Origin of the sequence: Nocardia seriolae NBRC 15557 (assembly GCF_007990715.1) — a bacterium.
GTDB lineage: Bacteria > Actinomycetota > Actinomycetes > Mycobacteriales > Mycobacteriaceae > Nocardia > Nocardia seriolae.
This window is the reverse complement of record NZ_BJWY01000036.1, coordinates 1-54,862: the sequence shown is the minus strand read 5'-3', so window position 1 is coordinate 54,862 and position 54,862 is coordinate 1. Positions and strand designations below refer to the sequence as shown.

Genomic DNA, 54,862 nt, shown 5'->3' with positions numbered 1-54,862 from the left:
AGTACTAGCCGACGGATCAACAGCACGCCACCAGCAATTCGAAGGCACCGTACAGGTCGGGCTCGGCGAAGATCCGAGGTTCGTTGCCCGATGCGGTGTGATGCCAGATGACGTAGTAGGCAGCCAGATAACTCAATTCTCCCCACGGTTCCCGCGTGTGGACCCGCGCCAGCACTCGACCGCATCGCACGCATTCGAGCCACGGAACAACGACCAGGCCCGCCATGACGGAGTCGGCAACGCCGACCTGGGCTGGGTCAACCGGCGTCGAGCGATCGTCCGGCAGCAGACGGATGGAGCCCCTGTCTCCGGAATCCCTGACACATGAGGCGATTTCGCTGTGCCGGGCCAGCCGTTCACCCCAGCGCTCGGCCAACACCTCGATCTCGGCGCGCACTCGGTCGCCGATGGGCACTCGGTCCTCGATCAGCCTCCGCATCAGCATCCACAGCCCAGCTTCCTGATGACCACTCTCACGGCAGTCGCGAAAGCTCTCGACATCCTCGACGGTCGGCAGCAACGTGGCCAACCGTTCCCACAGATCGACTTCGTATGTCTCGTAACGCCCATCGGTACCCACCGTCGCGACCCTAGGGCAAGGAGACGGCCGAGGTGCCGGGTGCAGGTGGTTTTGCAGGAGATCGTCGACGCGGCCGACGGGCTCTTACATGGCCGACCGATGCTGATCGCCGCGGTTCGACGCGCTGCTGCCGGGCTGCCGGGCGACGACTTCGATACTCCGCCCTCGGAGTGGGAGGCATCTGCTCGGCCTGAGCTCAATCATTGGCTGACCGGACCGGCCCCGTTCGACGACGGACCGGCGCTCTCCGCTCACCTCGATTGCAATGCTGACCCCGCGGATCTCCGACGCGGACCTCAGGGCTTGGCTTCACACCCCGAATCGCTGGAGTGGGAATGGGTTCCGGCTTTCGTGGCGCCGCTGCGTCAGGCCGGATGGTGGCGCAGCGAGATCGCCGAGAAACTCCTGGAGGAGATCGGTGATCGTTGCATGCAAGTCGGCACCGCACTGGTCGAGCTCACCGAATTCAAGTCGGCCGACAACGACGACATGCTCGAACTGCTCTTCATCGACGCGAAGGCCATCGACCGGCTCGACACTCTGTCTGCGGCGGTCGGCCGCCGGGTGGAGTGGTGGCGTAGCCACTGATGCGAGGAAGGCGCCCCGCCCTGATCCCAGGTCAGGGTGCGGCGCAAGGCATCGGGCAGGGTCAGGATGCGAGCGGCGAGAGCGTCGGCGACCAGATCGGCGCGTTTGCCCTCGGGCAGCGCGACCAGCAGCAGGAACCGGGTCGAGCGTCCGACCAGGGTGACGACCGGGGACATGCCTTTGCCGAAGAGCAGATCGCCCTCCCAGTGACCCGGGACTGCCCGGTCAACGCCCCCCCGGGGCTTTTCGGGGCCGTCGCGGTGGCCGCACGTGCCGGTGGCCGAATAGTTCACATGACGTCGCTGGACTGGATACGGATCGACGCTCCGGCTGCGCGAAGAGGGGCTGCGAGGGCTTCCATCTCGACCCGGGTGCCTTCTAGTCCTCGATTGCCGAGCTCGTCGGCCAGGGCACGTGCCTCTATGAGGGTCAGAGTCCGCACAGTTCGAAGCGCGCGCATCACCACTGCGGGCGTGACGTTGCCGCCAACGAGATGCATGGTCGCGAGACCGTTCGCCGCCAAGATCGCCGCGCGCATCCCGGCAAGCGGTGTTTCGTAGCCGCATTCGTTCCAGTGGCTGCCGCAGTCCGGGCAATTACCTTCGAGGTCCCATCGGTGGGCGCCAGCTGCGAGAACCTCGACAACCGTGGCTTCGATCCGCGACCCGCATGCGATGCATTCGGTTGTGTAGGGCGCGGTTTCGAGCACGGTGTCCATCACATCGAATCCTGGATACAGAATTGTGTCATGACTGACGAGACGTCACCGGTTGAGCTGTTCGGTGCGCGTGGCTCGGCGGGATCGATACTGCGTGTTTGGTTTTCCTCGAGGACTGCTCAAGCCGGGGTTCACATACTCGGGGCGCGGACAGAGACGTTCGGGAGATGGACCGTGGTGGCCTTGGCTGCCTGCACGAATCGGAAGACATCATGAACGGCGAACTGATCGCGGCGGAGTACGCGGAGGCTGGGGCGGCCGCCCATCAGGGGCGGCGGCGGGTGCTGGCCATGTTTCCCGGGCAGGGCTCGCAGCGGGAAGGCATGGCGGCCCATTTGATTCGGGAGCATCCCGGTACGGCGGGGGCGGTGTTCGAGAGCGCGGAGCAGTGCCTGGGGCTGCCGTTGCGGGAGCTGTGCGTCGAAGCGGACGCGGAGCGGTTGCGGGCCACCGAGGTCGCACAACCCGCGATCTTGGCCACGGCGCTGGCGACCTTCGAAGTGCTTCGCGCCGAGGGCTTTACGCCCGATCTGGTGGCCGGGCACAGCCTCGGTGAATTCGCGGCGCTGGCCGCGGCCGGGGTGCTCGAGCTCGCGGACGCCCTGGCACTGGTGCGTTTGCGGGGCGAGCTGATGGCCGAGATCGCGGCGGCGGTGCCGGGCGCGATGACCGCCGTGGCGGGCGTGCCCGCGGCCCGGATCGAGGAGATCTGCGCGGGCATCGGCGGGGTGGTCGAGCTCGCCAACTACAACGCTCCAGACCAGTCGGTAATCTCCGGCACCGCCGAGGCGGTGGCCGCCGCGACCGAGCTGTTGCGTGCCGAGGGCGCGAACTCACTGGTCGCGCTGCGGGTCGGCGCACCGTTCCACTGCTCGCTCATGGCCGAGCTGGAGGAGCGGTTCGCGGCGGGCCTGCACCTCGCCGACTTCCGGAACCCCACCACAACGGTGATCAGTTCCGTTACCGCACACCCAGTTTCGACCGGCCAGCAGGCACGCGACCTGCTGCGCCGCCAGCTCACCGCCCCGGTCCGCTGGATCGAGGTGATCGCCGCCGCCACCGAACTCGGCTGCACCGACTACCTCGAGATCGGCCCCGGCCGCGTGCTGTCCGGCCTCGCCAATCGCATGGTCGGAGCGGCCACCGTGCGCAGCACCCAGGACGCCCGCCGCATCGCCGCCGCGGTCGCCGAATACGCCTGATAACCAGCGGAATACGCCTAGTTCCGACCGAATACTCCTGACTCCGAACCAAATACGTCTCAGTCGAAGCCGAGTACGCCTCGCGCTCACCAGCACCCCCGCGGCCGCACCGGGCCCCGGGGGCGGCGACCACACCCCTCACCGAGGAAAAGGAAGATCACCATGCCCGAAACCAGCACCGACTTCGCACCCGCCGTCATCGACGCCATCGCCGACGCCCTCGGCATCGACCGATCGGAAGTGACCCTCGACGCCACCCTCATCGACGAGCTGGGCGCGGAATCCATCGACCTGCTCGACATCCTGTTCCGCATTCACCGCGACACCGGGGTCAAGATCGCGGTCGCCGATGTCCAGGAGCTGCTGCAGGGCGGCATCCCCGACGACGAGTTCGGCGACGAGAACGAGATCGTCTCCGAGATCGGCCTCGCACACCTGGAAAAGGTGCTGCCCCAGTTCGATCGGAGCAACCTGAGCGGCCCGCTGCGCGGTGAGCAGGTGCTCGGCCTGGTCACCGTGCGCAATCTGGTCGATCTGGTGGCCCAGCGCGCGGCCGCGCCGGCCGAGGTGGAGGAGGTCGCTTGCTGTCGGCCGGACAGGATTTCACCGGCCGGGTCGCGCTGGTCACCGGCGCGTCGCGCGGCATCGGCCGGGCCGTCGCCACCACTCTGGCGCGGCGCGGCGCGGCGGTGGCCGTCAACTACCGCTCCCACAAGGACGAGGCTCTCGAGGTGGTCGCCGAGATAGAGGCGGCCGGTGGCCGTGCGGTGGCCATCGGCGCGGATGTCTCCGATGTCGCGGCGGCCCGCGATCTGGTGGAGCAGACCCGAGACCAGTTGGGCGGCTTGCACATTCTGGTCAACAACGCGGGCATCACCCGCGACGGCCTGCTACACGACATGGATCCGGCGCAGTGGTGGCGGGTCATCCAGGTGAACCTGGGCGGCGCGTTCAACTGCACTCACGCCGCGGCCGCGCACCTGATGTCCCAGGGCGACGGCGCGATCGTTAACGTCTCGTCGATCATGGGCGAGAAGGGTCTCACCGGCCAGTCCAACTACTCCACCTCCAAGGGCGCGATGAACGCGCTGACCCTGGCCTGCGCGGTGGAGATGGCCCGGTTCGGCGTACGGGTGAATGCCGTTCTCGGCGGCGTGATTCCGACCGATCTCATCGGCGATCTGCTGCAACGCGACAACGGCCGCGGCCGCACCCATGTCCCGATGCGCCGCTACGGCGATGTGCAGCAGGTCGCGGAGGCGGTGGCCTGGCTGGCCTCACCTGCCGCCGACTACGTCACCGGCGAACTGCTGCGGGTCGACGGCGGTCTCGCGGTGCAGCTCAGCAACGGCCGCCTGGTCTCCCGCTGAACTCCCGGCCCACTGAATCGGAAAGGACGTGACTGCCATGCGATTTCATCTCATCGACCGAATCGAGTCCTGGGAACCGTTGCAGCACATCACGGCTCGCAAACTCACCTCGGTCTACGAGCAGGTCTGGCAGCCGTCCGCCACCGGCCCGGTGCTGCCCTTCGGCCTGGCCCTGGAGGCGCTGTGCCAGGCCGGGGCCTGGCTGGTGCTGCTCAGCTCGGCGCATACGAAACGCGCGGCGCTGCTCACCGTCGGCGAGGTGACCATGTACCGCGACGCGGTGCCCGGTGACGTGCTGCGCATGACCGCGAAGGTGGTGCACGCGACGCCGGAGGCCGCCGTGGTGGACGGCTGGATCGAGGTCGAGGGCGAGCGAATCATGGACGCCCGCAACATCATGTGCGCGCTCATCGAGGCCGACCGGCTCGACGATCCGGCCGATACCGAGCGCATGGCCCGCCATCTGCTCGGGCAGGAGCTGGTCTGATGGGCACGAACGAGTTCACCGACGCGGCCGGACGCCGCCGGGTGGCGGTGACCGGCGTCGGCGCGGTCACCCCGCTCGGGGTGGACGCGCCGTCCACCTGGGCCGGTCTGGTGGCGGGCCGCAATGCGATCGGGAAACTGACCACCTTCGACTGCACCACCTTCCCGGTCCGGATCGCCGGACTGGTCCCGGACTCCTTCGATCCGGACACCGCCATTCCGGACACCGCCGACCGCCGCTGGGTCTCGCGCCCGGGACTCTTCGGCCTCGCAGCGGTCGGTGAGGCGCTGCGCTCGGCGGGCCTCGACCCGCTGCACGCGCGGTATCCGGCGGCCGACCGGGGTGTCGCCATGGGCGCGAGCGTGGGCCGCCCCGACCTGGCCATGGTGCTGCGCGTCGCAGAAGAGCGTTCCAGGACAGGAAGATCCGATGCGTTCGTGCGGCCCGCGCCGTCCGCGACGCTGACCGGCAACCAGAACGTGGCCCTCAACGCCATGGTGCGGCTGACCGGCGCGACCGGTCCGATGGTGGGCATCCACACCGCCTGCGCCGGATCCGGACACGCCCTGGGCGAGGCCTTCCGGCTGATCCAGGACGGCGATGCCCGCATGATGGTGGCGGGCGGCTACGACTCGCTCACCACCTGGGCCGACATCCTCGGCTTCGGGCTGCTGGGCGCGATGACCGACCGCTACAACGACAATCCGGCCGCCGCCTCGCGCCCCTTCGACGCCGACCGCAGCGGGTTCGTCATCGGCGAGGGCGCGGTGGCGTTCGTCCTCGAGGACCTGGCCTGCGCGCTCGAGCGCGGCGCGCCGATCCTGGGCGAGCTGCTCGGCTACGGGTCCACCATGAACGCCTGGCGCATCACCGACTCACCGCCCGACGGTGCGGGCGCGATCGAGGCCATGGAGTCCGCGCTGACCGAATCCGGTTTGGGGACAGCCGATATCGACTACATCGCCGCGCACGGAACCAGCACCCCGGGCAACGACGTCTCCGAGACCCGGGCCATCAAGAAGGTGTTCGGTGACGACGCCTACCGGCTGGTGGTGTCCTCACCCAAGTCCATGGCCGGGCACCTCACCGCCGGGGCCGCGGCGCTGAACCTGCTGGCGGCGCTGGGCGCGATCCGGGATTCGGTGGTGCCGCCCACCATCAATCTCGACACCCCGGATCGGGCCCTGGATCTCGACTACGTACCCCATCGCGCACGCCGGATGCCGGTGCGCGCGGCCATGATCAATGCCCTCGCGTTCGGCGGTTCCAATACCTGCCTCGTGGTGGGCGCACCCCGGGAGCAGCCATGACCGTGTCCTCCACCGCACCCGCCGACCTGCCGACCGCGAGCATGGGTACCCCGGGATTCGATCGAATCATCGAAGTGCACACCGGAGTTCGGGCCGAGGCCCTGCTCAACGTGACCGGCACCCTCCCGTTCTTCGACAGCCATTTCCCCCGCCGCCCGATCCTGCCCGGAGTGCTGCTGACCGAGAGCCTGATCGCGCTGGCGGTGCTCGCGGCCGATGATCCCCTGCTGCGGCTGCGCGCCGCGGAGGGAATGCGCTTCCGCCGCTTCATCACACCCGGCGATCAAGTGCGCCTCATTGTCGAAACAGCCGGTCCGGGAACAGATCCGGCGGCATCGCTATGGTGCGCCACTGCCACCGTCGAGGGAAAGACGGCAGCCGCCATCCGCCTCCTGCGCCTGACGCGGGGACCGAGCATGGATTTCGTCACGGCGAACAGCCCTGCCGCCGAGGTGAATTCGTGACCGCGCGGCGCGTCGTGATCACCGGCATCGGCCTGATCACCGCCCTCGGCGAGGGCGCGAGCGCAACCTGGTCGGCGCTGGTGGCGGGCCGCACCGCCGTCGGACCGCTGCGCGCTTACGACCCGTCTCCGCTGCGGACCCGGCTCGGTGCGGAGATCCCGGACTTCGATCCGGCCGAGTTCCTGTCCCTTCGATCCATGCGCACCTCCACCCGCGGCGACCAGTACGGCGTAGCCGCCGCCACCCTCGCGCTGCGCGACGCGGGCCTCGAACAGCGCGACCTCGGCCCCCGCACGGGCCTGTATCTCGGTGGGAACAAGGACATCTGCCAGCGCGACGACTCCATCGCCGATATGGCCGCCATCCGCGGCGCGGACGGCGCACCGGACATGCGCAGGCTCGGCGAGCTGGCCCGCTCGATCGTGCCGCCGCTGGCCTACGTGGAGGGTTTGCAGAACGGCGGGACCTATCACATCTCCTCGCTGTTCGGCCTGCGCGGACCCAATGCCTTCTACGCGGGCGCGGCCGATTCCGGGGCCACCGCCATCGGCCGCGCCATGCGCGCCATCCGGCGCGGCGAGGCCGATATCGCCGTCGCGGGCGGCTACGACGACGCCACCAACTGGTGGGCCATGGCCAAACTGGACGGCCTCGGCGTCCTCTCCCCACGAAACGACCTGGATACCAAGGCATTCCGGCCCTTCGACCGAGACCACAGCGGCTCCGTCATCGGTGACGGCGCGGCCATCCTGGTACTCGAGGACCGCGATCGAGCGCTGCGGCGCGGCGCGCACTGCTACGCCGAACTCGCGGGCTACGGCATGGGCAACGACTGCGTGCGCGCACCCGCCTCGGATCCCGACGGCCGGGGACTGGCCCGCGCCATCGCGGCATCCCTGTCCGATGCCGATGCCGCGGCCCCGGATTGTGTGCTCTCCCACGGCTGTGCGACCGCGCTCGGCGACACCAGCGAAGTACGGGCCCTGCGCTCAGCACTCGGCCTCAACGCCGAGCAGGCCGCGGTGACCAGCGTCAAACCCCAGACCGGCCACCTGGTGGGCGGTGCGGGCGCGCTCAATGCCGCGTTCGCCGCGCTGGCCCTGAACTCCGGCGTGGTGCCCGGCACGGCCAATCACGAAACCCCCGCCCCCGGTTGCGATCTGGACATCGTCGCCGGCGCGGCCCGGGACGCCCGGCCGCGCGTGGCCCTGGCCCTGGCCCGCGGCCTGGAGGGCCAGGCCGTGGCGCTCACCCTCACCCGCTCGAACTGACCGACAGGACTCCCGGCCATGCACGAAACCCCCGCCAAGCACGAAACCCCGGCCATGCACGACGCCCCGGCGATGCGAGCGGCCCCGACCTTGCCCGAAACCCCGGCCCCGGCTGAAACCCCGGCGTTGCGCGGAACCCATGGATCCGCGCCGCACCGGCGCATCGTGATCACCTCGCTCGGCGCGATCACCGCGCACGGGGCGGGGGCGGAGGAGCTGTGGCAGCGGGTGCGCGGCGGCGAGGTGGCGATCCGGCCGCTGCGCGAGTTCACCGTCCCCGGACTGCCCGCCGCGATCGGCGGCGAGATCCTCGACTCCCCTCGCCCCAAATACGATTATCTGAGCCCGCTCGGCCTCATCGACCCCGAACCAGCCATCGACTACGCCCTCATCGCCGCCGAAGAGGCCATGGCCGGTGCGGGACTGGGCGTCCTGGAGGACGGCGCGCCGCCCCGCCCCGACGCCCTGCCCGCGCACCGATGGGGCGTGGCATTCGGCAGCTGCAACGCCGGGATTCGCAGCGCGGAGAAGGCGGTGCGCCGCGCGGTCGATGTCGGTCGCACGGTCGGTGTGGAGGAACTCAGGCTGGGCGACGACCGGCACCTGCTGCTGGTGCCGCCGCAGTTCTGCGCCGAGGCGCTCAGCGCGGCGTTCGGGCTCAAAGGTCCGGTGCTGTCGGTGAATACGGCGTGCGCGTCCAGCGCCCATGCCCTGGCCCACGCGGTCGAGCAGATCCGAGCCGGGCGCGCCGACGCCATGTTGGTCGGCGGCAGCGACGCGCTCAGCGAGATGGCCTACTACGGCTTCAACAGCGTGGAGTCGTTGTCCGCGCGCCCGGCCCGCCCGTATTCCCGTGACCGCGACGGCCTTTCGCTCGGCGCGGGCATGCTGGTATTGGCCGCCGCCGAGGTCGCGCTGGCGGCGGGTGCGCCGATCGTCGCCGAGGTGCTCGGCTACGGCATGTCCGCCGACGGCTACCACGCCACCGCCCCGCACCCGCAGGGCGCGGGCGCGGCCCGCGCCATCCGAGCCGCCATCGACAGCGCCGACCTCACCCCCGCCGAGGTACCCTACATCAACGGCCACGGCACCGGAACACCCAAAAACGACTCGGCCGAAAGCAATGCCGTGCGCGCCGCACTGGGTGAGGCCGCGCGGGACGTGGTGCTCAGCAGCACCAAATCCATGATCGGCCACCTGCTCGGCGCGGCCGGCGCGGTCGAGGCCATCGTGACCATCCTCGGCCTGCGCGACGAAATGATCCCCCCGACAGCCGGTTTCACCGAGACCGACCCGGCCTGCGGACTGGATCCGGCGCCGAATGCTGCACGCGCCCTGCCCATGCGGGTGGCAGCATCGAACAATTTCGCCTTCGCCGGAGCCAATGCCTGTGTCGTGTACGGCCGACCGGACAGCGCGCGGCCCGGGTCCATGCCCGGCAGGGGAGACGGCCGGACCGAGGCAGCCGACACGACCGACCGCGCCGATGAAACCAACCGCGCCGAGAAGGTCGACCACGCCGGTGATGTCGACGAGGTCGTCGTCACCGGCATCGGTGTGCTCATCGGCCCTGCCACCGACGCCGAGCAGCTGTGGGCCGCCTGGCAGGGTGGTGCCGGGGCGGCCGAGTCGCACAAGGGATTGCGGCTGGCGCGCGTGGCGACCGATCCGGGGGTCGCAATCGCGGCGAAAGTGCGCAGGCGCATGGACCGCCTCGGGCAGTTGGCGGTGGCGACCAGCGCACAGGCGCTCTCCGCGGCCGGGCTGACCGCCGATGAGAGTGTGGGTGTGGTGCTCGGCACCGGTATCGGGCCGATGAGCAGCATCTCGCGGTTCTTCGAGCCGACGGTGGCCGGTGGTCCGCTGCAAGGCAATCCGGCCATTTTCCCCAATACCGTCTTCAATGCCGCGGCGGGCCAGGTCGCGATGGTGCTGGGCGCGAAGGGCCCGACCTCCACCCTGACCTCCGGCCATGCCGCCGGTGCCGCCGCGCTCGGAACCGCGTTCGACCTGTTGCGCGCCGGGCGCGCGGACGCGGTGTTGTGTACCGGCGCGGACGAACTCTCGCCCTACGCCCTGGACGCGTACCGCGGCGCGGGATTGTTCACCGGCCGCCACGGACGCGACTTCCGCCTCGCCGAGGGCAGCGTCACCCTGCTGTTGGAACGAGCCTCGACGGCACGCGCGCGCGGCGCCACTCCCCTGGCGATCCTCGCGGGCTACGCCACCGCCTCCGATGCGCTCGGCATAGCCCGCTGGGACGCACGCGGCCACGGGATCGAGCGGGCCATGCGCGATGCCCTCGCCGCCGCGGCGGTGGATCCCGCCGAGCTGGCGGCGATCTGGACCGCGGCGGCGGGCCTGCCCGTGGTGGACGGCCCGGAGCGGCGAGCCATCGATCGCCTCGGCCCGGGCGCGAATTGCGTTCGGCACGAGCCCAAGCGGGTCCTCGGCGATCCGATCGGCGCGGGCGCGCAGCTGGCCGCCGCCCTGGCCCTCACCGCCTGGGCGCGCGGCGGCGACCCGGGCCCGGCGCTGATCAACGCTTCCTCGCTGGGCGGCACTCACACCAGTTTCGTGCTGCGTCACCCCGCCGCAGCACCCCTCGAATCCTGAACGGAGACACCATGACCGCTCCCGGTCCACGCCACGTCTCGATCCTGGCCACCGGTTCCTTCCTGCCCGGCGACCCGATCGACAATGCCACCCTCGAGCGTCTGTGCGGCACCCTGCCCGCCGAGGTCCTGGACAACATCCAAGTGCGGCAACGCCATTGGATGATCGAACCCGACACCGGACGCCACACCACCGGCACCTCCGCCATGGCCACCACCGCCGCACGGCGCGCCCTGGCCCGCGCCGACATCGATCCGGCGGAGATCGATCTGCTGGTGGTGTCCTCCGCCAGCCCCGAGTACCAGCTACCCGCGGCGGTCACCTACGTGCAGGAACAGCTCGGGCTCGCGCACTGCGCCGCCATCGAATTCCGCGCCGCCTGTACGGGTTTCGTGCAGGGGCTGGATTACGCGCGCCGCATGCTCGCCGACGGCACCTACCGCACGGCCGTCGTGATCGGCGCGGAGGCGATCTCCCCGCTGCTGGTCCCGATGTACCTGGGCCTGGATCCCGACCTGGTGCGCATGCGCGATCGGCTGGTCATCAACTCCTTCGGCGACGGGGCCGGGGCCGTGGTGTTGCGCGCCGGCGAACCGGGCAGCGCGGATCCCGACGGCGAATTCCGGTTCGCCACCGCCTGTCTGGGCGGTGACCGCAAACCCGGCATGCAGATCCTCGGCGGCGGCACCCACGCGCCGGTGTTCGAGCAGGCGAAACGCACGCGCCTGGTGGAGATGAAGCTGGATGTCAACGGGACCGCCACCTTCGGGCCGCAGGTCTTCGTGGCGGGCATGAAGGACATGCTGGCCCGCACCGGCCTCACCGTCGCCGAGATCGACGCCTGCGTGCTGCCCGAGGGCAATGCCGACTACTTCACCGCCGAATTCGACGCCGCCGGAGTCTCTCCCGAGGATCAGGCGGTACTGGCCGAGAACATCGTGGAGAACCTCGCCACCGTCGGCGCGACCGGCTCGGCGGCCGTGCCGCTGGCCCTCGACGAGGGCTGGGTGAGCGGCCGCGTCCGGCCCGGGGACCGGGTGCTGCTGCTGGCCGTGGAGGCCAGCCGCTACCTGTACGCCGGGCTGTCACTGCGCTGGGAGGCCGCCGCGCCCACCGTTTCCGGGGAGGAGATCACCCATGTCGACGCCTGAACCGGGTACCCCGGAGGCCAACGCCCGCATCATCCGCCGCGTCTTCGACGAGTTCGTCAACCGCGGCGACTTCTCCGTGGTCGACGAGATCTACTCCCCCGCCATGGTCGACCATCAACCGCTGCCGGGTGCGCCTGACGGCTCCGAGGGCGTCAAATACACCATTGCCGTTCTGCGCCAGGGCTTTCCGGATCTGCACGTCACCATCGAGGCGCTGAGCGCACATGCCGACTACGTGGTCATCCACAACACCTGGCGCGGCACCTTCACCGGTGAATTCCTCGGCATGGACCCCACCGGCGAGGCCATCGAATTCCACGGCGTGGTGGTGTGGCGGCTGGCGAACGGCCTGATCGAGGAACGCTGGGGCATCGGCGTCGAATCCTCCATGCTGGAGGCGCTGGGCCTGGGCTGGCTCATGTCGGGCGCGCTGGCCCGCAAGGGCCGCCGCCGCGGCGGCGGCATGGATCTGGCCGAGCTGGCGGCGACCGCGGCCGCGCTGACCGGAACGGATCGGCCGTGACCGACGGGCCCCTGACCGTGCTCATCGCGGGCGGCGGCATCGGCGGACTGGCCGCCGCACTGGCGTTGCGGCAGCGCGGCATCCGGGTTCGCGTCTACGAGCGCGCCACCGAACTGCGCGACGGCGGTGCCGGACTCCACATCTGGACCAACGGCACCATCGCGCTGCAACGGCTCGGTGTGCTCGACGAGGTGCTCGAGACCGCCCCGATCCAGCGGATCACCCACTTCGGGACCTGGCGCGGAACGCTTTTCGGAGCCTGGCCGGTCGGCGAGTTCGTCGAGAAGTACGGCTGCCCGACCATCGCGGTCGAACGGTCGGTGCTGCATCGGATACTGACCGCGGCGGTCTCCGACTTCCCCGACGGCACCGAGATCCGCACGGGGGCAGGGGTGGTCGGGTTCACGCAGGACGAATCCGGGGTCACCGTCGAGCTGGAGGGTGGCGAGCAGATTCGCGGCGACGTCCTGATCGGCGCGGACGGCATCAACGGCACGATCCGCACCGGACTGCTGGGCCTGCGCCGACCCCGCTACACCGGATACATCGCCTGGCGCGGCAAAGCCGAACTGCGCCACGAACGGATCCCGCCCGGCACCTTCTACGCACTGTTCGGACCCGGCACCCGATTCACCTTCTACGATGTCGCCCCCGGCGTCGTGCACTGGATGAGCGTCGCCAACGGCGCGCCCGGCGGCCACGACGACGGCGATCCCAGAGAGCTACTGGCCCAACGCCATCGCGGCTGGATGCCGCCGGTCGCCGAGATTCTGGCCGCCACCCCGCGCGAGGCCATCATCCGCGGCGACGTGCTGGACCGGCCGCCGGACAGTCGCTGGGGATCGGGCCGGGTGACGCTGCTCGGCGATGCCGCCCACCCGATCACCTTCAATATCGGCCAGGGCGCCTGCCAGGCCCTCGAGGACGCCCTGGTGCTGGCCGAGGAGCTGGACGCCGCCGACCCGGCAACAGCGTTGCGCCGCTATGAGAAACAGCGCCGCGCCCGCACCGCCGGGCTCCAGAAGGTGGCGTGGCGCATCGGCCGCCTGGGCGCGCTGGAAAACCCGCTGCTCATCCGCCTGCGGGAACTCGGCATGCGCGCGGTGTGGCCGTGGCTCGTCTTCCGGATCGCCGAACGCGACCAGATCGCCTACGCCACCCGCTGGCGTGCACCCGAACCGACCGCACCAGTGCTGAAAGACGGTGTCTGACATGAAGCAATCGCAAACCGAGAGCGACTTCTTCGGCGACTTCGCCGAATCCTGGTGGGACGACGACTCCGCCATGAAGGGGCTCACCTCGTTCCAGCGCCCGCGCTTCGAGTACTTCGATCGATTCGTCGAGAACTGGTCCGGCAAGCGGGTTCTCGACGTCGGCTGCGGCGGCGGCTTCACCACCGAATACCTGGCCGGGCGCGGCGCGGTGGTGAGCGGCATGGATCCCTCCGACCGGTTGGTCGCCGCCGCCCGCGCGCACGCCGAGGCCACCGGCAGATCCATCGACTACACCGTCGGCCGCGCCGAGTCCCTGCCCTACCCCGACGCCACCTTCGATGTCGTCACCTGCGTGGACGTCCTCGAACACGTCGACGATCCCGCCCAGTCGGTGCGCGAGATCGCGCGGGTGCTCAAACCCGGCGGAATCTTCTGCTACGACACCATCAATCGCACACTGCTGGCCCGCATCGTCATGATCTGGATTCCCGAGTACCTCACCGGCATGGTGGCCCGCGGCACCCACCATCACCGCATGTTCATCAGGCCCGCCGAGCTGGCCCGCCACCTCGACGCGGCCGGTCTGACCCCGCTCGCCAAGCAGCGCGGGCTGACCATTCTCGGCAAGAAGCGCGACGGCGACCTGATCGTGTTCACCACCCCCGACCTGTCCTCGACCTATATCGGCGCGGCGGTGCGCTCGTGAAGGCGGTCTTCTACCGGCACTACGGCGACGCCTCGGTGCTCGAATACGGCGAACTGCCGGTGCCGAAGATGGCCCTGGACGGGGTGCTGCTCGACGTCAAGGCCGCCGCGGTCAATCCGATCGACTGGAAGGCACGCGAGGGCTATCTGGACCCCTTCGCCGACACCGTCTTCCCCATCGTCCCGGGCGCGGACGTCTCCGGGGTGGTGCGCGAGATCGGTATCGGCGTCACCGAATTCGCCCCGGGCGACGAGGTCGTCGGCTGCGTGCGCGAGGACTATCTGAGCCGCGGCAGCTTCGCCGAGGTGATGCCCGCCCCGGTGCGCGCGCTGGCGCTCAAGCCGCCGAACCTCGGCTGGGCCGAGGCCGCCGCCATGCCGCTGGCCGCCCTCACCTCCTATCAGGCGCTGGTCCGGGTGCTGGATGTGCGGCGCGGCGAGACGGTGCTGATCCACGGCGCGGCCGGTGGCGTCGGCAGCGTGGCGGTGCAACTGGCGGTGCACCTGGGCGCGCGGGTGATCGGCACGGCCGGGGAGCGCAACCACGAGTTCCTGCGGGAACTGGGCGCGGAACCGGTGAATTACACTGCGGGACTCGCAGATTCGGTGCGCGCCCTGGCCCCGGGCGGAGTCGATGTGCTGCTAGACGCGGTCGGCAAGCGCATTCAGCGCACGGTACTGCCGCTGCTGGGCCCGCACGGCCGCTTCGCCTCGGTGGTCGATCCCAAGGCCCGCGAGCTCGGTGGCGCGTACGTGTTCACCCGGCCCGACACCGGTGACCTGCCGGTGGTCGCGGCGCTGGCGGCCAAGGGCGTGTTCCGGGTGCCGGTGGGCGCGATCTTCCCTTTGCGCGATGCCGCGCAGGCGCATCTGCTCAGTCAGGGCGGGCACGCCCGCGGCAAGGTGGTGGTCGCCGTCGACGAGGTCGCCTGCGCGATGGACGGGGTTGCCGATGGGACCGACGGATTAGACCACGAAGAGGAAAACCCCTGCGATGAACTGTAATTCGATGCTTGCCGACCGCCGGATCCAGGCTCTGGTCCGGCAGCTGGCGTGGTCCCAGGCGCTGGCCCGGATCGCGATCGGGACCGGCATGCTCACCCGACCGGCGACCGTCTCGAAATCCTGGTCCGGCGAGTACGACGAGACCGCGTCCTCGCTGCCGACCCGCGCGTTCGGCACCCGCGACGTGGTGATCGGGCTCGGCACCGTGTGGTCGCTGCGGCGCGGGCATCCGGTGCGGCACTGGTTCGTGCTCGGCGTCGCGCTCGAACTCGTGGATGCCACGGTCACCCTGAATAAGCGCGGACGCCTGGGCATCACCGGGCCGCCCGACGCCTGGGAGCTGCTCACGGCGGCGGGGCTGGGCGGCGGAATTCTGGTTGCCGCCACTTTGCGGGAGTAGCGAACGATCCACTGCCCCATAACCGATCACAACGGTCACCGGGCGGAAACTGGCCATCGCCACAATCACATTCCGATAAAAGGCGTTGCCCCACAGGGTGGAACATAATCGTCACGACGGTGTGAAACGATGATCACCAACAACGTCGAGGCGCGGGTACGGCCGAAACCGTTTCTTGCCCTTGGTAATTCGCTAAGGATTTGCACATGGAAGTCTTATTTCAGTCAGCCATTGGTATTTCAATTCTGACGACCGCGGTCGTCTACGGCACCGATTTTTTCTGCGCCCTGGTGCTGCGCTCGGCCTTCGCCCGCCTCGACGACCGCGCCCTGGCCGCGGTCACCGGCCGCATCCACGAGGTCGCCGACAAGCGCATGCCCATCCCGGGCGCGGCCGGGGTGTTCGCCGCGGTCGTCGCCACCGGCATCGCGTTTCTCGACGGCCGCGCGGCCGCGGGCTTCCTCGCGGCGCTGGCGGTGGCGGCCCTGGCGGTCTGGCTCGGCATCTACGCGCGGATCAGTGCCCCGGTCAACAAGGAGCTCACCGCCGCGGTCATCGCCGATCGGGTCCCGGCCGACGTCCGGGAGATGCAGCGCACCTGGGACAGCGTCATCGTCGTGCGCGTCATTCTCCAGGGCATTGCGCTGGTCGCACTGTTTCTCGCGGCGCTATCCATGTAATGGGTAGCGCCGCACCGGCATTGGGGGGAAGTAAGGCGTCAGACATGATTCAGTTCAAGCTACTGGGCCCCGTGCAGCTGCACGTGCACGGCAAGCCCGTGGATCTCGGCCCGCCCCGCCAATGCAGCCTGCTGGCCGCGCTGCTGGTGGATTCGGGCCGCCCGCTGTCCATCGACACGCTCATCGACCGGGTCTGGGGCGATTCCCCGCCGGTCGCCGCCCGGGACGCGGTCTACACCTATGTCGCCCGGCTGCGCGGGCTGCTGACCGAGGCCACGGCCGGGATCGGCGGCCCGCCCGTGCAGGTGAATCGCGGCTCCGGCGGCTACATGCTCTCCACCCCACCGGATTCGGTCGATCTGTGGCACTTCATGGATCTGGTGGACCGTGCCCGCGCCACCGATATCGACGATCCCGATCGCGTCGAACAGCTGGCCGCGGGGCTGAACCTGTGGAACGGCAGCGCCATGACCGGGCTGGACAGCGAATGGGCGCGCCGCCTCAGCGATTCCCTGCACCGGCTCAAGCACGAGGTGACCGGCGACTGGGCCGACGCCGAGATCCGCCGCGGCAACCATTCCCTGGTGATCAACCGGCTGCAAACCGCGCTGCTGGAGGAGCCGCTGGTGGAAGGGTTGCAGGAGCGCCTGATTCGCGCCTACTTCCTCAATGGCGAGACCGCCCAGGCGCTGCGGCAGTACGAACTGGCCCGCCGGCTGGTCGCCGAGGAGCTCGGCGCGGATCCCAGCCCGGGCATGCGGGAGCTGCACGGTCAGATCCTGCGCGGCGACCCGCCCACGGTCACGCTGGGCGTCGCGCCCGACACGCTGCCGCTGGCCCCGCTCGGATTCAGCGGCCGCGACGCCGAATTGGCCACCCTCACCGGCATGCTCACCGATGAGCCGTCGCCGCGACCGGTGCTGGTGACCGGCGGTGCGGGCGTCGGCAAGACCGCGCTGGCGCTACAGGCCGCCGACTGCCTGCGCGACCGCTTCCCCGAGGGACTGCTCTACGCCGACCTGGCCGACGGGCCGAACACCACCCCGGAGACGGTGCTCGGTCGCATGCTGACGGCACTCGGCGTACCGGCGGACGCGATGCCCGCGACGCTGGCCGAGCGCGCCAACCTGTATCGCGCCCGGCTGGCGCGGCGGCGGGTGCTGGTCATCCTCGACAATGCCGTCACCGAATCCCAGATCATTCCGCTGTTGCCCGCGGGCGGCTCCAGTACCGCGCTCATCACCAGCCGATTCGCCCTGGGGCTCACCACCGTCCGGACCTTCGTGCTGCGCGAGCTGTCGCGCACCCAGGGTCTGCAGATGCTGGTGGCGACCGTCGGGCGGGCGCGGGTGCTGCCCGAATGGGAGGACGCCGGGTCGGTGGCCGAGCACTGCTCGGGCATTCCGCTGGCGCTGCGCGCGGTCGCCTGCCGCATGTCGGCGCGGCCGCACTGGACCTTCGCCCGCATACTGGCCCGGATCAGCGACGAGCAGCGCCGCCTGGAAGTGGTGTCGTATCAGGCGCTCGACATCCGGGCCAGCCTGGACCTGACCTTCGACCGGCTCGACAGCACCGCCGCCGAGGTGTTCCGCCAGCTGGGCCGAAGGACCGCGCCCGGAACCGAATTCACCGCGCCCGAACAGCCCGGCCTCAGCGCGGAAGAGGTGGAGGACGCCCTGGACCGGCTCGTCGACGCCTACCTGCTGTCAGAGGTCGGGCGGGACGAGGCCGACCGCGCGCTCTACCGAATGCTCGACATCCATCGCATCTACGCAAAGCACCTGGGAGACTGACCATGCCGCGTTCCGTGCAGCACACCACCCCGTATCCATATCCGGACACCCTGTTCCACACCGCCCTGGGCACCCGTGAGTACTGGGAGCGGCGGATTCACGAAATCGACGGCCCGGAAGCGGAATTGGCCGCGTTCGAGGTCACGCCGACCGGCACCCTGGTCGCGGTGAACACCGTCATCCCGGCCTCCTCGCTGCCGGGCCCGGCGGCCACCTTCCGGCCCAACGGGGTGCGCTACCGCTACAGCGAGACCTGGTCCGAACCGGTGGACGGGGTCGCGCGGGGGCGGATGGACGGGCAGGTGGAGGGCATGACCATCAAGCTCGGGGCCGATCTGCTGGTGCGCCGCACCGACGCGGGCTGCGAATTCGCCATGAACGGCACCATCGAGGCGCGAGTTCCCTTGATCGGCAGGCTGATCGAGGCCGATATGGGCAAGACCTTCACCAGCACCGCGGCCGCCATCGACGAGTTCACCATGAAGTGGCTGGAGAACGCCGCATGAAGCCTCCGGTTCTCATTACCGGCGCTTCGTCGGGACTCGGCCTCGAGACAGCGAACTGCCTTGCAGCCGAAGGTATTCCACTGATTCTCGGATGCCGCGACACGGAGCGGGCCGAGGCCGCGCGGACACTGATCCGCGAGCACGCGCCCGGGGCCGAGATCGAGCTGCTGGAGCTGGAACTGGCCTCGCTGGATTCGGTCGCGGCGGCCGTCGAGGCGCTGCACCGCCGGGAACAGCCCGGGCTCGGCGCGATCGTGTGCAATGCGGGGTTGCAGATCGTGGACCGGATGCGGACCTCGGCGGACGGGTTCGAACTCACCTTCGCCGTCAATCATCTCGGGCATTTCGCGCTCGTCACCGGATGCGCGGATCTGCTGGCGGCGGGCTCGCGGGTCGTGGTGGTGTCCAGCGATGTGCATCAGGGACCGCGCAAGTCCATGGGCTTCCCCGCGCCGCGCTGGCGTGCGCCCCGGGAACTGGCGACACCCGGCGAGGGGGCCGGGCGCGACGGCAGAATCGCCTATGCCACCAGCAAACTCGCCAATGTGTACTTCACACACGAGCTCGCGCGGCGCTGGGCCGGGCGTGGGATCACCGTCAACGCCTTCGATCCGGGGCTGATGCCGGAAACCGGATTGTCGCGCGGCTATCCCGCGCCCGTCCGCATCGGGTTCGGGCTGCTCGCGCCCGTGCTCATCCGAATCGTGCCCATTGCCCGTACCGTCGCCCGGTCGGCGGCCGATCTCGCGTGGCTGGCCACCGCACCCGAGCTCGCGGATACCACCGGCAAGTACTTCACCGGCAATGCCGAGGTCACCAGCTCTCCCGAGTCCTACGATCCGGACCGGGCCGCCGAGCTCTGGCGGGTCTCCGAAGAACTGGTCGGGGCCGCACGCGGCGTGCCCCCGGTCGAACGGCGGTGAGCGCGAATGCTATTGCTGATCGCCGAGTTCGCCCGGCGGCGGGCGCGGGCCGTGCTCATCCTGGCGGGACTGGCCGCCGTCGCCTGCTATGCCATCGGCTGGTCGGCCCCGATGCACTTGAAGTCCGGGGGTTTCCAGGCCCCCGATGCCGAATCCACCTGGGTGGACCGGTATCTCGAACAGAATTTTCCGGGGGCCGCGCCGAATGTGGTGCTGATCCTCACCGCGGCCGACGGAATCGACGCACCCGCCGCCACCGCCGTGGGGCAGCTCCTCACCGCGGAGCTCACCGGGAATCCGGATCTGCAAGGCGTGCAGTCGTATTGGAGTGTCGCACCCGAGGTGCGGCCCGCCCTGCTGAGCAAGGATCACCACAGCGCCGTCCTGGTGGCCTACGCGCGCGGTGACGATACCGCCGCGCCGAAGCTGGCCGGTGCGCTGGCCGACAGATACAACGGCAGCCGTGACGGCTTCTCGATCCGGGCGGGTGGTGAGGCGGTCGCGCTGGCGCAGATGAGCAAGCAGATCACCCTCGACCTGGTGCTCATCGAATCCATCGCCATTCCGCTGGCCGGTATCGCGCTGGTGCTGGTGTTCGGCAGCCTGGTCGCCTCCATACTCCCGCTGCTGGTGGGTGTGGTGACCATCGGCGCGGCACTGGCGGTGCTGCGGGTGCTGGCCGCGGTCAGCGACGTCTCGATCTTCGCGTTGAACATGACCACCGCGCTCGGGCTGGCCGTCGCACTGGACTCGAGCCTGTTCATGGTGAGCCGGTTCCGGGAGGAGCTGGCCGGAGGTGCCGACACCGCCGCGGCCGTGACCACCACCGTGCGCACGGCCGGGCGCACCGTGCTGTATTCCGGTCTGACCGTGGCGCTTGCGCTGGCCGCGCTGCTGGTCTTCCCGCTGTATTTCCTGCGCTCGTTCGCGTACGCGGGGCTGGCGGTGCTCGCTGCGGCGGTGTTCACGACGCTGCTCGTGCTCCCGGCGGCGTTGGCGCTCATGGGTTCCCGGGTCGAGGCACTGGATGTGCGCCGGTATCTGCGGCGTCGGCTGGGCCGTCCGGACCCGGTGCCCACGCCCGTCGAGCGGGATCGCTGGTATCGCTTCGCCACGGCCGTGATGCGTCGTCCGGTGGTCGCGATCGTCGCCGTGGTGGTGGCGCTGCTGCTGCTCGGATCACCGTTCCTGTCGGTGCATTTCGGCTGGGCCGACGATCGGGTGCTGGCTTCGGGATCGAGCCGGGAGGTCGGCGACGCCTCGCGCACCGAGTTTTCCGAGAACCTCACCGCGGGCATTCTCGCGGTGCTGCCCGACACCCACGGCGATACCGCGCGGGTGAGCGACTACGCACGCTCCCTGTCGCAGGTGCCGGGCGTCAGCTCGGTGCTGTCCAGCGGCGGCGTGTACGCCGGTGGATTGCCTTTGGCCGGAGCACAATCGGTGATGGCCGGGGATGCCGGCACGTATCTGCGCATCGGCACCCGCCTCGACCCGTATTCGACGGCGGCCACCGAACAGCTCGACCGGCTGCGCGCCGTTCCCGCACCCGGTCGGGTGCTGTTCGGCGGACCGGCCGCCCGCAACGCCGACTCGGTACACGCACTCGCGGCCCGGGTTCCATTGGCGCTGAAAATGATCGCGGTGTCGATGTTCCTGGTGCTGCTGGTGTTCACCCGCAGCGTGGTGCTGCCGATCAAGGCGCTGGTGCTGACGGTGCTCTCCCTGGCGGCCACCTTCGGCGCGATGGTGTGGATCTTCCAGGACGGGCACCTATCGGGCGCACTGGGATTCACCCCGACCGGCTATCTGGTCCCCACCATGCCGATCCTCATGTTCTGCCTGGCCTTCGGGGTCTCGATGGACTACGAGGTGTTCCTGCTCTCGCGCATCCGCGAGGAGTATCTCGCCTCGGGCGAGACCGGCCGCGCCGTCGCCGTCGGAATCGCCCGCACCGCACGGATATTCACCGCCGCCGCGGCCCTGCTGGCCATCGCCTTCGTGGGGATGGTCTTCGCCCACGTCTCCTTCGTCCAATTGTTCGGCCTCGGCCTCACCCTGGCCGTCCTGGTCGACGCGACCGTCATCCGGACCATTCTGGTCCCGGCGCTCATGCAGACCATGGGCCGCTTCAACTGGTGGGCTCCGGGCAGGGCAAAAACCCCCACACCGGAGCCGGTACCGCTGGAAGCCGGGTGATCAACCGCTACTACCGCCCGCCGTAGAATGGCGCGGATCCCCCGACGAATCCGAGGACCCATGCCCGGCGCCACGCCATCGACCGCACCGCAGATCGCCGACGCGATCGTGGCCGCCGCCGTGCAGTCGGCCCAGCGCGGGGCGCGCGGCAAGACGCCGCGCGGCGATGCGGCGGTCGCCAAACGGTCGGCCGGGAAACTGGCCGGTCGCGGCGCCCTCGCCCCCGAGGTGGCCGAGGGCGCCGCGCTGGCGGGCCGGAACGTCCTCGCCAGGGCCTTCGGGAACGGCTGGCTCCCGGCCGATATCCATCAGGCCGCCCGCCGCCGCGCCGACGACTTCGCACAGAGCTTCCTCACCGACGTAATGGCCTCCTACACGGCCACTTTCGACCCCGCCACCATCGACGAGACCTGGACCGGCCAACTCCGCGACCTCGACGCCGACGTCTGGTGGTCGGACTCGGCACCGCATCTCGCCCAATGGACGAACAAGCACATGCTGACCGGCGCGGAGGCCGTCACCACGGTCATCGAAGCCCTCGCCCTGCTCCTGCTGCTTCCGAAGCTGGAACTCATCAGGCCCCTGCCGGGCACCGCCCGTCCCCCCGGCACCGTCCACCACCACGTCGACGAAAAGGTCCTCGGCCGAGTCCGCGGCCTGCTCGCCAAGGCCGAATCGACCTCCTTCCCCGAAGAGGCCGAAACCCTCTCGGCCAAGGCCCAGGAACTCATGACCAAGTACGCCCTCGACCGCGTACTCCTCGACGCCACCACCCCCACCCCCGATCTACCGGGCGCTCAACGCATCTGGCTCGACACCCCCTACACCGACGCCAAGGCCCTGCTGGTCGACGTGGTGGCCAAGGCCAATCGCGCCCGCGCCATCTTCGCCTCCTCCTGGGGCTTCGTGACCATCGTCGGCGACGAGCCGGACCTGGAAGCCGTAGAACTCCTCACCACCTCACTACTCCTCCAGTCCACCCGAGCCATGATCGCCACCGGCAACCAGGACCTCCGCACCGACGACGCCCGCACCCGCCCCTTCCGCAAAGCCTTCCTCATCGCCTACGCCACCCGAATCGGCGAACGCCTCGAGGCAGCCACCGCCACCACCATCGCGAATTCCCCACACCCCGAACGCCTCCTCCCGGTCCTGGCCTCCCACCGACAAGCCGTCGACACCGCCCTCGAAGCCCTCTTCCCGCAATCCCGCACCCGAGGCGTCACCATCCGCAGCGCCGAAGGCTGGACCGCCGGCCGCGCCGCCGCCGACCACGCCCACCTCGACACCTGACCGAATTCGGCACGCGATTGTCGGCCGGTCGCCCTAGGTCGGCGACGTGGGCTCCATCATCCATACGTATCTCACAGCCACAATCGCGACTGCGATCACAGAAAACACCCACCCCGCCCACATCCACAGGCGTGGTCATCGAGTGGCACATCCCGGAGGACAATTCCGGACAAATCACCCAAATTTGTGCCGCTCGACGATCGGGACGCGCTAGTGGGATAGCAGCGGGGAGTGGGGGTGGCGACCAGCCCGGTATTCCGGGGTTGGGTTGGGCGGGGCCGCGGCGGTGCGGGCCGAAGTGGTGTGGGCGGGGGTGAATGCGCAGTAGCCGGCGTCGTCGGCGAGGCGGACGAATGGGGGTGGGGTGACCGGCAGGCGTAGGGCCGCGCTGTCGAGGTCGCGGGGGCGGGGGGAGCGGAGGCGGGCGGTGCGGCCGCTGGGTTCGGTGGGTGGGGTGGGGGGTTGGGGTGGGTAGTCCGGGACTCGGATGGGGTCGGGGACGGTGGTGTCGGTGAAGGTTAGGACCGTTTGGCGTTCGGCTCGGAAGAGGATGCCGCCGTGGGTCCAGTGGGCGGCGAGGATGCGGCCGGAGAGGGCTACGGACAGGACCGTGAAGCGGCCGCCGTAGGGTTCGGGGGCGGATTCGGAGACGGCGTGGAAGCCGCAGGTGCAGTTCGGGTCGGGGGCCGGGTGGGTGGCGCCGCGGCGGCACTGGGCGATGGCGTCGAGGGGGTAGGGGTCACCGCCGGTGGCGGGGACGAACAGGTCCTTGCCCTCGATGCGGTGGGCCACCTTGTGCGCCAGGATGACCCAGATTCCGTCGTCGGTGCGGCTCAGGCTGGGCTGGACCGGGTCCGGGACTTCGGGGCGGGACCCGGTCCCGGCTTCGAAAGATGCGATCAGTCCATAGCCTTCGCACATGTGCGTTTCCTCGCTCGGGGATATCGTGCCTCCGAGCGTACGCGCACACGCGTTCCACGCTACCGCAATTATCCTGCGGCACAGTCCGATTCAGGCCAGCTGTTCGATCTTGGCGGCCAGTTCCGCGCCGGTCATGGGCTCGCGGGCGATGACGGCGATGGTGTCGTCGCCGGCGATGGTGCCGACGATCTCGGGCAACGCGGCCCGGTCGAGCGCGCTGGCGAGGAAGTGCGCGGCCCCGGGTGGGGTGCGCAGCACCGCGATATTGCCGCTGGCGTCGGTGGAGACCAGCAGATCGCCCAGCAGTTTGGACAGCCGCTCGGTACCGCCGGTGACGCCGCGCACGGGCGAGCCGTCCTCGGGCACCACGTACACGCCCGCGCCGCCGTCGGCCGCGCGCAGCTTCACCGCGCCGAGTTCGTCGAGATCACGCGAGAGCGTCGCCTGGGTGGTCTCGATTCCCTCGGCCGAAAGCAGCACGGCCAGTTCGGATTGGCTGCGGACCTCGTGCTGCGACAGGATCGCGACGATCCGGGCCTGGCGCCCGGCGCGGGTGCGCGCGATGGCCGCCCCCGACTTGCCGGACACCGCGGCGGGTGAGCGACGTTCGCCGCTGCTCACCTCTCACCTCGCGCGAACTTCTCCAGCAGCCACACCAGCAGCGCCTTCTGCGCGTGCAGCCGGTTCTCGGCCTCGTCCCAGACCGCGCTGCGCGGGCCGTCGATGACCTCGTCGGTGATCTCCTCGCCGCGATGCGCCGGAAGGCAGTGCAGCACGGTCACATCCGCGGCCGCGCGGGCGAGCAGGTCGGCGTTCACCTGGAACGGGCGGAACGGTGCGACCCGATCGCGGCCGTCGTTCTCCTGGCCCATGGAGGTCCAGGCGTCGGTGACCAGCGCGTCCGCGCCCTCGGCCGCGGCCTGCGGATCGCTCGTGATCGCAATGGACGCACCGGTTTCCGCGGCCCGCTTCTGGGCGGCGTCGACGATCCAGCCGAACGGCTCGAAGCCCTCGGGGGCGGCGATGGTGACGTTCATGCCCGCGGTCACGCCGCCCAGCATGAGCGAGTGCGCCATATTGTTCGCGCCGTCGCCGAGGTAGACCAGATTGCGCCCGGTCAGATCGGATCCCTTGCGCTCCTTGAGCGTCTGCAGATCCGCCAGCACCTGGCAGGGATGGAACTCGTTGGACAGCGCGTTCACCACGGGAACCGTTGCCGCCCCGGCCATCTCGTCCAGGCGCGCCTGCTCGAAGGTGCGCCACACGATGGCGTCCACGTACCGCGAGAGCACCCGCCCGGTATCGGCCAGGGTCTCCTCGCGGCCCAGCTGGGTGTCGCGCCCGTCGACCACGACGGCGTGCCCACCGAGCTGCGCGATGCCCATCTCGAAGGAGAATCGCGTACGCGTGGAGTTCTTCTCGAACATCACCGCCACGCCGCGCGGCCCGTCGAGCGGCCGGCGCGCGAGCGGCACGGCCTTGAGTTCGGCCGCGATCGCCAGGATCTCGGCCTGCTCGGCGGGGGTGACGTCGTCGTCACGCAGGAAATGCCGGATGGTCACTTGGTCTCCTCGGGGGCCTGGGCGGCATCCAGGATGCCGGGCAGGTCGGACAGGAAATTCTCGGCTTGAGTCTCGGTGAGAACCAGCGGCGGCGCGAGCCGGAGCACATTGGGCTTGGGCGCGTTGAGCAGATAGCCCGCCTCCCGCGCAGCCGTCTCCACCTGACCGGACACATCGGCGGTCAGCTGGATGCCGAGCAGCAGGCCCGCGCCGCGCACGTGGTCGACGAGCGGGTGGTGCAGGTTCTCGATGCCGTCGGCGAGGATCTTGCCGACGGTCTCGACGTGGGCCAGCAGCCCCTCCTCGTCGATGGTGCGCAGCACCGCCAGAGCGGCTGCGGCACAGACTGGATTGCCGCCGAAGGTGGTGCCGTGCATGCCGGGCTGCAACAGCTCCGCCGCCGCGCCCTGGGCCAGCACCGCACCGATGGGTAGGCCGCCGCCCAGGCCCTTGGCCAGGGTGATGACATCGGGAACGATGCCCGCCGCCTGGTGCGCGTAGAACGCGCCGGTGCGGCCGATGCCGGTCTGCACCTCGTCCAGGATCAGCAGCGCGCCTTGCTCTTTGGTGATGGCGCGGGCCTTGGCCAGATAGTCGGCCGGGGGCACCACGACGCCGCTCTCACCCATGATGGGCTCGATGAACACCGCGGCGGTGTCCTTGTCGACGGCGGCGGCCAGCGCGAGCGCGTCGCCGTAGGGCACGTGCACTACGCCCGGCGGCATGGGCTCGAACGGGGCCCGCTTCGAGGGCTGACCGGTCAGAGCCAGTGCGCCCATGGTCCGCCCGTGGAACGCCTCCTCACAGGCGACGATCTTGGTGCGCCCCGTCAGCCGCGCCATCTTGAACGCGGCCTCATGGGCCTCGGTACCGGAATTGCAGAAGAACGCCTTGCCGTGCCCGTCGCCGAAGTGCGCGAGCAGCCGCTCGGCGAGCTCGATAACCGGTTCGGAGGCATACAGATTCGACACGTGGCCCAGCGTCCCCAGCTGCTGGGTGACCGCCGCCAGGATGGCCGGATGCGCGTGCCCGAGGCTGTTGACCGCGATGCCGCCCAGGAAGTCCAGGTAGCGCTTGCCGTCCGCGTCGTAGACCACCGCGCCCGCGCCGCGCACCAGCGCCACCTTGGGGGTGCCGTAGTTGTTCATCAGTGCGGTCTGCCACCGCTGCTGAATATCAGCTGTGCTCATGCTTCCACCTCGCTGGCGCTCGGCTCCAGCACGAGCACACTCGTGGCTGTGTTCATTCTCCGCTCGCTACGCTCGCTCATGAGATCTCCTGTGCTGGGGTGACCATCGTGCCGATGCCCTCCCCGGTGAACAGTTCCAGCAGGACCGAATGCGCGACCCGCCCGTCGATGACGTGCGCGGTCGGGACACCGCCCTCGACGGCACGCAGGCAGGCTTCCATCTTGGGCACCATGCCCTCGTCCAGCGAGGGCAGCAGCTTGGCCAGCTCGTCGGTGTCGATGCGGGTGGTCAGCGAGGACCGGTCGGGCCAATTCGTGTACAGGCCCTCGACATCGGTGAGGATGACCAGCTTCTCCGCGCCGATGCCCTGCGCCAGCGCGGCCGCCGCGGTGTCGGCATTGATGTTGTGCACCACGCCGTCCGCGTCCGGTGCGATGGTGGAGACGACCGGAATCCGGCCCGCCGCAATGAGATCCAGCACGGCCGACGGTTCCACGGAGGTGACGTCGCCGACCAGGCCGATATCGGTGGGTTCGCCGTCGACCTGCACCGTGCGGCGGGTGGCGGTGAACAGGTGCGCGTCCTCACCGGAGATGCCGACCGCGTAGGGCCCGTGAGCATTGATGAGCCCCACCAGTTCCCGGCCCACCTGCCCGAACAGCACCATGCGCACCACATCCATGACCTCGGGCGTGGTGACCCGGAAGCCGCCGCGGAACTCACCGGTCATGCCCAGCTTCTTCAGCATGGCGCTGATCTGCGGCCCGCCGCCGTGCACCACCACCGGGTGCACGCCGACCGTGCGCAGGAACGCCATGTCCGCCGCGAACGCCCGCTTGAGCTCGTCGTCGATCATGGCGTTGCCGCCGTACTTCACCACCACGATCTTGTCGCGAAACTTCTGCAGCCACGGCAGCGCGTCGGCGAGGACGTGCGCCTTGTCGAGGGCCGAAAGCCGCTGCGCCACCTCGTTCATGAGCTGTAGGCCGAATTCTCTTCGACGTACCCGTGCGAGAGGTCGGTGGTACGCACGGTGGCCTCACCGTCGCCCAGATTCAGCTCGACGAGGACATTGATATCGGCCCCCGACAGATCCACCTCGCGCGCGCCCGGCGCACCGGCACCGTCGATGCACACCGGAGATCCGTTGAACGACACCGAGACCCGGTTGGGATCCAGCTCGATGGGCGCGATGCCGATCGAGGCCAGCACCCGGCCCCAGTTCGGATCCGACCCGAAGAACGCGGTCTTGACCAGGCTGTCGCGCGCCAGCGCCCGTGCCCCGATGAGCGCTTCCTCCTCGCTCACAGCGCCTTTCACGGTGATGTGCACGCGCTTGGTGACGCCCTCGGCGTCGGACATGAGCTGCTCGGCCAGATCGTCGCAGACCGCGAGCACGGCCGCATTCAGATCCGCCTGGCTCGGGGTGAGCCCGGACGCGCCATTGGCCAGCAGCAGCACGGTGTCATTGGTGGAGCAGGAGCCGTCCACGTCGAGCCGGTCGAAGGTGTACTTCGTGGCATTGCGCAGCGACGCGTCCAGCTGCTCCGGCGTGGCGACCACATCGCTGGTCAGCACCACCAGCATGGTGGCCAGCGACGGCGCGAGCATGCCCGCGCCCTTGGCCATGCCGCCCACGTTCCACTTGTCCCTGTGGTGGAAGGCAGCCTCTTTCGGCACGGTGTCGGTGGTCATGATGGCCCGCGCCGCCTCCGCGCCGCCCGAGAGCCCGCCACCCATCTCGTGCACGATCTCGGTGACGGCCGGGATCAGCTTGCCCATCGGCAGCCGGTCGCCGATCAAACCGGTGGAGCAGACCGCGATCTCGCCCGCACCGGTCTCGGTTCCCCAGTTGCTCAACGCCTTCGCCAGTTCCTCGGCGGTGGCGTGGGTGTCCTGGAACCCGCCCGGACCCGTACACGCGTTCGCGCCACCGGAATTCAGGATGACCGCGCGCAGCCGCCCGCCGGTCAGCACCTGCTGCGACCACAGCACCGGCGCGGCCTTGACCTTGTTGCGGGTGAACACGCCCGCGGCCGCGTACTCCGGCCCCTCGTTGAACACCAGCGCCAGGTCCGGCTTGCCGGACTTCTTGATGCCCGCGGCGATACCCGCGGCCCGGAAACCCAACGGTGCGGTGACGCCCTGGGTCCGCACCAGCTTGCCGTTGTCGATTGTCACGGTGCCACTCCTACGGTGGAAAGTCCTGCGGTCTCGTCGATTCCGAGCGCCAAATTCATGGATTGCACCGCGGCGCCCGCGGTGCCCTTGGTCAGGTTGTCGATCGCGCCGATCACCACCAACAGCCCGGCGTCGGTGTCCACGGTGACCTGGAGGGTGACGGCATTGGAGCCCAGCACCGAACCGGTCTGCGGGAGTACGCCTTCGGGCAGCAGGTGCACGAAAGGCTCATCGGCGTACGCCTTCTCGTAGACGGCGCGAGCGGTCTCCGCGTCCACGGTGGTCGGCGCGGTGCAGGTCGCCAGGATGCCACGCGGCAGTGGGGCCAGCACCGGGGTGAACGAAACACTCACGTCCGCACCCGATCCCGCGGCCTTGAGATTCTGCGCGATCTCCGGGGTGTGCCGGTGCGCGCCCGCGATGCCATACGCCCGCAGCGAGCCCATCACCTCCGAGCCCAGCAGCCCGACATCGAGCTTGCGTCCGGCGCCCGAAGTGCCGCTCACCGCAACCACATTCACCCGCGGCTCGATGATCCCGGCCGCGATGGCCGGGGCCAGCGCCAGGCTGGAAACGGTCGGATAGCAACCGGGCACCGCGATCCGGGTCGCCCCGCGCAGCCGCTCGCGCCCGCCGGGCAGCTCCGGCAACCCGTAGGGCCAGCTGCCCGCGTGCGCGGTGCCGTAATACTTCTCCCACGCGCTCGCGTCGGTGAGCCGGAAATCGGCCCCGCAGTCGATGATGATCGTGGACTCCGGCAATGTCTTGGCGATCGCGGCGGACTGCCCGTGCGGCAGGCCCAGGAACACCACGTCGTGGCCCGCGAGCTCCTCGACGGTGGTGGGCCCGAGCACCCGGTCGGCCAGCGGCAGCAGATGCGGCTGCAGCTCACCCAGGGTGGTGCCGGCATTGGACCCCGCCGTCAGCGCCCCGATCTCGAGGCGCCCGCTTCGGTAGGCTGGGTGCCCGAGTAGCAGGCGCAGGACTTCACCGCCCGCGTACCCGCTCGCACCAGCTACCGCGACCCGCAGGGGCCCGTTCGAGACATCCGCCATGTGATGATTATGCACGACCGTGCAAGCTCATTCACAACGGGTCGAGAATCTGACAGCGAGCGCCGATTACGGCACACTCGACAGCGCCATGTACGACGACGCCACCCAACCGCTGCCGGTCGTCGGTCCCGAAGCGGGCCGCCGCCGCCGGACACCGGAGAAGCCCACCCCGACTCCCCGCCGGTCGCGCCGCGCCGAGCCCCCCTCCAACGGTCGGCGGGCGGGCAGGCGGCGGGCCGAGGAGAAGCCCGGGCGCACCCCCGCCAGGCGTGAACGGGACAGGCGCCTACGCCTGGCCGGACGCGGCATCACGGCGCTGGTGGCCACCGCTGTGATGGGCATTACAGGCATCGTCTGGTACGGCCGCATGGATTTCGACGCGGGCTTCGTGCGTTCCGGCGCCATTTCCCCGGAGGACGTGAACCTCGACGGCGATATCAATATGCTGCTCATCGGCCTGGACACCCGAAAAGACCTGAACGGCAACGACCTACCCAAGGAGATCCTCGACCAGCTGCACGCCGGTGACGGCAGCGAGGGCGGCTACAACGCCAATTCGCTCATCCTGGTGCACATTCCGAAGGATCTGAAACACATCGTCGCGTTCTCCATCCCGCGCGACGACTACGTGCCGGTACAGGGCATTCCGGGCTACGACCACGCCAAGATCAAGGAGTCCTACGGCCTCAAGAAGTACACGGTCGAGGAGAAGCTCAAGGCCAAGGGCATGGCCGAAGGCCCCGAGCTCGAGCGCCAGGGCCGGGAAGCGGGCCGCGCCAGCATCGTTCAGACCGTGAAGGCGCTCACCGGCGTGCCGATCAATCGGTTCGCGGAGATCTCCCTGGCCGGTTTCTACGATCTGGCGACCGCGCTGGGCGGGGTCGACGTGTGCCTCAATCACGCCGTGGATGACAGCTACTACTCCGGCGCGGTCTTCCCCGCCGGACCGCAGCATCTCGACGGCTCCGACGCGCTCGCCTTCGTGCGCCAGCGCCACGGCCTCGAGAACGGCGACCTCGACCGCACCCACCGGCAGCAGGCATTCCTCACCTCGGTCGCCAATTCCCTGAAGAGCTCGGGCACGCTGGCCAATCCGGTGCGGCTCAAGGCGCTGATGGATGTGGCGCACAAGGACGTGGTGCTCTCCGACGGCTGGAGCCTCAGCGATTTCGCCACCACGCTGGGCCGCGCGGAATCCCCGACGGTGGAGTTCCGCACGCTGCCGGTGCTGCGCTACGACAATATCGACGGCCAGGACGTCAACATCATCGATCCGGTGGCCATCAAGAAGACGGTGCGCGAGGCGTTCGGGGTGTCCACCCCGGTCGCGCCCGCCGCCCCGGCCACCACGCCGACCTCCACACTGGACGTGGCCAATGCCAGCGGCACCCCCGGGCAGGCCGCCAAGGTGTCGAAGTTGCTGACCGGCAAGGGATTTCCGGCCGGTGATGTGAGCAATGCCACCTATGCGGACGGCACCACCTCCACGATCTACTACGGGACGGGCGCGGACACCGACGCCAAACAGCTCTCGGAGATGTTCGGCGGCATCCCGGTGAGCCCGTCGAGTTCGGTGTCGGCCGGGCACGTGAAACTGGTGGTGGGAGCCGATCTCGACATTCCGGCGTCCCTCGATCCGGCCGCGACCACCACCAGCCCGACCACGAGCGCCGGCGGCAGCTCACCGACCAGCGCCGCCGCCGCGGACGGAACCACCTCGGACGCCCCGGATTCCGGCAAGCCCGTGACGACTACGATCGGCTCGAAGATCCCCTGCGTGAACTGACCCGTCGAGTTACGGAGCCGCACCATGACGAAGACCGAGCTGTTCCGGAGTCTGCACCGCGGTGAACGACCGCTGATGCTGCCCAACGCCTGGGATTTCGGGTCGGCGGCCATGCTGGCCGAGGCCGGATTCCCGGCGATCGGCACCACCAGCCTCGGGGTGGCCGCGGCGGCGGGACTGCCCGACGGGACGGCGTCCACCCGGGCCGAAACCCTCTCGCTGGCAACCCGGCTCGGGCGGCTGTCGATTCCGGTCAGCGTCGATATCGAGGGCGGATTCAGCACCGATCCGGACGAGGTGGCCGAGTTCTGCGCCGAACTCGCGGCGGCGGGCATCGCGGGAATCAACCTGGAGGACAGCCGATCCAATACGGAGCTGGCCGATCCGCAGGCGCACGGCGCGCTGATCGCGGCCGTGAAGGCCCGCGTGCCGGAGCTTTTCGTGAACGCGCGCACCGACACCTATTGGATGGGCGCCGACCAGGAGTCCACCCTCGATCGCGTGCTGCACTACGAGAAGTGCGGCGCCGACGGTATTTTCGTGCCCGGCGTCACCGATCCCGAGCGCATCCGCGAACTCACGACGGCCTTGACCGCGCCGCTGAACATCCTGTTCTCCCCCACCGGGGCGACCGTGGCCGAACTCGCCGACCTCGGTGTGCGCCGGGTCAGCACCGGCTCGCTGCTGTACCGCGCGGCGCTGGCGGCGGCGGTGCACACCGCGGAATCGGTCACCCACGGACATGCCCTGGTCGGTGAAATCCCCAGCTACACAACGATCCAGCGACTACTGGCACCATAGGGCGTCAACTCACTGGACACCGCGTATAGTCACCCGCGACAGGACCGTACACCGAGGGAGCCCCCATGCCCGTCACCGATTCCACCCGGCTCACCCTCGCGGGTCGCTTCAACTACTTCTCCAGCACCCACCTGGGCCCGGTCACCCGCTTCTACGGCCGGGTCCACCGCCGCCTCTACGACCGCTTCCAGGGCACCCGCTTCGCCACCCTCTTCGGCGATCCCGTCCTCGAACTCACCGTGCCCGGCCGCAGATCCGGTGTGCCCCGCCCGGTCATGCTCATGCAGATCCGGTCCGGTGATGCCCTGCTCATCTGCGGCTCCAACGGCGGCAACCCCGGCACCCCGAACTGGTGGAAGAACCTCGTCGCCGCGCCCGATCGGGCCACGGTCCGCATCGGCCGCGAAACCTTCCCCGTCACAGTCCGTTTCATCACCGACGAGGCCGAGTACGAAACCCTCTGGAGCACCCTCACCGCCGGTTACTCGCACTTCGACACCTACCGGGCGCTGAGCTCCCGCCACTTCCCCATGGCCGCCCTCACCCGCGTGCGGGGCTGATCATCCGGTCCGGGAGACAACGAAGGGAAAGGATGTCGAATCCTTTCCCTCTCCAACGTATATCGCACGCCGGGGCTTGCGGCAAGACCCCGGCAATGCTGCAGAATCGCTGACCGTAGCCAGGACCCACGGAAACGGAGCAGTGCGAGTGCGTATTTCGGATACCGATGTGATCATCGTGGGTGCGGGCCCGACGGGCCTGATGCTGGCCGCCGAACTCCGGCTGGCCTGGGTGCGGCCGGTGGTGCTGGAGCGGTCGCCGCAGCTGCGGACGGTGCCCAAGGCCAATGGGCTCGGTGGGCAGATCCTGCAATTACTGGATTATCGGGGACTGTCGGGGCGGCTGGCGGAGATCGGCACGGACGCCGGGCCGATAGCGGCGCTGCCGTTCGGCGACATGCACGTGGACTTCACCCCGCTCGCGGATTCGCCGCTGCGTGCGATGCACCTGCCGCAGCCGAAACTCGAACAGCTCCTTGATGATCGGGCGAACGAGCTGGGCGCACAGGTGTGGCGCGGGCACGAGGTGACCGGGATCGAGCAGGACGACACCGGGGTCACCGTGGACGTGCGCGGACCGGACGGCGAATACCGGTTGGGCGCGAGCTACGTGGTAGCCTGCGACGGCGCGCGCAGCCGCGTCCGCGCCGTGGCCGGAATCGATTTTCCCGGCATCACCTACCCGGAGGTCAACCGGCTGGGCCAGGTCAGCGTGCCCGATTCGGTGACCGTGCTGGACGACGGGGCCATCGAGGTCGCCTGCGCGAGATCGCCGAGCAGTGGTCCGATCGCGTGGACATCCGCACCGCCACCACCGCCGACCGCCCCGCCGACGCCCTGCTCATCCGCCCCGACGCCCACATCGCCTGGGCCGCAACGGTCGGCGAGGATCCGGACACGTCGGCACCGGCGCTGCGGGACGCCCTCACCACCTGGTTCGGCGCGCCCGTGCCGATCCCGGCGAATACGGTCAGCGACTGACGGTTTCGGATCCGGTCAGCGACTGACCGGATCTGCCATCCGACTGATCCGCCCGGCCCGAGCCCTCGGCCCGAGCCCGTTTCCGGCGTTCAATTCCGGCTGTCACGAAACAGCTTGGAAGGAACGGGAAATGACCGAGTACGTAACCCTCGAGCACGGACGGATCGCCTGCGATGTGATCGGCGACGGCCCGCTGGTGGTGCTGTCGCACGGCATGGGCACGCACCGGCGGGACTTCCGGAATCTGGCCGGTCCGCTGGCCGCCGCCGGATACCGCGTGGTCAATGCCGATATGCGCGGCCACGGCGAGTCCAGCCTGGACTGGCCGTCGGTGACCGGCAAGGCCGCCATCAGCCGTACCGATGTGGCCCTCGATCTGCTCGGTGTCATCCGGCATTTCGGGGGTCCGGCGGTGATCGTCGGGCACTCGCTGTCGGGTGGATCCGCGACGATCGCGGCGGCCGAGGCCCCGGAACTGGTGTCGGCGATCGTCGAGATCAATCCGTTCACGCTCACCCAGAGCGTCGATCTCGGCGCGCTGTGGTCGGATCGACGGCACCGCATCGGCATGTGGCAGCTCGTCGGCACCCAGTTGTTCGGTTCGCCCCGGCTGTGGTTCGCCTACCTGGAGGGCGTGGCCTACCCGACCGAGCCCATCGATCACGACGACTACCTCACCGGACTCCGACACCTGCTGCGCGAGCCCGGACGCTGGGCGGAATTCATGAAAACCGGCAGAACCACCCCCGCCGACGCAGAGGCCCGACTGGCCGAAGTCCGTTGTCCCGCACTGGTGATCATGGGTGCCGAGGATCCCGACTACCCGCACCCCGAAGCCGAGGGCCGCGCGATCGTCTCCGCCCTACCGCCCGGCCTCGGCCAACTCACCGTGGTCGACCGCGGCGGCCACTACCCCCACGCCCAGTTCCCCGAACGCACGGCCGCGCTGATCATCCCGTTCCTGAACCGGCACACCACCCCCAATGTGGCTGGATCGATCAGCAACTGACCATGGCCGCCGACCGCTCCGACTGCGATGATGGCGGGGTGCCCGCGCCCCGCACCATCGTTTTCGTTGTCTTCCAAGGCATGCAGATCTCCGAACTCGCCGGGCCCCTGGATGTGTTCGCACTGCTCAACACCCTGGTCGAGACGCCGCGCGACCGACTCCCGCCGGAGCTGCGGGGTCACTCGATCGCCACCGACGGCACCGCGGCCGCCTCGGAAAACCCCGGCCCCGCCGCCGATCGCGTCGCCCCGGTCCTGCCCTACCGGTTGCTGACGGCCTCGCCGGGCGGCCGCCCGATCACCTGTGACGGTGGCCTGACCCTCTCGGTCGCGCATTCGCTGGCGGAGCTCGCCGCGGGCGAGGATTACGACACCCTCATCGTGGTCGGCGGCAATGTGTCCGGTCCCGGTGCCGCCGAGGTGGTTCCGGAATTGCCGGCGCTGGCCCGCAAGGCCCGGCGGGTGGCGTCGGTGTGCGCGGGCGCGCTGCTGCTGGCCGCCGCCGGACTCCTCGACGGCTACCGGGCGACCACCCATTGGGGTTCGACCGCCCTGATGGCGCGGCGCTATCCGCGCGTCACCGTCGAACCGGATCGCATCTACGTGCGCGACCGCAATCGCTGGACCTCGGCGGGCATGTCGGCGGGCGTCGATCTGGCGCTGGCCCTGGTCGAGGACGACCACGGCAGCGAAACCGCCGCCCTGATCGCGCGCGTGTACGTCGTATTCACCCGCCGCCCCGGCGGCCAGGCGCAGTTCAGCGCCCAGTTGCGCAGCCAGCCCGCCCGCACCCCGGCCATCCGCGCCGTCCAGCGGTGGCTACCCGACCACCTCGACGAGGACCTGGCGGTGGCCGCCCTGGCCCGCCGCGCGGACATGAGCGAACGCAATTTCGCCCGCGCCTTCCGCACCGAAACCGGCTGCACCCCTGCGGCTTTCGTCGAGGACCTGCGCCTGGAAGCGGCCCGCCGCCTGCTGGAATCCACCGAGCTGACCATCGGCGCGATCGCCCGCCAGCTCGGCTACCGCCACGGCGAAACCCTGCACCGCGTCTTCACCCGCCGCCTGGGCACCACCCCCGAACGCTACCGCCAGCATTTCGCCACCGGCACCGCTCGATCGGCAGATAACAAACCGACCGGTACAAATTGGGTCAGGGCGCGGGCTTGACCGACAGGTGCGGCGATCGCCATGCTTTCCAGGCCGTGCGATGCGCCGCACGGCGACACCGGGTGTCCGCGAGGGGACGGCACGAACGCGGATCACGGCACCGTCGCCGATGTGTCCGGCGCTGCGTGCCGCGAGGTATCCGTCGTCGCGGCGGCGAACCCGGCGGGGTTCACCGCCCGCGACGCCCGAACCGAATCATCCACCCGGCGTTCAGGTTTCGGCCGACCACACCGCCAGCTCGCCACCGGGCATGCAGACCACCAGGTAGCGGCCGGGCGCGGTCACGTTCCACGCCTCGAAATACGGGTCCGGTTCCACCACCAGGCGGTGACCGGAGGCCAGATCGATGCGCAGCTCACCGTTGTCCGCGACCGTCGCCGCCACGATCACCCCGGTGAGCGCCGCGACCAGATCGTCGGTGTGCGGCTCGCCCGGAATGCGGTGCAGTCTGGCCCCGGTGGGACTGTGCACCGCCAGCTCCCCCTCGATATTGATGTCGTAGGGCCCGGCGGCGAGCGCGAGCTGATAGACGGTGGACGCGGTGGATACGGCAAGAGCGGAACCGGCGATCGGTAGGTCCATGCGGGTCTCCCTATCCGAAGTGTCTGGTTCCACTCTGCCCGAACCTCACCTCACGCGAGTATCGCGAACAGCACGGCGGCCACCGCGACACTGACCACCGACAGCACCGTCTCGAGCACGGTCCAGGTTTGCAGCGTCTGTTTGACGGTCATATTGAAGAACTTGGCGATGATCCAGAACCCGCCGTCGTTGACGTGGCTGAGGATGATCGATCCGGCCGCGATGGCCATGGCGATCAGCGCCAGCGCCAGCTGGGAGTAGCCCTGCTCGTGCACCAGCGGCGCGACGATGCCGCCCGTGGTGACAATGGCCACCGTCGCCGAGCCCTGCGCGATGCGCAGGCCGCAGCTGATCACGTAGGCCAGCACGATCACCGGCAGCCCGGCGGCGGCCATGGTGTGCGCGAGCGCGGTCCCGATTCCGGTGGCGGAGATCACCCTTCCGAAGAACGCGCCCGCACCGACGACCAGCAGCAGCATGCCGACCGGCCGCAGCGATTCGGCGGTGACGGCGCTCAGTTCCTGCACCGACGAGCCGCGCCGGATGCCCAGGACATAAAAGGCGATGAGCACGGTGAGCAGCAGCGCCACGGCGGGGGTGCCCAGGAAGGTCAAGACCTGCAACGGTTTCGAGCCCTTGGACAGCAGCTGGGTGCCGAAGGTCGCGCCCAGGATCAGCACCAGCGGAATCGCGATGATGGCCCCGATCAGGCCCACCGCCGGGGGTCGCTTGACCAGCGTCGCGGTGGCGGTGTCACCGGCCGCCGCGCCCGGCCCGTCGGGGCCGGCGCCGAATCCGTCGTCCTGCTTGCCGACCAGGAACTCCGCGGGCACCTCGATCTGCACACGCTTACCGACCCAGCCGCCCCACACGATGCCCGCGGCGATGAATCCCGGTATGCCGCAGACGAATCCCATGACGATCAGCCAGCCCAGGCTGACCCCGAGCAGCCCGCCCAGCGATACCGGACCCGGGTGCGGCGGCAGGAACGCGTGCGTCATGGACAGACCGGCGAGCATGGGCAGGGCGTAGAGCACCAGCGAACGGCCGCCGCGCTTGGCCGCCACGTACACCAGCGGCGCGAGCACGAAGATGCCGATATCGAAGAAGACGGGGATGCCGAAGATGAGCCCGAGCAGGCCCATGGCGACGGGAGCGCCCTTCTCGCCGAACAGGTTCAGCAGCTTGGCGGTCAGTACGTCCGCGCCGCCGGAGCGTTCCAGGATCGCGCCGAGCACGGTGCCCAGGCCGATGATGACGGCGATGTGGCCCAGGATCGAGCCGAATCCGGTTTCCAGCAGGGAGTCACTGGATTTCAGTGCGGTGCCCACGATCTGCGAGACGGGCAGTCCGGCGGCCAGCGCCAGTCCGAGCCCGGTGAGCAGCAGGGCGATGAACGGTTCCAGCTTGAACCGGATGATCGCGATCAGCAGTACGGCGATGGCCGCACCGCAGAGCAGCAGCAGTCCCGGCGTGCTGGTTCGCAGCCAGTCCACGGTGGTGCTCATGGGGGTACCTCTCAGTTCACACTTGAATCAGTTCAGAGCTCGAACGAATGCGGCCGCGCGCGAGGCAATTTCGGCCCATTCGCCCGCCGCCACGGCGGCCGGCGGCACGACATCGGTTCCGGCGGTGACCGCCACCGCCCCGTGGGCGAGGAAGTCGGCGGCATTGCCCGCGTTGACCCCGCCGGAGGGGATCAGGCGGACGTTCGGGAAGGGACCGCGCAGGTCCTTCAGATAGCCCGGCCCGAGCGCCCGGGCGGGGAAGATCTTGACCGCGGCCGCACCCAGCTCCATGGCGCGCATCACCTCCGACGGCGTGAAAGCGCCCATCACGACCGGGATCTCGTGTTTCGCGGCCACCTCGGCGACCTGCTCAGTGAGTCCCGGCGTCACCAGGAACCGCGCCCCGACCTCGATGGCCGATTCGGCCTGGCCCCGGGTGAGCACGGTGCCCGCCCCGATCACCCCGACGCCGGAGTCGGCGATCTTGCGAATGCCGTCCAGCACCCCGGGCGTGGTGAATGTCAGTTCCAACGCCCGGATTCCGGCCCCGGCCAGCGCCCCGGCCAAGGCGACCGGATCCGGAATCTCCGCTGCGCGCACCACTGTCAGCGCACGATCGGCCAGGATGGCCTCCACAGCGGGGCGATCGCCGTCCACCGCGCCAGTCATCGAGTCTCCTTTCGAGTGGCTCGCGGGCCTGCGTCCACCCCGCGTGTGCCGATGGGTTTGCTTGCGGTCGAGGCGGATTCGCCCGGCCTCCGCGCGGAACGAATTTCCGACGCACGGGAACGCAACGCGGCGATCGCGGTCATCGGGTCGTCCCGCTCGCGGCGTCCAGTCGCAGGGTGCGTCCAGCTCGGATGCCGGTGGGTTTGCCCGCGTCCAAAGCGAATTCGCCGTTGACGAGGACGTACGGAATGCCCCGGGCCTGCTGTTCCGGCTCCTCGAAGGTCGCGGTGTCGATGACCGTGGCCGGGTCGAACAGGACCAGGTCGGCGGCGTGGCCCACACGGATGAGACCGCGGTGGCGCAGGCGCAGGCGCTCGGCGGGGCGGCCGGTGCAATGGTGGACGCAGTCCGCGAGGTCGAGGACTCCGAGTTCGCGGGTGTAGTGACCCAGGTAGCGCGGGAAGGTGCCCCAGGCGCGGGGGTGCGGTCGGGCGGGGGCGAGCAGGCCGTCGGTGCCGCCCATGTGGCGGTGGTGACGCATGATGGCGCGCACGTTCTCCTCGTGGCCGACGTGCTGAAGAATGCTGGTGGCCAGCTCATCCCGGGTCAGCAGGTCGAAGAACACCTCGACCGGAGCACATGCCCGGCTCGCGGCGATCTCGGCGACCGTCCGGCCCACGTAGGGCCCGAGTTCCGGATCGGCGACACCGCTGATCTGAATGGTCTCCCACTCCACGGTCACACCGTGACACCCGTCGGATCCATTGATGTCGACGTCGGCCGCGATGCGCGCCCGGGCCTCGGGATCGGCGAGGCGTTCCAGGGCGGCGTCCGGGCCGCCGGACATGGCCCAGCTGGGCAGCAGCGCCGACAGCGTGGTGGAGCCCGGCAGGTACGGGTAGGTGTCGAGGCTGATATCGCAGCCGTCGGCGAGTGCGCTGTCGATCAGTGCCAGGAATTCCGGTGCGCGCCCGCGGTTCTCGCCGAAGTTCATGGTGGCGTGGGTCAGGTGCAGGGCGCAGCCGGTGCGGCGCGACAGGTCGATCATCTCGGCGTAGGCGTCCAGCGCACCGGCCCCGTAGGAGCGGGTGTGCGGGGCGTAGAAGCCGCCGAATTCCGCGACCACCTCGCACAGTGCCGCGAGTTCGGAAGTGTCGGCGTACATTCCGGGCGTGTAGGTGAGCCCGCTGGACATGCCGACCGCGCCCTGGCCCAGTGCCTGCCGCAGGATCAGGCGCATGCGCTGGATCTCCGCCGGTGTGGCCGCCCGCTGCTCGGTGCCGACCACCATCAGGCGCAGCGTTCCCTGCGGCACCAGATACGCGGCGTTCGGCGTGATCCCGGCCGAATCGAGCCGGTCCAAGTACTCCGACACCGTACGCCAGTCGAAGTCGAGATCGGCGGGATTGCCGTTCCACCCGGCGATCTGGCGGCGCACGATGGCCAGCGCGGCATCGTCGATGGGGGCATAGGACAGACCGTCCTGGCCGATGACCTCGGTGGTGATGCCCTGACTCAGCTTGGGAAAGTGCCCCGGGTGGGTGAGCAGATGCAGATCGGAATGCGCGTGCATATCGATGAATCCCGGTGCCAGCACCAGATTCTCGCCCTCGTCCAGGATCCGGTCGGCACCCGCGACGGTGCCGGGCCCGGCGATCTCCGCGATGCGCCCGCCGTCGACCACCACATCCGCCCGATATCGTCGAGCGCCGGTGCCGTCGATAACGTCGATGTCACGAATCGGCAAGTCAGCCATGACATCCCGCTCAGAAGTAGGTGGGCAGGAAGTCGACGACCCGCGGCCGCTCGGCGGCGGCATCGTCGATCACCGGAATGAGCCGCCACTTGTCGAACGCGGTACACGGGTGCGAAAGCCCCAGCCGCACCACACTTCCCACCGGCACATCGGCCGCCGTTCCACCCGGCAACCGCAGAAAAGTGTGCTGATCGTTCAACGCCGACACCGTGGCCCCTTCGGGCAGCGCGATGCTTGCCGGTCCCGCCAACCGCTGCGGGACCGGCAACCCCTCATCGAACGGCAGATCCCGCTTACCCGCATCGAGCAGCGCGAGCTCCGCCTCCGGCCGGGACACACACCGTGCCCACCCGTGCATGGCCGACCGCAACGAACGCTCCGCGCGCCCGGCGGCCAGCGGCGAAATCCCCGAGTAGAAGCCGTCGTCGTGAATCAGATAGGCCCCGGACCGCAGCACGACCGTTGTCGGGACCCCGTGTGCGCCTTCCTCATCCGCGAGCCCGGCAAGGCGTTCGACGACGAGATCCGGGTACGCACTGCCGCCCGCTGTCACGATCGCGCTCCGGCCCGCGCGCGCCGACCTCGCCTCGCCCGCGGTGGCACCGGTGGACTCCCGCGGCGCTCCCGTGTCCGAGGCGGCGTCGCCGGGACGCGACCGGCCGAGGAATTCGTCGTATCGCCCGGCGGCGGCGAGTTCCTGGTGCAGAATCGCGATCTCATCGAGGTAATGCCGGACAGCGGCAAGCCCTTCCGATGTGCGGTCGTGGGCGAGTGCGCCTTCGTAGCCGCCGACTCCGGCCAGGCGCAGGCGCGGGGATGCGTGGACCGCGTCGGCGACCTCGTGGGCGGCGGCGAGGCCGCGGGCGCCGGTACGGCCGTGTGGCCCACCGAGTTCGACGATGACGTTCAGTTTCACGCCTGCGGGGGCGGACCCGAGGTGGCGTTCCATTTCGCGCACCGAGTCGACGCCGTCCACCCAGCTGTAGAGCTCGAAGTTCGGGTCGCTGGCGATTTCGGCTGCGGCCCAACGTAATCCGGTCGGGTCGAGCAGAGCGTTGGCGAGCATGATGCGACCCAGGCCGAGGGCGCGGCCGACCTGCACCTGCCAGCCGGTGGCGAGGGTGATGCCCCAGGCTCCGGCGTCGAGTTGCTCTTTCCAGAGTTGCGGAGACATGGAGGTCTTGCCGTGGGGCGCGAGCCGCACACCGGCGGCCGTGGCCCAGTCGGCCATGACCGCGCGATTGGCGTCGAGTCCGAAGCGGTCCATGGTCAGCACGGGGGTTTGCAGGTCGTCCAGATGCGGGGTCGTGGCCAGGTATTCGCGCACGGTCAGCCCCCAGGCGGCGGGCGGCAGCGATTTGTGCTGCGGGCCGAGGACCGTGTCTCCCACGGCGGCGACCGTGTCCCCGAGGACGGTGTCACCGCGGGCGGGGACGGTGTCACTCAGGGCGGCGACTCCTTTGTCGGCGGCCACGACGCTCCTTCCGGTCAAAGCAATCATGCATTGCGTCATTTGCAACGCTTGTTGCACATCGTGTTTCCGGTGGTTAGTCCGCACGTAATGTCCGAAAGCCGCAACCATTCGAAGGAGATTGGTGTGATCCAGCCGACCGCCCGGGCTGTCACCGTCGGCGAGGGCCTCGCGGTGCTCATCGCGGCGCCCGGGCCGCTCGAGGACTCCCCCGTATTCGATCGGGGCGCGGGCGGCGCCGAGGCGAATGTCGCGTGCGTGCTGAGCCAGCTGGGCATACCGACCGGGTGGCTGTCCCGGGTCGGCGACGACGGCTTCGGCCGCTATCTGGTCCGGCAGCTCACCGCGCGCGGCGTGGACACCTCCGCCGTCACCACCGACGCCACCCGGCCGACCGGCGTGTACGTGAAGGAACGCGGCGGCGGTTCGGACCGGCCCACCGATCTGGCCGCCGGGTCCAGCCGAATGCTGTACTACCGCACCGGATCCGCGGCCAGCGCGCTCTCGCCCGCGGATCTGAGGTCCGCGCGGGCGCTGCTCGAAGCGGCCGAGCTGATCCATTTCACCGGCATCACGACCGCGCTCTCCCCCACGGCGACCGAACTCACCGACGCCCTGCTCACCCTCCCCCGCCGCGGCCGCCTGATCAGCTTCGATCTCAACTACCGCCCCGCGCTCTGGGCCCGCCGCACCGAATTCGCGCCCGACATCCTGGCCCGTCACATCGCCGGCAGCGACGTGGTGTTCCTGGGCGCGGACGAGGCCGAGGAGGTCTTCGGCATCGACGACGCCGACCGCCTGCGCCTCGCCTTCCCACAGCCCAGGCACCTGATCGTGAAGAACGACAAGCACTCCGTGACCGGCTTCCTCGGCGCCGATCGCCTCGAGGTCCCGGCCCTGACCCTGGAGGTCACCGAACGCATCGGCGCCGGAGACGCTTTCGCGGGCGGCTACCTCGCCGCGCTGCTCCAGCGCCGCCCGCACGAACCACTGCTGCGCTTCGGCCACCTGTGCGCCGCGGCCGCACTCACCGGCACCGGCGATATCGCCGATCTGCCGCCGCTGCCCGCGCTCGAATCCCTGGCCGCCGCGACCGCGTCCGAATGGGCCGCCCTGCATTACCGCCCGGGCGTCCCCGTACCCGAGAATGTGGCCCCATGAGCCAGAGTCTCCAGCGCGCCCTCACCCTGCTCGTCGAACTCGGCGAGGAGCCGAAGTCCCTGGACCAGTTGGCGACCCGGCTCGGCGTGCACAAGTCCACGGTGCTGCGGCTGTTGCAGACCATGGAGGCCGACCGCTTCGTCACCCACGACGCCGCGCACCGATACCGTTTGGGCACCCGGCTTTTCGAGCTGGCCAACCGGTCCCTGGAGGGCCGCGACGTGCGCACGGTGGCCCGGCCGCACCTGGCGGCGCTCAATGCCGAGACCGGCCAGACCGTGCACCTGGCCACCTACGAATCCGGCGAGGCCGTCTACATCGACAAGCTCGACGCCACCCACAGCGTGCGCATGTACTCGCGCATCGGCCGCCCGGCCGCGCTGCACTGCACGGCCGTCGGCAAGGTGCTGGTGGCCGCCCTGCCGCGCGCACAGTGGCCCGCCATCGCGGCCGGTATCGAGTACCGCGCCTACACCGACCGCACCATCCGCACCCCCGAGCAATACCTCACCGAACTCGATCTCGTTGCGGCCCAAGGCTTCGCCGAGGACCACGAGGAGCACGAGAGCTTCATCAACTGCGTGGCCGTCCCGATCCACGACGGCACCGGCGCGACCGTCGCCGCGCTGTCGGTGTCGGTGCCGGACATGCTGCTCGATCACGACCAGGTGCTCGGCCTGCTGCCGCGTGTGCGCAGCGCCGCCGAGGCCGTATCCACCGAGCTCGGCTGGAGTCCGAGCCCCGAGAAGTGAAGTAGGGCCGACCATGAGCCAGAAGATCGCCATCCGCACCGACAATGCCCCCCCGCCCACACCTTCTCCCAGGGCGTGCGCAAGGGCCCGTTCCTCCAGGTCTCCGGCCAGGGCCCGGTCGACCCGGCCACCAGCGCGTACCTGTACCCGGGTGACGTTGCGGCACAGACGATCCGGACCCTGGAGAACGTGAAGGCCATCGTCGAGGCGGGCGGCGCGAGCTTCGACGACGTGGTGATGCTGCGCGTCTACCTCACCAAGCGCGAGGACTTCGCCATCATGAACGAGGCGTACGGCAAGTTCGTCGACGAGCACACCACCGGCGAGGTACTGCCCAGCCGCACCACCGTTTTCACCGGTCTGCCGCGCGAGGAGATGCTGGTCGAGATCGACGCCATCGCCGTCGTCGACTGACCGTCCCGGGCTAGGAGCCGGTCCCGGCCGACGCGGCGGCGAGGTTCTTGCGCAGCACCTTTCCGCTCGCGTTGCGCGGGATCCGGTCGAGGAACACGTATTCCTTGGGAACCTTGTAGCGCTCCAGGGCGGCCCGGACGTGATCGTTGAGATCGTCGGTGGTCGGAGTCCGCGCACCGGGGACCAAAACGACGAAAGCCCGCAGATTCTGGCCGTATTCGGGGTTCGGGACGCCCAGCACCACGACGTCGGCCAGCGCCGGGTGGGCCGCGAGACGGTTCGCGACCTCGCCCGGGAAGATGTTCTCGCCGCCGGAGACGATCATGTCGTCGCTGCGGCCGTCGACGTACAGGCGGCCCGCGTCATCGAGATGCCCGAGATCCCCGGTGTCGACGTAGCCGTCGACCACCTCCTTGGCCCGTTCCTCGGCGTGCGGGTCGGGTGTGTAGCCGGTGAAGACCAGACCACTGCGGATGAAGATCGACCCGACTTCGCCGGGCGCGGCATTGGTGCGGTCGGCCCGCAGGATTCGAACCGACACGCCCAGTGCCGGTTTGCCCACCGTGCCCGCCTCGGCCAGCAGATCCTCGGGGGTCGCGATCGCGACCACACCGGTTTCGGTCGATCCGTAACCGTTGACGAGGATCGGGCCGTACGTCTCGACGAAGGCCGCGACGGTGGCGGGCGCGATCGGGGCGGCCCCGGTGATCGCCCGCCGCAACCGCGAAACATCCACCGCCGCACGCTCGTTCGCGGACAGCGCGACCAGGCGCTGCACCATGACCGGCACCAGGAACAGCACGGTCGCGCCATGCTCGTCGATGTCCGCCAGGGTGCGCGCGGCATCGAATCGCCGGTGGCACACCGTGGTCGCGCCGAGCGCGAGAGTGGCCATGAGCGCGGCCAGACCGAATCCATGGAACATCGGGGGCCCGGTGACCACGGTGTCGGCCGCCCGCATCCGGGTGGCGGCGGCCCCGGTCGTGGCGAGTTCCAGAATGGAGCGCAGCGGGATGGCACGCGGCACGCCCTTGGTGAAACCCGATGTCCCGGAGGTGAGCAGCGTGATCCGCACCGGCCGGTGCACCGCGGGCGGGGCCGGATGCCGTTCGGCCGCAAGGGCTTCGAGGCTCAGCGCGCCGGATCCTCCCGCCTCCACCCAGGCCCGCACGTGCAGGCCGGGATAGTCGGCGGCGGCGATCGCCGCGTCATACTCCTGGTCCGCGATCAGAATGTCGGGCGAGTGCCGCCGCAGCAGGGCCGCGAGCGCGGCCGCCGGTAGCTCGGTATTGATGAAGACCAGTTCCGCGCCCAGTTGCGCCCCGGCGGCGGTCGCGGCGACGAATCCGGCGTGGTTGCGGCACAGGATGGCCACGGTCCCGACCCGGCCGTGCGCATGGGCATGCAGCGCGGCCGCGATCGCTTCCGCCCGCCGCTGCAATTCGCCGTAGGAAATCGCGCCGCGATCATAGATCACCGCCGTACGCAGGGGATTCCGCGCCGCCGCAAAGGCCAGCAACATGGCCGGGCTGGGCCCAAACCGCCACAGCCCGCGCAGCGTGCGCCCGACCGCACGCGGACCCAAGGGACGCAGCATCCCCGAAGTCAGAATCGCGGGCACGGCCCTGACCGCCCGGCCGATGTAGGTGCGATCAACGCTCACCGGTCGACTCCTCCGTCTCGGCGAACTCGGCCTCGAGGGCCGCCACGATCTCGGTGACTTCCGCAGTCTCGATGACTTCCGCAGTCCCAGGGACGTCCGATGCCGCGGTGAAGTCCGCCGGCCGGACTCCGGCCAGCGCGGCCTCGGTATCGCCCAGCCCGCGGTAGATGCGCTCGATGACGATCTCCAGCGGTGTCCGCAGCAGTGGCGCCAGGATCGCGGAGGGGTGGCCGTAGATCGGGGTGAGCGTCCGCGGCTTTTCGACCACCGCGCGCGCGATGACCCGCGCGGCATCCTCCGGTGCCTGCCCGGGCAGGACTCGCATCCAGCCGCTGGGCGCGCTCATGCGGGTGTGCATCAGCCCGCCGTAGATGGTGGTGAGGGTGACGCCGTCCGCGCGGGCCTCCATGCCGACCGCGCGCATCCACCAGTCGAACGCGGCCTTGGAGGAGAGGTAGAAACCCCATTTCGGCATGACCGGGAACATGATTCCGACCGTCGACATGTTGACGATGTGCCCGGACCCGGCGGCCCGCATCCCGGGCAGCAGTTCCAGGGTCAGCCGCATCGGCCCGAGGTAGTTCGCGCCGGAGGTGGCGATCAGATCCTTGGGCCGGTGGTAGGACAGATGGATGGAGCGCCGCAACGATTTTCCGGCGTTGTGGACGAGGTAGTCCACCCCGCCGACCAGGCGGCGGATCGCGGCGGCGAAGTCCTCGATGGACTGCTCGGAGGTCAGATCCAGCGGAAGAGCGTGCGCCACAGCGCCATTCGCGGTGATCGCGGCGGCGATCCGGTCGAGCTGGTCGAGGGAGCGAGCGCCCATGATCACGGTGGCCCCCGCCGCCGCGAACATGCGCGCCGCCGCCTCACCGACGCCGAAGGACGCACCGGTGATCACCACGACCTTGCCGTTGACCTCGGCCCGCAATCGCCGGTCACCGCGCAGGCCGCGCGGACCGACCAGATGGGCGGCGGCCCGCCAGAGAGCCGTATGGACCACGCGGCTCTGCGGCCGCACCTGGGGAATCGTCATCGATCCGTCCTCGTGTCTAATATGAACACGGATCAGAATGCTGTCCCGTCCGAGCGCGTGTCAAGACCGGGGCGAGCTTCGCGCGGGAGACGGCTCAGGCTGCGCCCGCGGTCGAGATCGCCTCGGTCAGGCTGAGACCGCGGATCAGGGCGCGAGCGGTGAAACGCACCATCTGATCCCAGGTGTAGGTGTGCAGATGCTGACGGACCCCGGTGAACTGGTCGGCCAGCCCGGTCACGTTGGACCACAGCAGCGGAAGGGCCAGCGCCAGATCGGCATCGGCGAGGCCGCCCGGGCGCTCCGCGTTGAGGCGGGCCATCGCGCCGCCGATCGTGACGAAGACCCGCTCGGCCGCCGCGCGCAACTCGTCCGCGCCTTCGGCGTCGCGGGCGGAACGATCGGCGACGATCGACCAGATATTGACCTCGCGGCCGAAGACCCGATACACGTCCAGGTATTCGGTGGCGATGGTGACGAACAGTTCCTCCGGATCGGTCTCCGACTCACACGCGGGCGCGACGGCCGCCATCAGCTCGTCGAGCCGCTGCGCGTAACAGGCCGCGAACAGCGCCTCCTTGCTGGGGAAATACGTGTACACCGTGCCGAGGCTGATCTTCGCGGCCTGAGCGACCTCCCGCATGGTCAGATCCGCATAGCCGAACCGGCTCAACCGGTCTCGTCCGGCGCTCAGGATGTCGCGTCGGCGACCTTCGCGATCGCCCCATTTGGTCCGCATGCTCGTCGACCGCCTCCGCTTCGGGAACTGAACTGCGACTCAGAATAGCTGGCAGCCGCCCGTTCAACCTCGTCATCGGCGCGGCCGAGGCAATAAATGAACACCTGGCCAGGCTCCGCTTGGATGTGTCAGTTGCACAGTTCAAGCCTGTCAAAGCGCCGAATCCGTTCACAGGAGGGCGTCAAATATGGACACTGTTCAAAATGCATCACGCTGGGCAACGAAGTCAGTGGAGGGTTGGGCGTATGAGCAGGATGCTCGCGTCAGCGTTCAGTGCGGCAATGGCCGCGATGTTCGTCGCATCGTTCGCGGCACCTCGGGCGGTCGCGGACCCGCCGGTACCGCTCGGAGCCGACGGCGGGGATGCGGGGGCCGCGTGGACCGCGACCCATGACGGCCCGCAGCGGTACGCCGGGGTGCACATCGACTGGGATGTGCCGATCCGGATGAGCGACGGCGTCGTGCTGAAGGCCAATGTGTACCGGCCGATGGACGCGCAGGGCCGGATCGTGGCCGAACCGACGCCCACCATCCTCGATCTCACGCCGTACACCAAGCTGATCCAGATGATGATCGACAGCGCACTGTCGATCCCGGGGCTGTCCGAGCCGCTCGAACAGGCCCTGCGGACCGTGGACTTCGGCGGCACGCCGTTCTCCGGCATCACCGATCTCACGAAGGGAATCCCGAGCGCGGCCCGCAATTTCTCCGGCGTGGATCCGGCCCTCATTCGCAGCGGCTACACCCAGGTGGTCGTGGATGTGCGGGGAACCGGTTTCTCCCAAGGCATTTGGGACGGCTTGCGGCAGCGCGAGCAGCAGGACTCGCTCGAGGTGATCGACTGGGCCGCCGCCCAGCCCTGGTCCGACGGCCGAGTCGGCATGAGCGGCATGTCGTATTCGGCCATCAACCAGCTGGAAGTCGCGCAGCAGCGGCCGCCCGCCCACGGCGCGATCTTCCCGGTCGATCCCGACAGTGATCTCGACAATGACGCGGTCCAGCACGGCGGCAGCTCGACCGGCTGGCTGCCGCTGTGGCGGCTCGCGCCGACGGCGGGCAAACTGCTGCCGGACCTGATGTCCATCGGGCAGGGGCGTTTCGACTGGCAGTGGCTGGCCGACCGCGCCGCCAGCTCCTTCACCTTCCTCGATCTGATGTTGGACACCCTTGTCTCACTGCGTATTTCGGATATGAGTCCGGAGCTGCTCGGCATGCTGGCCCCGGACGGCCCGGCCCGGCAGGCGTGGCGGGGCCAGGTCGACCGCATCGAGGTCCCCACCTTCGTCGTCGGCGGCTGGAACGACGTCTTCTCCTACGCCCAGCCGCGCATCTACCGCGACCTGACCCTGGAGCCCGGGCGCAAGCAACTGCTGATGAGCGACAGCTACCACTTCAATGTCGGGGCCGACTTCGGGAAGCCGGTCAATCCGCCGCGAATCGAGGTGCTGCAGCAGGCGTGGTTCGACAAGTGGCTCAAGGGAATCGACAACGGCATCGACCACTACGGACCGCTCATGCTGCGGCAGCAGGGTGCGGGCTGGTCGAGCACCCCCGAGTTCCCGCGCCCCGGGGTGACGCATCGCCGGATGTATCTGTCGGCGACGCCCAGCGGCACCGCCGCCACCAGCCTGCACGACGGTTCGCTGACCACCGAGCCGACCCCGGAGTCCGCGCAGTTGACGGTCGCCCCCGGAGTCATGAGCATCTGCTCGCCCGCGACCGCGCAGATGACCGCCGGGGTCAGCGGGATCATCGTCGGCTGCACGAAAGACGCACGGCCACAGGAACTCAACGGGCTGAGCTTCACCAGTGCCGCGGTCGCCGAGCCGACACTGATCTCCGGTCCGATCAGCGTCCATCTCGACACCGCCTATGACGCGGCCGACGGATTCTGGGTGGTCACCGTGAACGATGTCGCGCCGGACGGACAGTCGACCGTGCTCACCGCGGGTCAGCTGGTCGCCTCGCTGCGGGCGATCGACGACGCCCGCAACACCCGCTCGCCCGGCGGCGACTACACCGACCCGGTGCCGGTCCTGTCGATGGAACAGCGGCGGCCGACGGTGCCCGGCGAGCCGGTTCAACTCGATATCGCCGCCGCCGCAACCGATGCCGTGCTCCAACCCGGGCACCGGCTGCGGGTGGACGTGTACGCGAGCAACTTCCCACGCAGCCTGCCCGCGACCCCGCTGCTCGTCGATTCCGGACTCCGGCCGCAACACCTGCTGCTGGATCCGGCCGAGCCCAGTTTCGTGAACATCCCGATCGGCGGCACACCGGGCTGGTGAGTCCTCAGTCGACACCGATGTGCTGGTGATCGGTGCGGATGCGGCCGTCCTCGTCGAGGGCGAGGACGTCCAGGCCGCCGCCGACCGCGGTGCCGTCGGCGGTCACCATCGACCAGGTGAAGGCGACGACGTTCTTCAGCAGCCGGGTCGCCGGGCTACGCTGGACGAAACGGTGTTCGCCGGGGGCCACGAACATCTCGTAGGCCCGCTCCACGCGGCGTTCCAGGGCGTGACGGCCGCGCACTTCCAGCACGGGAATCGGAAAGTTCAAGTCGGTGGCGGCATTTCGCAGGTCCTCCGGCGGATCGACGAGGATCTGCGCGCCGTCCTCGGCCCACAGTTCGGTGATGAGCTTGCGGCGCGCGTCGGCGTCGGGCTCGTTCCACATGGCCAGGTAGCGGTCGGCGAGTTCGTTGATGTTCGTCATGGCATCGAGTTTGCGTGGATTCGCTGCGCGCAGCGATTCCCTCCAGGGAATGAGACGGACGCACCCGGGAGGGAATGAGAAAGGGCCGCAAGCGGTTTCAGCGTGCGGCCCCTTCGACTGCGTGGGATGTCAGTTCCCGGCGAGCACCGCGAGCACCGGCTCGGACAGAAAGAACGGCTCCAGCCGCTGGCGAATCAGCTTGGCCAGCACGCCGTTGCGCTTGGCGGCCTCGACCACGGCCGGGCCGTAGCGCAGGATCTCCTCGGCGATGACCGCCTCGGACAGACCCAGCTCCGGCAGCAGCGCGGCCAGGGTGTGGTCGCCGTACTTCTCGAAGAAGACCTCGACGCCCTGGTCCACCAGCACGCCGACGTATTCCTTGTTGCGGGTGGTCAGCGCGATCCGGTAGACGATCAGCGCCAGGTCGTAGAGGTCCTGCTGGGACAGGTACTCCTTGAGCCCGGCGACCGGCTCACCGGCGTGCAGGTCCCAGAATTCCATGGCCGCGTCGTGCACCGGGGCGTCGCGCAGCATCTCGCGGATGGCGTTGTTGGTGCGCTTGAGCGCGAATTGCGCTCCCTTGCCCGCCATTTCGCCGATGAAGGTGCCGCCGGCCTTCTCCGCGGCCTTGCGGGCCGACTTGGCGGCATTGGTGCCCATCGAGACCAGCGAGCCGACCCCAGGAATCTTTCCGGCGATCTGCTTGTTGGTCTCCATGAAATCGTCGACCAGCTTGTCCACGAACTTGGCGGCCACGGTTGCGATGAGGGGGCTCTCGGTCAGCCGCTCCAGCAGCCGTTCCTGGGCCTGGTGCAGGCCGAAGATCTTCTCCAGCAGCTGTTCCACGGGCTCGCGGTCCACCACGTCGCCGAGGGTGTAGTCGGTGTTGGTGGCGATGTCCTCGTAGAGGGAGTTTGCCAGCGTGCCGACCATCTCACCGAGCACCGGGCTGCCGCCGATCAGATCGATGACATTGGCGACGGTCTGCTTGGCCTGGTCGATCTCGACCACGTCGCGGAAGATGATGGTGTCTGCGACACCGACCACGTCCTTCACGTCGCGGGCGATCACTTCGGCGAAACGGTCACCGCTGACCTCGCCGACAATGAAGTCGACCTGGAGATCCAGCAGCTTCTCGGCGATTTCGCGAGGCTTCTTCGAATCGGACTCGGACAAGGTTCCACCCATCAATTGAAGCGGACCGCCCGGAACTACTCGGAATCGTTGCCGTGCATCGATTTTCGAATCTGTTCCAGACGCTCCCGCGCGGCCTTGGCCCGCGCATCCCACTGTTCCTCGACGCTGCGACCCACCGGTGTCTGCCGATCGAGTTCGCCCATCCCCTGCGATGTGCCGTAGCGCTGCTCGACCTTATCGCGAACTGACTCGAAAGTAGGGACACCGGAGTTCGTATACCCGCCGATCCCCGGCGCGGACGGGATACCCGCAGGCGGTACCGGTATCCCGGTGACCACCGGACCGCCTCCCACCTGCCCCGATACGTCAACCGTCTCAGACTGTGAATAGCTTTCGATCGGAAGGGTGTCAGGAGTCACATCGATGACATCGGGGGCATGACCGAGAGTGGCGGCCAGCGACTGCGCCACCGCGTGCAGGGCCGCCAGCCCCGCCCGGCCTTCGGTCGCGAGCTCCACAACGGCCGCGAGTTCGGCGTCGGGCAGCTGCGCCAACAACGCCGCGAGTTCCTTGGCATCGCTCATGGGTTCCAGGCTACGCATCGACGGGGCCGATCGGGCCGAGCATTGCGCGGCGATCGGCGAGGGCGTACCGTGGGGGCGTCGCAATCCTGTGGATGTAGGTAGACGCAAAGTCCCTCCCACACGATTTCTTCCCTCCCCGAGCAAGATCCCGGCAGTGCTGTATCAGCAGCCCGGACACACTCGGATTCACCGGCGGTTCCTGCCGCCATCGGCCACTTCCGGCCGCATTCCAATCATTCACTCCCGGTGCACAAGTCACCTGATCCTTCAGAGGAGAACACATCATGACCACCATCGATCCGATGCCGCGTCCTGCCCAGCACGACCCGGCCCGCGAACTCGAACACATCGAAACTCTCTCCCCCGCAACGGGAATCCTGGAAATCACCGGCCAGGCCAGTGCTGCGCACCAGCGGCTACCTGCCCGGCCCGAACGACATCCACGTGCCTGCCCGATTGCTCCGCGGACACGGACTGCGCCGCGGCGACCTCGTCACCGGCCTGGCGCAGCCGAATCCCAAGAACGGCAAGCACGCTCCCCTGGTGCGGGTCGACACCGTCAACGGCCACCCGGCCGCCGACCTGCCGAAACGCCCGCGCTTCGGGGACCTCACCCCCATTCACCCGAACGAGCGGCTGCGGCTGGAAACCGCGCCCAACAAACTCACCACCCGCGTCACCGACCTGATCACGCCGATCGGCAAGGGCCAGCGCGCCCTGGTCGTGGCACCGCCCAAGGCGGGCAAAACCTCTGTGCTGCAAGCGATCGCGCAAGGCATCGCGGCCAATCATCCCGAGGCGCACCTGATGCTGGTGCTGGTCGGCGAACGCCCCGAGGAGGTCACCGATCTCTCGCGCGGCGTCCCCGCCGAGGTGGTGGCCGCCACCTTCGACCATTCGCCTGCCGACCAGACCGCACTGGCGGAGCTGGCCATCGAACGGGCGCAGCGGCTGGTCGAGGAGGGCCGTGACGTCGTCGTGCTGCTCGACTCGCTCACCCGACTCGCCCGCGCCTACAACATGACCGGCCACGCGTCGGGCCGAATCCTTTCCGGCGGAATCGATTCCACGGCGCTGCTGCCGCCGAAGCGCTTCCTCGGGGCGGCCCGCAATTTCGAGGACGGCGGCTCCCTGACGATCATCGCCACCGCCCTGGTCGAAACCGGTTCGCTCGCCGACACCGTCATCTTCGAGGAGTACAAGGGCACCGGCAACGCCGAACTCAAACTCGACCGCGGCCTGGCCTCCCGCCACATCTTCCCCGCCGTCGACATCGCCAAGTCCAGCACCCGCCGCGACGACCTGCTGTTCACCCCCGCCGAACTCCTGGCCGTGGACAAGCTCCGCCGCACCCTCGCCGACCTCGACGATCAGCGCGCCCTCGACCTGCTCCTCGACGGCCTCCGCAAAACCGGCAGCAATGCCGAATTCCTGGCCAATATCATCCGGAAGTGAGCCGCCCCGGCGGCAATACTCCCGCCGCCCACTCCGCGACCGTCTTCGCCCACCCCGGAAACCCGATGAGATCGTTGTGCATCCCGCCCGGATAAATCATCAACTCCTTGGGTTCCGGTGCGGCCGCGAACAACTCCCGCCCCATCCGCACCGGCAACAGCTCATCGGCATCCCCGTGCATGATCAGCACCGGGCATTTCAGCCGACCGATCCGCCTCATGCTCGGATATGCGTTGGGCACGAATATCTTCGGCAGAAATGGATATACCGCCGCCGCGGCATCGCGCAGGCCGGTGAACGTGGACATGAGCAGCAGCGCCGCCGGCGGCAGCGCGTTCGCCAACTCCAGCATCACTCCACCGCCCAGCGACTTGCCCAGGTACACCACCCGATTCGGGGCCACCCCCGGCTGCGCAAGCAGGGCGTCCCGCGCGGCCCGCACATCCCGATAGGTGCCCTGCTCACTCGTCTGCCCGGTACTGCGCCCGTACCCCCGATAGTCGAAAACCAGCACGTCGAACCCCGCCGCCGCCAACATCGCCAGCATCGGCGACCGATCCCCGATATTCCCCCCGTTCCCGTGCGCGAACAGCATGTGCCCCAACGGTTCCCCCACCGCCCGGACAAACCACGCGTTGACGGTCTCCCCATCCGAGGTGTTCAGCCATAGATCCTCGAACGGAACCCCGAACATCTCAGGCGTCGCCAAAATCTGCCGGTCCCCCGGCTGATAGGTCAACGTATTGAGAATCGGATTCGCCGGATGCCACATACCCCTTTCTTACCTCACCCGCCCCGAATAGGACTTACCGAAACACCGAATGTTCTGAAACTCCTTACATCACAACGTAATTCGACTTCTCTCGCGATCATGACCGAGGTAGAATTAGCTCATGGGTTCGAAGGGTTTCACTCTCGACGACTGCGGCATCACCGAATTGGTGACCGCAGTCGAAACCCTGTCCGACGCCATCCTGCACGGTGACCTGAACGCCTTCGCCGACGGGGAT

Annotated in this window: 51 protein-coding genes and 3 pseudogenes; 33 read left to right on the top strand and 21 right to left on the bottom strand. The window is 69.3% G+C overall.

The window, feature by feature from the left end; genetic code table 11:
• Positions 1–16 precede the first annotated feature (16 nt).
• Positions 17–580, bottom strand: a complete 564-nt coding sequence (locus tag NS2_RS13960; protein ID WP_036548221.1) for a hypothetical protein — start codon at positions 578–580, stop codon at positions 17–19.
• Positions 581–631: 51 nt separating this feature from the next.
• Between NS2_RS13960 and NS2_RS13955 the strand changes: the two genes are divergently transcribed.
• A complete protein-coding gene (locus tag NS2_RS13955) occupies positions 632–1,168 on the top strand; it encodes a hypothetical protein (RefSeq protein WP_147207181.1) in 537 nt (178 codons plus the stop codon).
• Between the two features lie 289 nt (positions 1,169–1,457).
• Here NS2_RS13955 and NS2_RS13950 read toward each other — a convergent pair whose 3' ends face one another.
• Positions 1,458–1,886 carry a hypothetical protein gene (locus NS2_RS13950; RefSeq protein WP_106852386.1) on the bottom strand — a complete coding sequence of 143 codons (429 nt, stop codon included), beginning with the start codon at positions 1,884–1,886 and terminating at the stop codon, positions 1,458–1,460.
• A gap of 212 nt (positions 1,887–2,098) precedes the next feature.
• Here NS2_RS13950 and fabD point away from each other — a divergent pair, with 212 nt between their 5' ends.
• The 20 genes from fabD (at position 2,099) to NS2_RS13850 (ending at position 22,998) form a co-directional block, all read left to right on the top strand.
• Positions 2,099–3,088: an ACP S-malonyltransferase gene (fabD, locus tag NS2_RS13945; protein WP_197707914.1), complete on the top strand. Its 990-nt coding sequence runs from the start codon at positions 2,099–2,101 to the stop codon at positions 3,086–3,088.
• A 162-nt stretch (positions 3,089–3,250) separates the two neighbouring features.
• Complete coding sequence (locus tag NS2_RS37445; protein WP_261772282.1) at positions 3,251–3,835, top strand: acyl carrier protein; 585 nt, start codon at positions 3,251–3,253, stop codon at positions 3,833–3,835.
• Positions 3,733–4,458, top strand: a complete 726-nt coding sequence (locus NS2_RS13935; protein ID WP_261772283.1) for an SDR family NAD(P)-dependent oxidoreductase — start codon at positions 3,733–3,735, stop codon at positions 4,456–4,458. Before NS2_RS37445 ends, NS2_RS13935 begins: the two co-directional genes overlap by 103 nt.
• 37 nt (positions 4,459–4,495) lie before the next feature.
• Entirely contained in the window at positions 4,496–4,945 is a 450-nt protein-coding gene (locus tag NS2_RS13930) for a hotdog family protein (RefSeq protein ID WP_033087845.1), read from the top strand.
• Entirely contained in the window at positions 4,945–6,255 is a 1,311-nt protein-coding gene (locus NS2_RS13925) for a beta-ketoacyl-[acyl-carrier-protein] synthase family protein (RefSeq protein WP_045437538.1), read from the top strand. The genes NS2_RS13930 and NS2_RS13925 overlap by 1 nt, the downstream gene beginning before the upstream one ends.
• Complete coding sequence (locus tag NS2_RS36785) at positions 6,252–6,719, top strand: 3-hydroxyacyl-ACP dehydratase FabZ family protein (protein ID WP_063864988.1); 468 nt, start codon at positions 6,252–6,254, stop codon at positions 6,717–6,719. Before NS2_RS13925 ends, NS2_RS36785 begins: the two co-directional genes overlap by 4 nt.
• Positions 6,716–7,990 (top strand): beta-ketoacyl-[acyl-carrier-protein] synthase family protein, encoded by a 1,275-nt coding sequence (locus NS2_RS13915; RefSeq protein ID WP_033087846.1) that lies wholly within the window; start codon positions 6,716–6,718, stop codon positions 7,988–7,990. Before NS2_RS36785 ends, NS2_RS13915 begins: the two co-directional genes overlap by 4 nt.
• An 18-nt stretch (positions 7,991–8,008) precedes the next feature.
• Entirely contained in the window at positions 8,009–10,606 is a 2,598-nt protein-coding gene (locus tag NS2_RS13910) for a beta-ketoacyl-[acyl-carrier-protein] synthase family protein (RefSeq protein WP_197707913.1), read from the top strand.
• A gap of 11 nt (positions 10,607–10,617) precedes the next feature.
• Positions 10,618–11,757, top strand: a complete 1,140-nt coding sequence (locus tag NS2_RS13905) for a 3-oxoacyl-ACP synthase III family protein (protein ID WP_045437541.1) — start codon at positions 10,618–10,620, stop codon at positions 11,755–11,757.
• A complete protein-coding gene (locus tag NS2_RS13900; RefSeq protein ID WP_081985904.1) occupies positions 11,744–12,280 on the top strand; it encodes an ester cyclase in 537 nt (178 codons plus the stop codon). Before NS2_RS13905 ends, NS2_RS13900 begins: the two co-directional genes overlap by 14 nt.
• Positions 12,277–13,491 carry an FAD-dependent oxidoreductase gene (locus tag NS2_RS13895; protein ID WP_033087847.1) on the top strand — a complete coding sequence of 405 codons (1,215 nt, stop codon included), beginning with the start codon at positions 12,277–12,279 and terminating at the stop codon, positions 13,489–13,491. Before NS2_RS13900 ends, NS2_RS13895 begins: the two co-directional genes overlap by 4 nt.
• A 1-nt stretch (position 13,492) precedes the next feature.
• Positions 13,493–14,200 carry a bifunctional 2-polyprenyl-6-hydroxyphenol methylase/3-demethylubiquinol 3-O-methyltransferase UbiG gene (gene ubiG, locus NS2_RS13890; RefSeq protein ID WP_052086392.1) on the top strand — a complete coding sequence of 236 codons (708 nt, stop codon included), beginning with the start codon at positions 13,493–13,495 and terminating at the stop codon, positions 14,198–14,200.
• The gene (locus NS2_RS13885) at positions 14,197–15,204 is read left to right on the top strand and encodes an NADP-dependent oxidoreductase (protein ID WP_147207179.1); all 1,008 of its coding nucleotides are present in this window, start codon (positions 14,197–14,199) and stop codon (positions 15,202–15,204) included. The genes ubiG and NS2_RS13885 overlap by 4 nt, the downstream gene beginning before the upstream one ends.
• Positions 15,194–15,604, top strand: a complete 411-nt coding sequence (locus NS2_RS13880) for a hypothetical protein (protein ID WP_147207178.1) — start codon at positions 15,194–15,196, stop codon at positions 15,602–15,604. The genes NS2_RS13885 and NS2_RS13880 overlap by 11 nt, the downstream gene beginning before the upstream one ends.
• Positions 15,605–15,810: 206 nt before the next feature.
• Complete coding sequence (locus NS2_RS13875; protein WP_033087849.1) at positions 15,811–16,284, top strand: DUF1772 domain-containing protein; 474 nt, start codon at positions 15,811–15,813, stop codon at positions 16,282–16,284.
• Between the two features lie 44 nt (positions 16,285–16,328).
• A complete protein-coding gene (locus NS2_RS13870; protein WP_052086394.1) occupies positions 16,329–18,077 on the top strand; it encodes an AfsR/SARP family transcriptional regulator in 1,749 nt (582 codons plus the stop codon).
• A gap of 2 nt (positions 18,078–18,079) precedes the next feature.
• Positions 18,080–18,583: a DUF2505 domain-containing protein gene (locus NS2_RS13865; RefSeq protein ID WP_033087850.1), complete on the top strand. Its 504-nt coding sequence runs from the start codon at positions 18,080–18,082 to the stop codon at positions 18,581–18,583.
• On the top strand, positions 18,580–19,506 hold the full coding sequence (locus NS2_RS13860; protein WP_033087851.1) for an SDR family NAD(P)-dependent oxidoreductase: 927 nt from the start codon (positions 18,580–18,582) through the stop codon (positions 19,504–19,506). Before NS2_RS13865 ends, NS2_RS13860 begins: the two co-directional genes overlap by 4 nt.
• A 6-nt stretch (positions 19,507–19,512) precedes the next feature.
• Entirely contained in the window at positions 19,513–21,705 is a 2,193-nt protein-coding gene (locus tag NS2_RS13855) for an MMPL family transporter (RefSeq protein ID WP_045437547.1), read from the top strand.
• A 60-nt stretch (positions 21,706–21,765) separates the two neighbouring features.
• Positions 21,766–22,998 carry a DUF2786 domain-containing protein gene (locus NS2_RS13850; protein WP_052086396.1) on the top strand — a complete coding sequence of 411 codons (1,233 nt, stop codon included), beginning with the start codon at positions 21,766–21,768 and terminating at the stop codon, positions 22,996–22,998.
• 210 nt (positions 22,999–23,208) lie between these two features.
• Here the strand turns inward: NS2_RS13850 and NS2_RS13845 are convergent, their stop codons facing one another.
• The 7 genes from NS2_RS13845 to argC all read right to left on the bottom strand — a co-directional run bounded on the left by NS2_RS13845 (position 23,209) and on the right by argC (position 29,907).
• The gene (locus NS2_RS13845; protein WP_033087852.1) at positions 23,209–23,919 is read right to left on the bottom strand and encodes a hypothetical protein; all 711 of its coding nucleotides are present in this window, start codon (positions 23,917–23,919) and stop codon (positions 23,209–23,211) included.
• A gap of 90 nt (positions 23,920–24,009) precedes the next feature.
• Positions 24,010–24,507: an arginine repressor gene (locus NS2_RS13840; protein WP_033087881.1), complete on the bottom strand. Its 498-nt coding sequence runs from the start codon at positions 24,505–24,507 to the stop codon at positions 24,010–24,012.
• A gap of 29 nt (positions 24,508–24,536) precedes the next feature.
• Positions 24,537–25,481 (bottom strand): ornithine carbamoyltransferase, encoded by a 945-nt coding sequence (gene argF / locus NS2_RS13835; protein WP_033087853.1) that lies wholly within the window; start codon positions 25,479–25,481, stop codon positions 24,537–24,539.
• Positions 25,478–26,671, bottom strand: coding sequence for an acetylornithine transaminase (locus tag NS2_RS13830; protein WP_033087854.1), 1,194 nt, complete (start codon positions 26,669–26,671; stop codon positions 25,478–25,480). The genes argF and NS2_RS13830 overlap by 4 nt, the downstream gene beginning before the upstream one ends.
• A 76-nt stretch (positions 26,672–26,747) precedes the next feature.
• Positions 26,748–27,647 carry an acetylglutamate kinase gene (argB, locus tag NS2_RS13825; protein ID WP_033087855.1) on the bottom strand — a complete coding sequence of 300 codons (900 nt, stop codon included), beginning with the start codon at positions 27,645–27,647 and terminating at the stop codon, positions 26,748–26,750.
• Positions 27,644–28,852, bottom strand: a complete 1,209-nt coding sequence (argJ, locus tag NS2_RS13820) for a bifunctional glutamate N-acetyltransferase/amino-acid acetyltransferase ArgJ (protein WP_033087856.1) — start codon at positions 28,850–28,852, stop codon at positions 27,644–27,646. Before argJ ends, argB begins: the two co-directional genes overlap by 4 nt.
• Positions 28,849–29,907 carry an N-acetyl-gamma-glutamyl-phosphate reductase gene (gene argC, locus NS2_RS13815; RefSeq protein WP_071343991.1) on the bottom strand — a complete coding sequence of 353 codons (1,059 nt, stop codon included), beginning with the start codon at positions 29,905–29,907 and terminating at the stop codon, positions 28,849–28,851. The genes argJ and argC overlap by 4 nt, the downstream gene beginning before the upstream one ends.
• 88 nt (positions 29,908–29,995) lie before the next feature.
• On the opposite strand from argC, the gene NS2_RS13810 reads away from it, so the two are divergent.
• The 7 genes and pseudogenes from NS2_RS13810 (at position 29,996) to NS2_RS13785 (ending at position 36,213) form a co-directional block, all read left to right on the top strand.
• Complete coding sequence (locus NS2_RS13810) at positions 29,996–31,693, top strand: LCP family protein (RefSeq protein ID WP_052486663.1); 1,698 nt, start codon at positions 29,996–29,998, stop codon at positions 31,691–31,693.
• A gap of 24 nt (positions 31,694–31,717) precedes the next feature.
• A complete protein-coding gene (locus NS2_RS13805) occupies positions 31,718–32,494 on the top strand; it encodes an isocitrate lyase/PEP mutase family protein (RefSeq protein ID WP_033087858.1) in 777 nt (258 codons plus the stop codon).
• Between the two features lie 65 nt (positions 32,495–32,559).
• Positions 32,560–33,054 (top strand): nitroreductase/quinone reductase family protein, encoded by a 495-nt coding sequence (locus NS2_RS13800; RefSeq protein WP_052086400.1) that lies wholly within the window; start codon positions 32,560–32,562, stop codon positions 33,052–33,054.
• Positions 33,055–33,196: 142 nt separating this feature from the next.
• Positions 33,197–33,727, top strand: a pseudogene (locus tag NS2_RS38435) (FAD-dependent monooxygenase); the annotation flags it as partial.
• Positions 33,728–33,846: 119 nt separating this feature from the next.
• Positions 33,847–34,035, top strand: a complete 189-nt coding sequence (locus tag NS2_RS38430) for an aromatic-ring hydroxylase C-terminal domain-containing protein (RefSeq protein WP_353526532.1) — start codon at positions 33,847–33,849, stop codon at positions 34,033–34,035.
• A 130-nt stretch (positions 34,036–34,165) separates the two neighbouring features.
• Positions 34,166–35,044, top strand: coding sequence for an alpha/beta fold hydrolase (locus tag NS2_RS38425; RefSeq protein ID WP_045437568.1), 879 nt, complete (start codon positions 34,166–34,168; stop codon positions 35,042–35,044).
• A gap of 2 nt (positions 35,045–35,046) precedes the next feature.
• Positions 35,047–36,213, top strand: a complete 1,167-nt coding sequence (locus NS2_RS13785; protein WP_045437554.1) for a GlxA family transcriptional regulator — start codon at positions 35,047–35,049, stop codon at positions 36,211–36,213.
• A gap of 210 nt (positions 36,214–36,423) precedes the next feature.
• Here NS2_RS13785 and NS2_RS13780 read toward each other — a convergent pair whose 3' ends face one another.
• The 5 genes from NS2_RS13780 to NS2_RS13760 form a co-directional block, all read right to left on the bottom strand.
• The gene (locus tag NS2_RS13780; RefSeq protein ID WP_052086402.1) at positions 36,424–36,795 is read right to left on the bottom strand and encodes a DUF6188 family protein; all 372 of its coding nucleotides are present in this window, start codon (positions 36,793–36,795) and stop codon (positions 36,424–36,426) included.
• Positions 36,796–36,845: 50 nt separating this feature from the next.
• Positions 36,846–38,303 (bottom strand): GntP family permease, encoded by a 1,458-nt coding sequence (locus NS2_RS13775; protein WP_033087859.1) that lies wholly within the window; start codon positions 38,301–38,303, stop codon positions 36,846–36,848.
• A gap of 27 nt (positions 38,304–38,330) precedes the next feature.
• The gene (locus NS2_RS13770) at positions 38,331–38,972 is read right to left on the bottom strand and encodes a bifunctional 4-hydroxy-2-oxoglutarate aldolase/2-dehydro-3-deoxy-phosphogluconate aldolase (RefSeq protein WP_033087860.1); all 642 of its coding nucleotides are present in this window, start codon (positions 38,970–38,972) and stop codon (positions 38,331–38,333) included.
• 139 nt (positions 38,973–39,111) lie between these two features.
• Positions 39,112–40,728, bottom strand: coding sequence for an N-acyl-D-amino-acid deacylase family protein (locus NS2_RS13765; protein ID WP_071811963.1), 1,617 nt, complete (start codon positions 40,726–40,728; stop codon positions 39,112–39,114).
• Positions 40,729–40,738: 10 nt separating this feature from the next.
• Complete coding sequence (locus NS2_RS13760; protein ID WP_228102738.1) at positions 40,739–42,202, bottom strand: type III PLP-dependent enzyme domain-containing protein; 1,464 nt, start codon at positions 42,200–42,202, stop codon at positions 40,739–40,741.
• 123 nt (positions 42,203–42,325) lie between these two features.
• Here NS2_RS13760 and NS2_RS13755 point away from each other — a divergent pair, with 123 nt between their 5' ends.
• The 3 genes and pseudogenes from NS2_RS13755 (at position 42,326) to NS2_RS13745 (ending at position 44,526) form a co-directional block, all read left to right on the top strand.
• Positions 42,326–43,360 carry a sugar kinase gene (locus tag NS2_RS13755; RefSeq protein WP_231993012.1) on the top strand — a complete coding sequence of 345 codons (1,035 nt, stop codon included), beginning with the start codon at positions 42,326–42,328 and terminating at the stop codon, positions 43,358–43,360.
• Positions 43,357–44,112, top strand: coding sequence for an IclR family transcriptional regulator (locus NS2_RS13750; RefSeq protein ID WP_036547463.1), 756 nt, complete (start codon positions 43,357–43,359; stop codon positions 44,110–44,112). The genes NS2_RS13755 and NS2_RS13750 overlap by 4 nt, the downstream gene beginning before the upstream one ends.
• A gap of 13 nt (positions 44,113–44,125) precedes the next feature.
• Positions 44,126–44,526: pseudogene (locus NS2_RS13745) on the top strand (RidA family protein).
• 10 nt (positions 44,527–44,536) lie between these two features.
• On the opposite strand, the gene NS2_RS13740 reads toward NS2_RS13745, so the two are convergent.
• From NS2_RS13740 to NS2_RS13730, 3 genes are all read right to left on the bottom strand, one after another.
• Positions 44,537–46,123 (bottom strand): AMP-binding protein, encoded by a 1,587-nt coding sequence (locus tag NS2_RS13740; protein ID WP_147207182.1) that lies wholly within the window; start codon positions 46,121–46,123, stop codon positions 44,537–44,539.
• A 55-nt stretch (positions 46,124–46,178) separates the two neighbouring features.
• On the bottom strand, positions 46,179–47,225 hold the full coding sequence (locus tag NS2_RS13735) for an SDR family NAD(P)-dependent oxidoreductase (RefSeq protein WP_081985906.1): 1,047 nt from the start codon (positions 47,223–47,225) through the stop codon (positions 46,179–46,181).
• Between the two features lie 94 nt (positions 47,226–47,319).
• The gene (locus NS2_RS13730; RefSeq protein WP_033087864.1) at positions 47,320–47,961 is read right to left on the bottom strand and encodes a TetR/AcrR family transcriptional regulator; all 642 of its coding nucleotides are present in this window, start codon (positions 47,959–47,961) and stop codon (positions 47,320–47,322) included.
• A 245-nt stretch (positions 47,962–48,206) separates the two neighbouring features.
• Here NS2_RS13730 and NS2_RS13725 point away from each other — a divergent pair, with 245 nt between their 5' ends.
• Entirely contained in the window at positions 48,207–50,249 is a 2,043-nt protein-coding gene (locus NS2_RS13725) for a CocE/NonD family hydrolase (protein ID WP_052086406.1), read from the top strand.
• 4 nt (positions 50,250–50,253) lie between these two features.
• On the opposite strand, the gene NS2_RS13720 is transcribed toward NS2_RS13725, so the two are convergent.
• The 3 genes from NS2_RS13720 to NS2_RS36005 form a co-directional block, all read right to left on the bottom strand.
• Complete coding sequence (locus tag NS2_RS13720) at positions 50,254–50,676, bottom strand: hypothetical protein (RefSeq protein WP_033087866.1); 423 nt, start codon at positions 50,674–50,676, stop codon at positions 50,254–50,256.
• 129 nt (positions 50,677–50,805) lie between these two features.
• Positions 50,806–51,852 carry a hypothetical protein gene (locus NS2_RS13715; protein ID WP_230464312.1) on the bottom strand — a complete coding sequence of 349 codons (1,047 nt, stop codon included), beginning with the start codon at positions 51,850–51,852 and terminating at the stop codon, positions 50,806–50,808.
• 35 nt (positions 51,853–51,887) lie between these two features.
• Positions 51,888–52,397, bottom strand: a complete 510-nt coding sequence (locus tag NS2_RS36005) for a PspA/IM30 family protein (protein WP_155239397.1) — start codon at positions 52,395–52,397, stop codon at positions 51,888–51,890.
• A gap of 335 nt (positions 52,398–52,732) precedes the next feature.
• On the opposite strand from NS2_RS36005, the pseudogene rho reads away from it, so the two are divergent.
• Positions 52,733–53,852, top strand: a pseudogene (gene rho / locus NS2_RS13705) (transcription termination factor Rho); the annotation flags it as partial.
• Here rho and NS2_RS13700 read toward each other — a convergent pair.
• Entirely contained in the window at positions 53,839–54,546 is a 708-nt protein-coding gene (locus NS2_RS13700) for an alpha/beta hydrolase (RefSeq protein WP_258195426.1), read from the bottom strand. The pseudogene rho and the gene NS2_RS13700 sit on opposite strands and share 14 nt — an antisense overlap.
• Between the last annotated feature and the right edge of the window lie 316 nt (positions 54,547–54,862).

What these genes read in the sequence shown, in the direction of transcription:
- NS2_RS13925 (WP_045437538.1), top strand. Translation starts at nt 4,945, where the DNA reads ATGGGCACGAACGAGTTCACCGACGCGGCCGGACGCCGCCGGGTGGCG.
- NS2_RS13730 (WP_033087864.1), bottom strand. Translation starts at nt 47,961, where the DNA reads ATGCGGACCAAATGGGGCGATCGCGAAGGTCGCCGACGCGACATCCTG.
- NS2_RS13725 (WP_052086406.1), top strand. Translation starts at nt 48,207, where the DNA reads ATGAGCAGGATGCTCGCGTCAGCGTTCAGTGCGGCAATGGCCGCGATG.
- NS2_RS13865 (WP_033087850.1), top strand. Translation starts at nt 18,080, where the DNA reads ATGCCGCGTTCCGTGCAGCACACCACCCCGTATCCATATCCGGACACC.
- NS2_RS13870 (WP_052086394.1), top strand. Translation starts at nt 16,329, where the DNA reads ATGATTCAGTTCAAGCTACTGGGCCCCGTGCAGCTGCACGTGCACGGC.
- argB (WP_033087855.1), bottom strand. Translation starts at nt 27,647, where the DNA reads ATGAACGAGGTGGCGCAGCGGCTTTCGGCCCTCGACAAGGCGCACGTC.
- NS2_RS36005 (WP_155239397.1), bottom strand. Translation starts at nt 52,397, where the DNA reads ATGAGCGATGCCAAGGAACTCGCGGCGTTGTTGGCGCAGCTGCCCGAC.
- NS2_RS13740 (WP_147207182.1), bottom strand. Translation starts at nt 46,123, where the DNA reads ATGCTGCGTCCCTTGGGTCCGCGTGCGGTCGGGCGCACGCTGCGCGGG.
- argC (WP_071343991.1), bottom strand. Translation starts at nt 29,907, where the DNA reads ATGGCGGATGTCTCGAACGGGCCCCTGCGGGTCGCGGTAGCTGGTGCG.
- NS2_RS13950 (WP_106852386.1), bottom strand. Translation starts at nt 1,886, where the DNA reads ATGGACACCGTGCTCGAAACCGCGCCCTACACAACCGAATGCATCGCA.
- NS2_RS13860 (WP_033087851.1), top strand. Translation starts at nt 18,580, where the DNA reads ATGAAGCCTCCGGTTCTCATTACCGGCGCTTCGTCGGGACTCGGCCTC.
- NS2_RS13780 (WP_052086402.1), bottom strand. Translation starts at nt 36,795, where the DNA reads ATGGACCTACCGATCGCCGGTTCCGCTCTTGCCGTATCCACCGCGTCC.
- NS2_RS38425 (WP_045437568.1), top strand. Translation starts at nt 34,166, where the DNA reads ATGACCGAGTACGTAACCCTCGAGCACGGACGGATCGCCTGCGATGTG.
- NS2_RS13810 (WP_052486663.1), top strand. Translation starts at nt 29,996, where the DNA reads ATGTACGACGACGCCACCCAACCGCTGCCGGTCGTCGGTCCCGAAGCG.
- NS2_RS13880 (WP_147207178.1), top strand. Translation starts at nt 15,194, where the DNA reads ATGAACTGTAATTCGATGCTTGCCGACCGCCGGATCCAGGCTCTGGTC.
- NS2_RS13845 (WP_033087852.1), bottom strand. Translation starts at nt 23,919, where the DNA reads ATGTGCGAAGGCTATGGACTGATCGCATCTTTCGAAGCCGGGACCGGG.
- ubiG (WP_052086392.1), top strand. Translation starts at nt 13,493, where the DNA reads ATGAAGCAATCGCAAACCGAGAGCGACTTCTTCGGCGACTTCGCCGAA.
- NS2_RS13800 (WP_052086400.1), top strand. Translation starts at nt 32,560, where the DNA reads ATGCCCGTCACCGATTCCACCCGGCTCACCCTCGCGGGTCGCTTCAAC.
- NS2_RS13750 (WP_036547463.1), top strand. Translation starts at nt 43,357, where the DNA reads ATGAGCCAGAGTCTCCAGCGCGCCCTCACCCTGCTCGTCGAACTCGGC.
- NS2_RS13770 (WP_033087860.1), bottom strand. Translation starts at nt 38,972, where the DNA reads ATGACTGGCGCGGTGGACGGCGATCGCCCCGCTGTGGAGGCCATCCTG.
- NS2_RS13775 (WP_033087859.1), bottom strand. Translation starts at nt 38,303, where the DNA reads ATGAGCACCACCGTGGACTGGCTGCGAACCAGCACGCCGGGACTGCTG.
- NS2_RS13735 (WP_081985906.1), bottom strand. Translation starts at nt 47,225, where the DNA reads ATGACGATTCCCCAGGTGCGGCCGCAGAGCCGCGTGGTCCATACGGCT.
- fabD (WP_197707914.1), top strand. Translation starts at nt 2,099, where the DNA reads ATGAACGGCGAACTGATCGCGGCGGAGTACGCGGAGGCTGGGGCGGCC.
- NS2_RS13700 (WP_258195426.1), bottom strand. Translation starts at nt 54,546, where the DNA reads ATGTTCGGGGTTCCGTTCGAGGATCTATGGCTGAACACCTCGGATGGG.
- NS2_RS13805 (WP_033087858.1), top strand. Translation starts at nt 31,718, where the DNA reads ATGACGAAGACCGAGCTGTTCCGGAGTCTGCACCGCGGTGAACGACCG.
- NS2_RS13785 (WP_045437554.1), top strand. Translation starts at nt 35,047, where the DNA reads ATGGCCGCCGACCGCTCCGACTGCGATGATGGCGGGGTGCCCGCGCCC.
- NS2_RS13855 (WP_045437547.1), top strand. Translation starts at nt 19,513, where the DNA reads ATGCTATTGCTGATCGCCGAGTTCGCCCGGCGGCGGGCGCGGGCCGTG.
- NS2_RS36785 (WP_063864988.1), top strand. Translation starts at nt 6,252, where the DNA reads ATGACCGTGTCCTCCACCGCACCCGCCGACCTGCCGACCGCGAGCATG.
- NS2_RS13930 (WP_033087845.1), top strand. Translation starts at nt 4,496, where the DNA reads ATGCGATTTCATCTCATCGACCGAATCGAGTCCTGGGAACCGTTGCAG.
- NS2_RS37445 (WP_261772282.1), top strand. Translation starts at nt 3,251, where the DNA reads ATGCCCGAAACCAGCACCGACTTCGCACCCGCCGTCATCGACGCCATC.
- NS2_RS13850 (WP_052086396.1), top strand. Translation starts at nt 21,766, where the DNA reads ATGCCCGGCGCCACGCCATCGACCGCACCGCAGATCGCCGACGCGATC.
- NS2_RS13905 (WP_045437541.1), top strand. Translation starts at nt 10,618, where the DNA reads ATGACCGCTCCCGGTCCACGCCACGTCTCGATCCTGGCCACCGGTTCC.
- NS2_RS13900 (WP_081985904.1), top strand. Translation starts at nt 11,744, where the DNA reads ATGTCGACGCCTGAACCGGGTACCCCGGAGGCCAACGCCCGCATCATC.
- NS2_RS13720 (WP_033087866.1), bottom strand. Translation starts at nt 50,676, where the DNA reads ATGACGAACATCAACGAACTCGCCGACCGCTACCTGGCCATGTGGAAC.
- NS2_RS13875 (WP_033087849.1), top strand. Translation starts at nt 15,811, where the DNA reads ATGGAAGTCTTATTTCAGTCAGCCATTGGTATTTCAATTCTGACGACC.
- NS2_RS13830 (WP_033087854.1), bottom strand. Translation starts at nt 26,671, where the DNA reads ATGAGCACAGCTGATATTCAGCAGCGGTGGCAGACCGCACTGATGAAC.
- NS2_RS13765 (WP_071811963.1), bottom strand. Translation starts at nt 40,728, where the DNA reads ATGGCTGACTTGCCGATTCGTGACATCGACGTTATCGACGGCACCGGC.
- NS2_RS13910 (WP_197707913.1), top strand. Translation starts at nt 8,009, where the DNA reads ATGCACGAAACCCCCGCCAAGCACGAAACCCCGGCCATGCACGACGCC.